We start from the raw sequence: 56399 nt of genomic DNA, 5'->3' as shown, positions 1-56399 counted from the left end.
CGGTATGTCTCGTCGACGATCAGGCGTAGGCCACGTGACTTTGCCAGATCGCGGAAGGCGCGGATCAGCGTGGAGGGGTATTCGACACCGGCGGGATTGTTGGGGCTGACCAGTGCGATGGCGCGGGTGCGGTCGGTGATCAGCGCGGCGGCGGCCTCCGGATCCGGCAGCATGTCGTCGCCGCAGGGCAGGCCGACGCTGTCCACCCCCGCCATGTCGAGCCACATACGATGGTTGAAATAGTAGGGCAGCGGCAGGATCACCGCGTCGCCTTCGGTGCAGATCGCGGCGATGGCGGCAGCGAAGGCCTGATTGCAGCCCGACGTGATCGCCACATGATCGGGCGTGATCGTGCCGTCATAGGCCCGCGACCACTGCGCCGCGATTTCGGCGCGCAGGGCAGGCAGACCGAGGACGGGGCCATAAAGATGGCTCTCTGCGTCATGCTCGATCATCTCCGCCATGGCCTTGCGCAGCGGCGCGGGGGGCGGATCGACCGGGGCGGCTTGGCTCACGTTGATGAGCGGACGGTCGGCGGGGTGCGTGACGCCGTCGAGCCAGCGCCGCGCCTCCATCACGGGCGGAGCGAAGGTGGCGGTGGTGCGGCTTGTCTCGACTGGCATGGCTTGACCTCACGGAGCGGCTGCGCCGCACGACATTTTTTGGTTTGGGGGCGCTGCCCCCGCTGCCTGCGGCAGCCCCCCGAGGTATTTGCAACCCGAAGAAGACAAGGCAGGGTCGCGCGCGTCAATCCTTGCCGCGATAGGGTTCGACGTATTGCAGCGCCATGTCCCAGGGAAAGAAAATCCATGTATCCTGGCTGACCCCGGTGATGAAGGTGTCGACCTGCGGCTCGCCCGCCGGTTTGGCATAGACGGTGGCGAAATGCGCCTGCGGATACATCTCGCGCACCAGTTCCAATGTCTTGCCGCTGTCGACGAGGTCGTCGACGATCAGCACCCCGGTGCCGTCGCCCATCATCTCGGCGTCGGGGGACTTCAGGACTTTGGCGTCGCGCCGTTCGTCCGCCTTGCCGCCGCCGGAGTAGTAGGACATGACCGACACCGTATCGACCGTGCGGATGTCGAGTTCGCGCGCGACGATCATCGCGGGGGCCATGCCACCGCGTGTGATCGCCACCACGGCCTTCCAGCCGCCATCCAGCGGGCCCTTGCCGTCAAGCCGCCAGGCCAGCGCGCGGCTGTCGCGGTGGATCTGGTCCCAGCTGATATGAAACCCTTTTTCATGGGGCAGGCGATCGGTCATGGGCGGCTGTCCTTCGGTGTTTGCGGTGTCTTGGCTGTCGTTGGTCGGGTCATAAAGGCGGGCATCCTAGGGCAAGGCGATCTTGACGCCGAAACCCGCGATCAGGGCCCCGAACGACCGGTCGACCCAGGTCTTGGCCCGCAGATAGGCGGCGCGGGCGCGGGGCAGCGAAAAGACGCGCGCCACGAAGATGTACCAGAGCGTCTCGTTCACGAAAACGGCGGCGATGATCGCGGCCTTCCAGACCAGCGGCGTATCGGCGGGAACCAGTCCCACGAAGACCGCGCCGAAGAAGATCGCGGGTTTGGGGTTCGTGGCGAAGGTCAGGAAACCGAACCGGACCGCGGCCAGCGCCGACCGGGGGCGGGCGTCGCTGTCGGGCTGTTCCAGCGGATCGGCGGCGTGGCGCCACATCATCACCGCGATGAAGATCAGAAAGGCCGCGCCGATGAGTTTCATCGTCGTGAACAGCACCGGTACAAGTTCGAAGAGCAGTGCGATGCCCGCCATCGCCGCCGTGGCCCAGAGCACGGCCCCCAGGCCGAAGCCGAGCGCCAGCGCGCTGGCCACGCCGAACCCTTCCGCCGTCGCAACCCGCAGGGCCACGACGAAGGACGGCCCCGGGCTGATCGCCGCGGCCAGATGGATCGCGACGATGGAGGCGAAGGCGGCCAGTGTCATCCCAGCATCATTCCTTGGTCATGTCGGGCGCATCGACCGCTTTCATGCCGACCACGTGATACCCGCTGTCCACGTGCAGCACCTCTCCGGTGGTGCCGGATCCCAGATCGGACAGTAGATATAGGGCGGATTTGCCCACATCGTCGATGGTGACGGTGCGGCGCAGCGGCGCATTGTTCTCGTTCCATTTCAGGATATAGCGGAAATCGCCGATGCCGGAGGCCGCCAGCGTCTTGATCGGCCCGGCGGAGATCGCGTTCACGCGGATGCCGTCCTTGCCCAGATCCTCGGCCAGGTAGCGGACGGAGGCCTCAAGTGCGGCCTTGCACAGGCCCATGACGTTGTAATGCGGCATCACCCGCTCGGCCCCGTAATAGGTGAGCGTGAGGCAGGACCCGCCCGGCGCCATCATCTTTTCGGCCCTCTGCACCACGGCGGTGAAGGAATAGACCGAAATATCCATCGACATGGCGAAGTTTGCGCGGCTGGTATCGACATAGCGACCGCGCAGCTCGTTTTTGTCAGAAAATCCAATGGCGTGCACGATGAAGTCAATCTCGCCCCACTTGTCGTTCAGCGCGTCGAAAAGCGCGTCGATCGAGGCTTCGTCGCTAACGTCGCAGGGCAGGACGGTGTCCGACCCGACCTGTTCGGCGAGCGGCTGCACGCGCTTGAGCAACTGATCGCCTTGATATGAGAACGCAAGCTCCGCGCCGGCATCGGCGCAGGCCTTTGCGATGCCCCAAGCGATTGACTTGTCGTTGGCAAGGCCCATGATCAGGCCGCGTTTACCCTTCATCAAATCCGACGCCATCGTGAAACTCCTCGGCCATTCTTGCTGATATCATGGGTTTAGGCGATTGGGTGGGGGTGAACAAGAGAGACAAGCGGGCGCAACACAGAGGGCAGACCATGGACCGGACAGGAATTTTTGCAGGTGACGATCCGTTTGCGCTGACACGTGACTGGCTGGCCGAGGCCGAAAAGTCGGAACCCAACGATCCCAACGCCATCGCGCTGGCGACCGCGGATGCGCAGGGGCTGCCCAATGTGCGGATGGTGCTGCTGAAAGAGATCGAGGACGCGGCATTCGTGTTCTATACCAACTACGAAGGGCAGAAGGCGCAGGAGCTGGAAGAGAACGCGCAGGCGGCGTTCGTGATGCACTGGAAGTCACTGGCCCGGCAGGTGCGGGTCCGTGGCCATGTCATCCGCGAGGACGGGCCACAGGCCGACGCCTACTACAAGTCGCGTTCGCTCAAGAGCCGGCTGGGCGCCTGGGCGTCGCGGCAATCGCAACCTTTGCAATCGCGCGCGGCCCTGATGGCGGAGGTCGCCCGTGTGACCGCGCAGCATGGCCCCAATCCCGACCGGCCACCGTTCTGGGGCGGTTACCGGATCACACCTATAGAGATCGAATTCTGGGCCGATGGCGCGTTTCGGTTGCACGACCGCTTCCGCTGGTCGCGGAAAACCGCTGATGACCCGTGGTCAATTACCCGGCTGTGCCCATAATTTCACGCTTCGTGAATGGTAATGTCGTGTGTACTAGGTTAATCTACTGTCCTCTGGCGATCGTCTCAAGGTATCGCTCAGACATCGCATCAATACGCGACAAGACAGGAAAACAATGACAACGCACTCAAATGCCCCCGCCACGCATGTCGCGGGTTCGATCAAATGGTACGACCCGGCGAAGGGCTACGGGTTCATCGTGTCGGACGACGGCGGGCCCGATATCCTGCTGCATGCCAACGTTCTGCGGAACTTTGGCCAGGGTTCCGTCGCGGACGGGTCCGGTATCGAGATCATGGCGCAGAAGACAGAGCGCGGAATGCAGGCGGTCGAGGTGTTGTCGGTGTCGCCGCCGGTGGGCGACGGGCCGGCGCTGCGCGACATGCACGATGTGTCCCCCGATCAGGTGGCATCGACCCCGATCGAGCCTGCGCGCGTCAAATGGTTCGACAAGGCGAAGGGATTCGGATTCGCCAATGTTTTCGGAGACGCGGCCGACGTTTTCGTCCATATAGAAGTTCTGCGGCGCAGTGGCCTGTCCGACCTGCAGCCGGGCGAGGCCGTGGGCCTGCGGATGATGGATGGCGAGCGCGGACGCATGGCGATCGACATCGTGGTATGGGACGCGGCGAACAAATGAGAACGATCCTTGCGTTGGCCACCCTGATCGCGGGCCCGGGTGCGGTGCAAGCGGCATGTTCCGACGGGCGGGTGACCGTGGCTGGCGATTTCGGGCAGGCCCATTTCGCGGTCGAGGTCGCCGACGACCCGCAGGAACGCGCGCAGGGTCTGATGTTCGTGGAGGCGATGCCGATTCTGTCGGGGATGCTGTTCGTCTATGAGCAACCGCAGCGCGCCAGTTTCTGGATGCAGAACACGCTGATCCCGCTCGACATGCTGTTTGCCGGGGCGGACGGGGTCATCACCAAGGTGCACAGCGACGCCATTCCAGGCGACCGCACGTCGATCGACGGCGGCACGGATGTGAAATTCGTGCTGGAGATCAACGGTGGTCTGGCCGACCGGCTGGGCATCGCCGCGGGCGATGCGCTGCAGCACCCCGCCATCGGGCCGGATGCGGCGTTGCCTTGCGAAAATTAATCGCGGTTTGGGTTTAAATGGGGTTTTCAAACCAGGGTGACCGGACTAGATAAAGCCTCGGTCCGGGGCATAGCGCAGTCTGGTAGCGCATCTGTTTTGGGAACAGAGGGTCGGGAGTTCGAATCTCTCTGCCCCGACCATCAGGAAACGGCGCCCTTTTCGGGCGCCTTTCTTTTTTTTCGCACCCGTTTCCATGTCGTCCAACGCTGCTGCGGCTCGCGAATCCCGTGTGGGCGATTCTCCCGGATCGGCACACCAGATGTGGGGTTCGCAGGCGGATCGGCAGGCTAGACCGTGTGCTTTTTGTCGCGTCGGCCAAGGGTGTCACTGATCCGATCCCGTTGCGCGGAATTCAGCCGGGACTGCGGATAAAGTTGAGGCACTGGCTGAGCCTCCGGCGATAAATACCCTGTCGCAAAGCGTTTCTTGGAGACCGCCGCCAAGGACCCTGTCAGGTGGTTTTGTGGAAAACCGGGGGGATGAATCGGGGCCGTGCGCGGGCATCACGATCACCGCATCCGGTCAACAGATTTAATGAAAAATTTTGGTGAATTTTTCGTTGACCCGCGCCGCCCCGATACGTCAGGTTGTGCGGGCTGACGAAGACTGCACTAGATGTAGTGTCGGCGCGGGGACGAAACAAAAGCTGTTCTTAATGAAGCTGGCGGGTCTGCGGGTGGTGTAACCGCGCGGACAGCCGACCGGTCTCCCGTGCCTGATCAGCATCAATACCGGTGCCGCAGATTGGCATCGTTGGTTTCAAAAGGCCGCAACGACGGCACATCAGACGGGGCAGACGGATGAAAATCGAACGCAGTTTCACGACATCAGGACAAGACGCATACGCCGCATTGGCATTCCGGAGCGCGACCTCCGAAATCCGCAATCCGGACGGCAGCGTCGTGTTCAAACTCGATAACTGCGAAATCCCAGAAGGCTGGAGCCAGGTCGCATCCGACGTGATCGCGCAGAAGTATTTCCGCAAGGCAGGCGTGCCATCGGCGACGAAGCCCGTAAAGGAAAAGGGCGTGCCCGAATTCCTGTGGCGTTCGGTGCCCGCCAAGGACGCGACCTTCGGCGGCGAAACCTCGGCCAAGCAGGTGTTCGACCGTTTGGCGGGGGCCTGGGCCTATTGGGGCTGGAAGGGCGGCTATTTCACCACCGAGGAGGACGCACAGGCCTATTTCGACGAAATGCGCTTCATGCTGGCGACACAGCGCGCGGCCCCCAACAGCCCGCAGTGGTTCAACACCGGCCTGCACTGGGCCTACGGTATCGACGGGCCGGCGCAGGGGCACCACTACGTCGACTACAAGACCAAGAAACTGACGGCGTCGACAAGCAGCTACGAGCACCCGCAGCCGCACGCCTGTTTCATCCAGTCCGTGTCCGACGATCTGGTCAACGATGGCGGCATCATGGACCTGTGGGTCCGCGAGGCGCGCCTGTTCAAATACGGCTCCGGCACCGGCACGAACTTCTCGTCGCTGCGCGGCGAGGGCGAGCCGCTGTCTGGCGGAGGTAAGTCGTCGGGCCTCATGGGTTTCCTCAAGATCGGTGACCGTGCTGCCGGTGCGATCAAATCTGGCGGCACCACGCGCCGCGCGGCCAAGATGGTGATCGTGGATGCGGACCACCCCGACATTCAGGATTTCATCAACTGGAAGGTCATCGAAGAGCAGAAAGTGGCGAGCATCGTCGCAGGCTCCAAGATGCACGAGAAATACCTCAACGAGATTTTCGCGGCCATCAAGGCATGGGACGGGGCTGAAGCCGACGCCTACGATCCAAAGGTGAACAACGGCCTGCAAGCCGCTGTGCGTGCTGCAAAAAAGGTGATGATCCCCGAAACATACATCAAGCGCGTGCTGGATTACGCCAAGCAAGGCCACACGAGCATCGAATTCCCGACTTACGATACGGATTGGGATTCAGAAGCGTATTCCAGCGTCTCCGGCCAGAATTCGAACAACTCGATCCGCGTCACGGATGCTTTCCTGAAGGCAGTCGAAAATGACGGCATGTGGGACCTGATCAGCCGTAAGACGGGCGAGGTCACGAAATCCATCCGCGCCCGCGAATTGTGGGAGCAGGTCGGCCACGCGGCATGGGCTTGCGCCGATCCGGGCATCCAGTATCACGACACGGTCAACGCCTGGCACACTTGCCCCGAAGACGGCGCGATCCGTGGGTCGAACCCATGCAGCGAATACATGTTCCTGGACGACACGGCCTGTAATCTCGCGTCGATGAACCTGCTGAACTTCTACAAGGACGGCGAATTCCAGGTCGAAGACTACATGCACGCGACACGCCTGTGGACCGTGACGCTGGAAATCTCGGTCCTGATGGCACAGTTCCCGTCGAAGGAAATCGCGCAGCGATCCTACGATTTCCGCACGCTTGGTCTGGGCTACGCGAACATCGGCGGGCTGCTGATGAACATGGGTTATGGCTATGACAGTGATGAAGGCCGCTCCATGGGGGCCGCGCTGACCGCGATCATGACCGGCGTGTCCTACGCCACCTCCGCCGAAATGGCGGGTGAGCAGGGACCGTTCCCAGGTTATAAGAAAAACGCCGATCACATGCTGCGCGTGATCCGCAACCACCGCAACGCGGCCTATGGCAAGACGGACGGTTACGAAGATCTCGACGTGAAACCCGTCGCTCTGGACCACGCCAACTGCCCCGACCAGCGCCTGACAGCACTTGCGACCGAGGTCTGGGACGAGGCGCTGCGCCTTGGTGAAAAGCACGGCTACCGCAACGCGCAGGTATCCGTGATCGCACCAACCGGCACCATTGGCCTGGTCATGGATTGCGACACGACCGGGATCGAGCCAGACTTTGCGCTGGTGAAATTCAAGAAACTGGCCGGTGGCGGCTACTTCAAGATCATCAACCAGTCGGTGCCCGCAGCCCTTGATACGCTCGGCTATGGCTCGGCCCAGATCGAGGAGATCATCGCCTACGCGGTCGGTCACGGCTCCATGGGGCAGGCGCCTGCGATCAACCATACGTCGTTGATCGGACACGGCTTCGGTCAGGCGGAACTCGACAAGGTCGAGGGCGCGCTGAAATCCGCGTTCGACATCCGCTTCGTCTTCAACCAGTGGACGCTGGGCGAGGAATTCTGCCAGAAATCGCTGGGCATCCCGGCTGAAAAGCTGAACGATCCGACCTTCGATCTGCTGCGCCACCTTGGCTATTCCAAGCAGGACATCGACGCGGCCAACGACCATGTCTGCGGCACCATGACGCTCGAAGGTGCACCACACCTGAAGCAAGAGCACTACAGCGTGTTCGACTGCGCCAACCCCTGCGGCAAGAAGGGCACGCGCTATCTGTCGGTGGACAGCCACATCTATATGATGGCGGCGGCGCAATCGTTCATCTCGGGCGCGATTTCCAAGACGATCAACATGCCCAATGATGCGACCATCGAGGACTGCCAGAAGGCCTATGAGCTGTCGTGGTCGCTGGGGGTGAAGGCCAACGCGCTGTATCGCGACGGCTCCAAACTGTCGCAGCCGCTGGCCGCTGCACTGGTCGAGGATGACGACGACGCGGCCGAAGTTCTGGAAAGCGGCAACGCCCATGAAAAGGCGACCGTGCTGGCCGAAAAGATCGTCGAGAAGATCATCATCAAGGAGGTGCAGAAATCGCACCGCGAAAAGATGCCGGAGCGCCGCAAGGGTTACACCCAGAAGGCCATCGTCGGCGGTCACAAGGTCTATCTGCGTACCGGTGAATACGAAGACGGGAACCTTGGCGAGATCTTCATCGACATGCACAAGGAAGGCGCCGGATTCCGCGCGATGATGAACAACTTCGCCATCGCCGTGTCCGTAGGCCTGCAATACGGCGTGCCACTGGAGGAGTTCGTGGATGCCTTCACCTTCACCAAGTTCGAACCCGCCGGCATGGTGCAGGGCAATGACAGCATCAAGAATGCGACGTCGATCCTCGATTACATCTTCCGCGAACTCGCTGTGTCCTACCTCGACCGGACCGATCTGGCGCACGTAAAGCCGGAAGGCGCATCCTTCGATGATATCGGGCGCGGTGTGGAAGAGGGCGTGTCGAACGTCGCCACTCCGTCCGAGGATGCCGCGACCCGCAGCCTAGAGGTGCTTAAGCAGATTTCCTCGACCGGGTATCTGCGCAAGCGGATGCCGCAGGAACTGGTCGTGCTGCAGGGCGGTGTCGGTGGTGCGGCCTTCGAAGGCGATACCGTGGCGGCACTCCAGACGCTGGTGCCGGATGTCGCGGTGGGCGACGTGGCGACGACCGCGCTGTCCAGCGGCACGATGGCCGTCAGCGGCATTTCGGCCCGCGACAAGGCCAAGATGCAGGGCTACGAGGGCGAGGCCTGCGGCGAATGCGGCAACTACACGCTGGTGCGCAACGGCACCTGCATGAAGTGCAACACCTGCGGCGGGACGAGTGGGTGTAGCTGAGGAGGTGACGATGAGAAAGTCTTACGTTGGCAAGTTCTCGACGACTAGCGGACAAGAGTTCCCTTCGAACCTTGAACTTTCAATTCACCAAAGAGGAAGTGCCTTGTCAGGTGCTGCAAACATGAAGTTGGATAGGAAGATTGCAACAGCGTTAGGCATGAGCGGTAGTTGCTCCTTCACCACAGATGATGGGGAGCGGTTCGAGCTAATTTGTTCGCGAGCCGATCTCGTCACCGGAAATGTGAGTTTGGTAACCAACGGAAGGTTTCCAGTCTAACACCAGAACCCGAGGTGGCCGAGGTCACCTTCGGCGCGGGTCGGGCCGCAGGCAAAAAACACGAGCGGTATATATATCGAGCCCGATCAGCGAAACTCAGGGGTCCCTTCGGGGGCCCCTTTTTTGTTGCGAGTTGATTCGAATCCGTCTCCGGTGCAGCATCATCCCCGTATTTGCGACGTGATTTCAGCAAAGCGATATGTGGAGACATGCCATGAGACTTGTTTGCCGGATTGCTGCCGGTGTCTGCGCGCTGGCGGTGCTGTCCGCCTGCGGCGGCGGATCGACCGGGGGGCATAATGTCGATACCATCGACCTTGACCCGACGTCCTATCTGACAGGGCCGGACGTGTTGACGTTTAACCGTGAGACATCGGAAGTCTCTGTCGGAACGCTCATCGCCTCGCAGGCCGGGGATGATGTGATAGCGCAAGGCAGTGGTGCCCGCCTGCAAGCCGATGAAAACGGGACGTTTCTGACCGCGCGGGCCAACCGTGTGCAGACCTATGCCTTCTATTCCGTCGGAAATAACTTCGGGACGAGCGGTCTCCACGGTGGCATTTACGGGCGCGCGACAGCCTTTGCGCTCGACCCGAATGCGTCTGCGGAATTGACCGGTGGCTATGCGGGGATGATGGTGTCGAACCTCGGTCTTGCGGGGCGACAGAACGTCAGCCGGTCCGTCGTTGGCGACGTCAGTATAACCATTGATCTGGCCGACGATGCGGTGCGCGGGGCGATCATCAACCGTAGGGCGACACTGTTGGACGCCCCCGGTTCCAGCGATGACCTCGGCGCAGTGGCGCTGAACATCGCTGAGCCCGATGCCGACGGTCGGTTTTCGGGGATTGCTGCGGCGGCATCCTCCACGATCAGTAATCAGATTTCGATCTTTCCATCAACCGAAGTCGTGAGTGCCGGAGAATTTGCAGGTGTTATCGGCGGACAGACAGGTGTGGGGCCAGAGGTTGCGGGCCTGCTGGGCCTCGACCATGAGGTTGTCGGCAGCACGCAGATTTTCGCGCGTGAGCGGGGCGTTTTCTACGCCGATTAGCGCCTGTCAGCGCGGAATGTCGAAGCCCGGTTCCGCGAGGTGAAAGCCTGCAAAGTCGAACCCCGGCGACACCGTGCAACTGACCAGCGTCCAGTCACCCGTGGTGCGGGCGGCCTGCCAATGGCCGGTCGGCACGATTCCTTGCGGCGTCTGGCCGGCCATAAGTTCGGGGCCGAGCGTGATGTCGCGGGCAGGGCCCGCCTCTGTTTCAGACACGGACAGCACCAGCGGCGCGCCCGCGTGCCAGAACCAGATTTCAGTGGCGTCTACGGTGTGCCAATGGCTCTTGCCGCCATCGCGGAGCAGAAAATAGATCGCCGTGCCGGTCGGGCGGCCTTCGTTTTCGGCCACCCAGGTCTGGCGATAGAAGCCGCCTTCGGGATGCGGGGCAAGGTTCAGATGGGCGATGATCTCGTCTGCGGTCATAGCCGGGCCTCGTAGAAAACCAGATGGGGCAGGGCATGCGCCGGAATGTCCTGATAGGGACCGCGCTGGACAAAGCCAAGCCGTTCGTAAAGCCGCTGGGCGGCGACCAATCCCCTGGAGGTGTCCAGAACGACGCGGGAAAATCCGTCGGCGCGGGCCTGCGCCATCAGCGCCGTGCACAGGTTGGCGGCAAGGCCCCGCCCACGATGATCGCTTTCCACAAAGACACGCTTGATCTCGGTCGTGGTGGTCGAGAGCCGCTGGCTCATGCCGCAACCGACGATGGTGCCGTCGTGGTCGGCGATCAGGATGATCCCGTCCGGGCGGGCATGACGGTGCGTCAGGTCGTCCATCAGCGCGCGGTAGGATTCTTCGGGGTAGAATGTCACCACCACGGCTCTGTCGGTCGCGCTGTGGTGCAGCAGTTCGTCACGATAGGCCCAACAGAGCCTGCGCACGGCGTTGAGGTCGGCGTCGGTCGCTGCTGGCGGATCAGGGTGTCGGGCATGGCGGGCTGGCCGCGTCCAGGGCGGTCGGACACGGCCCTGTTCGCCATCAGCCCTTGAGGATCGAGCGGCCGGCATAGACGGCGGTGTCGCCCAGCAGTTCCTCGATTCGGATCAGCTGGTTGTATTTCGCCAGCCGGTCGGAGCGCGACAGCGACCCGGTCTTGATCTGGCCGCAGTTGGTGGCGACGGCGAGGTCGGCGATGGTCGCGTCCTCGGTCTCACCGGACCGGTGGCTCATCACGTTGGTGAATTTTGCGCGGTGCGCCATGTCCACGGCCTGCAGCGTTTCGGTCAGCGTGCCGATCTGATTGACCTTCACCAGCATGGCATTGGCGCTGCCCTTTTTGATGCCGTCGGCCAGACGCGCCGGGTTGGTCACGAAGAGATCGTCACCTACCAGTTGCACAGTGTCGCCGATCTTGTCGGTCAGCATCTTCCAGCCGTCCCAGTCATCCTCCGACATGCCGTCCTCGATGCTGATGATCGGGTAGTCGCTGGCCAACTGCGCAAGATAGTCGGCGTTTTCCTCTGAGGTGAGCGATTTGCCTTCGCCCTTCATCTCGTACTTGCCGTTCTTGTAGTATTCTGTGGCGGCGCAATCGAGCGCAAGGTAGATATCCTTGCCTGGTGTATAGCCCGCCTTTTCGATGGATTTCATAATAAAATCAAGCGCGTCTCGGGTGGAGTTCAAGTTAGGGGCAAAGCCGCCCTCGTCGCCGATACCGGTGTTGTGACCGGCTGCGGAAAGTTCCTTTTTCAGCGTGTGGAACACCTCCGCGCCCATGCGGATCGCTTCCTTCACGTTCTCTGCCGCGACGGGCATGATCATGAATTCCTGGATGTCGATCGGGTTGTCGGCGTGTTCACCGCCGTTGATGATGTTCATCATCGGCACGGGCAGCGTGCGCGCGGATGTGCCGCCGATATAGCGGTAGAGCGGCTGTGCTGTGTATTCCGCCGCCGCCTTGGCCACGGCCAGCGACACACCCAGGATCGCGTTGGCCCCCAGACGCGATTTGTTCGGTGTGCCGTCCAGTTCGATCATCGCCATGTCGATGCTGACCTGTTCGGTCGCCTCGTAGCCCACCAGCGCCTCGGCGATTTCGCCGTTCACGGCGTCGACGGCCTGTTGCACGCCCTTGCCCATGTACCGGGCCTTGTTGCCGTCACGCTTTTCCACGGCCTCGTGCGCGCCGGTGGAGGCCCCGGACGGCACGGCGGCGCGGCCCATGGTGCCGTCGTCCAAGATCACGTCGACCTCGACCGTGGGGTTGCCCCGGCTGTCGAGGATTTCACGGGCGTGGATGTCGATGATGGTGCTCATGGGAGAAGGCTCCTGCAATGATGTTAGCGGTATCGGTTCGGTCTATAACGTGGGTTGCGGCACTTGGGAAGCGCGCCGCAGACGCGCCTCGCGCAGTAGCGTGTAGATGCCCGAGGCCACGATGATCGCGGCCCCCAGCAAGGTCAGCGCGTCGGGTCGTTCGCCGAAGGCCAGCACGCCGATGACCAGCGCGAAGACGAGCCGGGTATAGCGGAAGGGCGCAATCATCGACATATCGCCGATCCGCGTGGCACCAACGATGGCATAATAGGCCAGCACGCCGATGACGACCCCGGCGATCAGCCGCAGTGTGTCCAGCCCGGTCGGGATCAGAATTGTATCGCCGGTCACGCCCAGCCACAGCAGCACCACGCCGGTGCCGATGACCGTGACGAAGGCGTAGAACGAAACCTGCGGCGAGGAGATTTCCGGCGGCATCCGGCGCGTCGCCAGATCGCGCACTGCCAGCCCCAGAACGCCGACGACTGCCAGCAGCGATTTCGCGTCGAACCCCGCCATCCCGGGGCGGATGATCAGCAGCACGCCGCATAACCCGACGACGATCGCCAGCCACCGCCGCCAGCCTACGACCTCCTGCAAAAACAGCGCGGCCCCCAGCGTGACGACCAGCGGCGTCGCCTGCAGGATGGCCGAGGCGGTCGAGATCGGGGTAAGGGCGATGGCGCTGACGAACCCCATCGTGCCGATGAATTCGCCGAAGTTGCGCAGCAAGAGCGCGGGGTGGCGGATCACAGGCGACCACAGCACGACGCCTTTCATATTCGCGATCACGCCGAAGATCGCCGCACCGCCGATCCCGAGGCAGATGATGACCTGGCCCAGCGGCATGCCGCCGGCCATCTGCTTGATCAGCATGTCCTCCACGGCAAAGCCGAGCATCGCCAAGACCATCAGAATACTGCCGCGAAGATTGTCCATCGGTGCCCTGCAAACCGTCTCTGGTCCGGCGTTACCCTGTCGGCAGGGGAAAGGAAACCGGCGACGGGCATGAACGGGGCCGCCTGTGCGGCAGGTCAGGAAAACCTGCATAGGCGTCGGTGCATTTTCTGCACAGGGTAGTGTCATTCAATGTCTGCATTCACATCGCAATCCGGGGGATTACCACATGCGTTTTTTCATCATCGTCATCAGCTGGGCCGTCGCCACCGCCGTCGCCGGTCACGTTTCGGCCGCGCCGACACAAGGTGTCATGGCTGCAGAGGTGCTGGTGCCGGTTTGACGGTGCCGTCCTGCATGACGGGTGCGCCTGGTTACTTTGCGTCCGGCGACTTGAGCGGCACGCCGTAAAGCTCCAGCCGGTGCCCGCGCAGACGATACCCCAGTTTCGCGGCGATCTTTTCCTGTAGCGCCTCGATCTCCGGATCGACGAATTCGATCACCTCACCCGAATGCATGTCGATCAGATGGTCGTGATGTTCCCGGTCGGCTGGCTCATATCGTGCGCGCCCGTCGCCGAACTCGTGCTTTTCCAGAATGTCGGTTTCTTCCAGCAGCTTCACGGTGCGATAGACCGTCGCCAGCGAAATGCGCGGATCGGCGGCAGAGGCGCGGTTGTAAAGCTCCTCGACATCCGGGTGATCGTCGGCGGCATCGAGGACGGTCGCGATGGTGCGGCGCTGCTCCGTCATGCGCAGCCCCATGGCTTCGCAGCGTGCAAGGATGGATTTCGGCATGGCGACGGCCCCGCAGTCGTGATTGGGTCCGGGTGTAACGGGCATGGGGCGGCCTTTCCAGCCCGTTTCGCCTTGGAAAGGTCAAGCGAGGGATCGGCTTTCGCATCATTTTGCCAAAAATACTCAGACAGGCGGCGGCGCAGCCGCCGCCCCCCGGCGACCTGCGCAGCAGGGCGCAAAACCTCTGGTCAGAACCATTTGATCAGGCGCAGCACGACATAAAGCAGCACGCCCAGCACCACCATGCCGCCGCAGAGATACCAGAACGCCATGGGATCGGACGTGCCCGGCATGCCTGCGACGTTCACGCCGAACAGCCCGGTCAGGAACCCAAGCGGCAGGAAAATCGCCGCGATTACCGACAGCACGTAGGAATTGCGTCCCAGCCGCGCGTCCTGCTTCAACTCGATATGATCGGCCAGCGCGGTCAGCCGGTCCACGACCTCGTGCACCTCGTCCACCGACCGGTGCGCGCGGTTCGCGGTGTCGCGCAGGCGGTTACGGAATTTATGTTCGATCAGCGGCGTGTCGATCCGCGCCAGATGCGCCAGCGCGTCCGACAACGGCCCGATATGGCGTCGAAGGGTGATCACCGACCGGCGCAGCGGTGCAAGGTCGGGCGGCGGGGGGCCGTTTTCGTCGTAGACCTGATCCTCCATCGCCTCCGCCCGGTCCTCCAGATCGAGGCTCACCGTCTCGATCCGGTCGACCAGCGTTTCGGTGATCCGCGCGATCATCCGCGCGGGCGAGGGCGGGGCATCGCCTGCCGCCATCTGCGCGCGCAGATCGTCGAGCGCGAAAATACGCTGCCGCCGCACGCTGACCACCAGATCCGCCGTGACCCAGAGCCGCAACGATACCATGTCCTCGACCTCGGCCCCTTCGTTCAGGTTCACGCCGCGCAGGGTCAGCACCAGCCCGTCGTCGTGATTGTCGACGCGCGGACGGGTGCGGGCGGCCAGCAGGGTGCGGCAGGCGAGCGGCGGCAGGTGGGCGGTGCACCAGGCTTCCAGCCCCGGGGCGGCCAGATCGGTATGGATCCAGCGGTAGGCGGCCCCGTCGCCCTTGGCGGTATCGGCGACGGTGACCTCTTCGGCGCGGCCGTCCGGGAAGACGTCATAGGCGCAGATCGGCAGCAGTTCAGACGGCAAGGCGACCCTCCATGGTCTTGACGGCGGTGCCGGTGATCGTGACGGCGAGCGGATCGCCCGCGGTTTTTGCAAGGATCAGCGAAGGCCGCCCCATGTCGTGGCCCTGATGGATCGTGAGGTCCTGCGGCGTGTCCAGAACCTCGTGCAGCAGCCCGGCCAGCGCCGCCGCCGCGCTGCCTGTGGCCGGATCCTCGGGGATGCCGCCAAGGGGCGAGAACATGCGCGCATGTATGGTATTGCCTTCGCGGACATAGGCCAGGATCGCGAAACGCCCTGCATCACTGGATTGCGCGGCCCCTTCGCGAACGGCGGCGATATCGGATTGGCAGGTGGACAGCGCGGCGCGGTCGCGGACCTCCACGATATGGAACGGTGTGCCCAGACCGCATTCGACAGGCGGGTGGGTCTGCGTGACGATCTGCGCTGGATCCAGCCCAAGCGCACGGGCAATCAGGGCCAGAGGCGGCGTGCCCAGGCGATCTAGCGGTGCCGCGGTTGTAAACGATGCATTTGCCCCTTCGAATGTGCAGCGGATCGGACCGACCCCGAGTGCCAGAACAAGCGCGCCCCGGTGACCGCGATCGCGCAGTGCGATCGCGGTGCCGATGGTGGGATGGCCTGCAAACTGCAATTCGTTGCGCGGCGTGAAAATGCGCATCCGCGCGTCGCAGTCCGCTCTTTGCGGCGGCAGGACAAACGTCGTTTCGGAAAAGTTGAACTCGGCCGCGATCCACTGGAATTGCGCGGGGTCCATACTGCTGGCGTCCGGAAATACCGCCAGCTGGTTGCCGCCGAAGGGCGTATCGGTGAACACGTCATAGACCAGATAATCCGTCATCGTCTCTCCTGCAGCGCGGGGTCGGGGGTGTTTTCAGCCGACCATGCCCGAACGTCCAAAGAGTCGCTACGAAAGAATCGACCCGTCACGTTATGTCCGGTGCGCCGCATTGTGCGATACGGATCGGAAACGGCGGATCGGCCAATCCGGCTTTGGCAGCGCCAGCCAGGTGCCCCCCAAGGCGCGCAGACCCGCACCGCTGCCCAGTTTGAAAAGCGCCAGACCGGGCGCATTCACCGTATCGACATCGCCAAGGTCCAGACGCGCATAGCCGCACCCGGCATAGCGGATCATGGCATGATGCAGGATCAGGTGATGCGCCGACGCCGCGCGCCCGTCTTCGTCCGACCAGCCGATGTGATAGGTCGCGGCGGGCGGGTGGTTCAGAAACAGCATCGCCGCAACAGGTCTGCCGCGATGCGCGATGCTGAAGACGGTGGCTGCATCGGGCGCGGTCGCCGCATAGGCTTGTGTGAGTGTGTGCGGATACCCGCGAAAACCCTTGCTCCGTTGCTGCGCGGCATCCTGTTGCAAAAGCCAGCCGTGCCGGTCCGGGCAGAATGGTGCGTGTTTCACCTGCATGCCGCTGCCCTGCGCCCGCCGCAGGCGATTGCGCCACTTGGCCTGCATGTGGGCAGCAGAGTCGGGAACTGTCAGGGCGACCTCTGCCACGGAGCGGGCGGTCATGATCTGTCGATATCCGGCGGCATGCAGGGCACAGGCATCCGCTGCGTATTCGGCATTGATCACCTGCACGCCCGCGCGACGGAGCAGATGAAAGCGGTCCGGCGCAGGCAACGCCGGGTCAGAATGAGGACCACGGGAGACGACGCGCAGGGAGCCGAACAAGCCGAATTTCCGGTGCAGGACCGTCACGTCCAGCCCGGCAATGTCGATCCGTGTAGCGTGACCACCCAAGGCAGTCACGGCGCGTGCAAATCGGGGGTGCTGCTGGAGGGGGCAGGGCAATTTCATGGCAGCCGTTAAGGCATTGGAAACCTAAGGTCGGGTAAACACCAACGTATGAAACCAGCCGCCACAGTCCACGGCCGGCACGCAGCCCCCGCACGGTTGACAGGTCTTGGGCTGACGCTGCTGGCGCTTGCCATCAGCCTGCCGGCTGGGGTGTTGATCTATCTGGTCAGTCTTTTGATCTGACAGGCTCAGCCCAGTTGCACCAGCGCGTGCCGCTTCTTGCCCGCCGACAGCTTCACCGGTTGCGCCAGCGCCGCTGCGTCCAGCATCAGCCCGGCATCGGTCAGCGGCGCGTCGTTCATGCGCGCGCCGTTCTCCGCAATCAGACGCTTGGCCTCCTTGCCGCTGCCCGCCAGCCCCGATTTCACCAGCGCCTGCACGATGGACATGCCGTCGCCGAGGTCTGCCGCACTCACCGTCAAGGTCGGCAAGTCGTCGCCGACACCACCCTTTTCGAACACCTCTTTCGCCGTCTTTTCAGCGGCTTCCGCGGCGTCCTTGCCATGCAGCAGCGCCGTCACCTCGTTGGCGAGGATCACCTTTGCTGCGTTTATCTCGGACCCTTCCAGCGCGCCCAGACGATCACATTCTTCCACCGGAAGTTCTGTGAAAATTTTCAGAAACTTGCCCGTGTCCGCATCCGTCGTATTGCGCCAGAACTGCCAGAATTCGTAAGGGCTCAGCATGTCGCCGTTCAGCCAGATCGCACCGCCCTGAGACTTGCCCATCTTGCGACCGTCGCTGGTGGTCAACAGCGGCGTGGTCAGCCCATAGATTTCCTGATCCAGCACCCGGCGCGTCAGGTCGATGCCGTTCACGATATTGCCCCACTGATCGGACCCGCCCATCTGCAGCAGGCAGCCGTAACGCCGGTTCAGTTCCAGAAAATCGTAGGCCTGCAGGATCATGTAGTTGAATTCCAGAAACGACAGCGATTGCTCGCGGTCCAGCCGCGATTTCACGCTTTCGAACGACAGCATCCGGTTGACCGAAAAATGCCGTCCGATGTCGCGCAGGAACGCCAGGTAGTTCAGCCCGTCCAGCCATTCTGCGTTGTTGAGCATCAGCGCGTCGGTGGATGCCTCGCCGTAATCAAGGTATTTCGCAAAAACCTGCTGCATCCCGTCGATATTGGCCTGGATCGCGGCATCGTCGAGCAGTGGCCGTTCGTCCGCGCGGAACGACGGATCGCCCACCTTGGTCGTGCCCCCCCCCATCAGCGTGATCGGCTTGTGGCCGCATTTCTGCAGCCAGCGCAGCACCATGATGTTCATCAGGTGGCCCACGTGCAGCGATTTCGCGGTCGCGTCATAGCCGATATAGGCCGGCACCACGTCGCGCGAAAACGCCTCGTCCAGCCCCTGATAGTCGGTGCAGTCGGCCAGAAAGCCACGCTCCATCATGATGGCGATAAAGTCGGACTTGGGGTGGTAGGTCATGGCTTGTTCCCGGCATGTGGTCAGTGCAGTCTATAGCCATGCAAAAGCACGAAAGAAAGACCATCCCGGACAGCGGTGCGGTGGCCGTCGCGGGGGCGATGTCGGGCACCTCGCTCGATGGTGTGGACGCGGCCCAGATCGTGACGGACGGGCACCGGATTGTCGCGTTCGGTCCGTCGACCTATCGCGCCTATACGGATGCCGAACGTGGCGCTTTGCGCGGCGCTTTGGGCCGCTGGCCCGGTGAGGATCTGGCCGATGTCGCCGAGCTGATCGAGACGGTGCATGCGCAAGTGCTGTCCGGGTTTCCCGACGCGGCACTCATCGGCTTTCACGGGCAGACGCTGGCGCACGATCCCGACGCCGGGCGCACGCATCAATGCGGCGACGGTGCCGTACTCGCGGACGTGCTGGGCAAACCCGTGGTCTGGGATTTACGCACGGCGGATATGCAGATGGGCGGGCAGGGCGCGCCGCTGGCCCCCTTCTATCACTTCGCGCTGGCCAAATGGATGCAGGCCGACGCACCGCTGGCCTTCCTCAATCTGGGCGGCGTCGGCAACCTGACGTGGGTGGACCCCCGCCAACCCGCACCGGAGACCGAAGGCGCATTGCTGGCCTTCGACACAGGCCCCGCAAACGCGCCGATCAACGACCTGATGCAGGCGCGACTGGGTGCCAGACACGACGCGCACGGCGCACTAGCGGCTGCGGGCACGGTGCAGGGCGATATCGTGCAGGACTTCCTGCAACATCGCTATTTCCACCGGATGCCGCCCAAATCGCTGGACCGCGACGCCTTTACCGGTCTGACCGCCGCTGTGCAGGACTTGAGCGATGCCGATGCCGCGGCAACCCTGACAGCTGCCGCTGCACAAAGCGTCGCGCGGGCGATGGAGCACTGCCCCACACCACCCGCGCGCCTGTTGGTCACGGGTGGCGGGCGCAAAAACCCCACGCTGATGGCGATGCTCGCCGCCGCCGTCGATTGCCCGGTGGTTTCGGTTGAGGATGCAGGCCTCGACGGCGACATGCTGGAAGCGCAGGCCTTTGCGTTCCTTGCCGTCCGGGTGGCACGCGGATTGCCGACGTCCTGCCCCGGCACGACCGGCGTGCGGGCGGCGGTGGGCGGGGGCACGATCAGCACACCGCAACAGGGCTGAAATCTCCGCTGCGCGCCCTTCTTCTTTTGGTCGAAAATACCTTGCAGGGGTGCGGGGATGCAAAATCCCCGCTTGGCCCGGCAGGGCCAAATCACGAAAAATGACTTGCGGCGCAGCCGCTCCGCAAGGTCAGGCCCGGTCAGACCGGCAGGTGAATGTTGAACCGTTTGCGCAGGGCGGCGTCGAGCCGGGGGTCGAACCGGGCGGGTGAGGGCTGGGACAATATCTCGTCCTTGCGCCGGGTCACCTCCCGCAGCAGGTCCGGCTTGCCTTTTTCGTCCCATTCCTTGGGCGATGTGCGGTCGGCGACGACGGGATAGACATATTCGGTTTCCATCAGCCCCAGCGTCTGGTCGGAGCCGAGGTAATGCCCCGGCCCTCCCAGACAGACCGCGCGCATCGTCTCCAGCCCCAGCGTTTCATCGTTCACCTCGATCCCGCGCACGCAGCGCATCGCCTGTCCCAGCAGATCGTCGCCGAGGATCAGCGATTCCATGCAGAACCCCAGCAGCGAGGCGTGCATGCCTGCCGCCTCGTACACCATGTTCAGGCCCGACAGCCCGGCCATGACGTTGGAACACATCTGTTCCCATCCCGCCTGCATGTCCGGCAATTTCGCGTCCGCGATCCCCGCCGCGGCCCCGCCGGGGAGGCTATAAAACCGGTGCATCTGCGCACAGCCCGCCGTCAGCAGCGCCTGTTCGCCCGATCCGCCCGACATGGCACCGGTGCGCAGGTCCGAAACGAAAGGCCAGGTGCCGAAGATCGCCGGATGCCCGGGTGCGATGGCGTTGACGTAGACCACACCGGCCAGACATTCGGCCACCGCCTGCACGATGGCACCCGCGATGGGGGCGGGGGCGGTGGCCCCGGCTTGCCCCGCAGACAGCAACAGCACGGGCATTCCGGCGGTGATGCAGGCTTCCATCACCAGACAGCTTTCGGTGGCGAACTTCATCGGCGGGACGACGAAGCAGTTGGAATTGCTCACGAAGGGCCGCGCATGCCAGGCGTCTTCCGATCCCGCGATCATGTGCAGCATCTCCATCGCGTCGCCGACGAAATCGACCTCGGTAAAGGATGTGCCGATATGTTTGTGCGTGCCCGCGACGGTGGCGTAGATCGTGTTGTAGTCCATTTCGCGATTGTCGGGGATGTCGCGGGCCACCATCGGTCGCTGCAGGAAATGCACGTTGTCGAGTTGTTCGACGATCCGGGCCGCATCGTGCAGATCCTGCACCGTGCTTTCGCGGTAGGTGCGCCCGTCGACATCGACCACATGCACCGCCGCACCTGCCGTGCCGAAATGCACCTGTGTGCCGGTCAGGTGTAGATCGTGCTGCGCGGCACGCCCGTGCAGGGTAATGTCGCGGGCCGCCTTGGCCAGCATGTCTTCGACCAGCGCGCGGGGGAACCGCAAACGCCCGTCATCTCCGAGGATGGCCCCGGCGGCCGTCATCACGGCGACGCCCGAGGGCGGCGCGTCGGCCAGCCCGATCTCTTCCAGCGCGGTCAGCGCCGCCTCGTGGATTTGCGCGACCGCCGCGTCGCTCAACGGTTTATACGTGCCGCCGGACATGCCGGGGCGGATCGGGCGTTTGTCCTCGGCGAGCGGTGCCGCCCGCATGGCGTGGCGTGCGGCGCGCCCGCCGGAGCGGGCCGGGCGGGCAACCTTGGGGGTGGCGCGAGTAGTATCAGTCATAGGGATCACCGGAATTGGCAGGGCGCAAGGGACAGGATTCAGCGGGCGACCCCTGCCGGACGTCCGCGCGCAGCACGGCCCCGGCGCGCCCCGATCGTGCGTGCGACGCATATAATGATCGCGTGGTCCATGCACCCTCCCTTGCAGCAGCCCCGCAAGGCCGCGCACACCAATCCTGACAGGTGTCGCTGGGGTGTCTTTCCCGTTTGCGACGGCGTGTCGCATTTGGCACTTGGCGGTGACGGTTCCCCTGCTGAACAGCCGATCCGGCAGAAAGCCGCACATCACGGGCGTGTGTGTTGAACCAAGCGGCCGGGCAAATAGTTAATGGGGCGTCAACATTCATAATGAAACGGAGTTTTCCGATGTCAGCTATGACACATACCCTGCGCGCTCTTGTCATCGCGCTTCCCGCAACCGCCCTTGGTGGCGTCGCTTCTGCAGGCGGACTGGCCGAGCCTGTCGTGCAGCCGGTCATCGCGCCGGTGCCTGCGCCTGTCGTCGCCACCGACCGCGACTGGAGCGGCTTTTACGCGGGTGGTTCGCTCGGCTATGGCCAGCTTGAAGGCACCGGGCTGGGCGACGACTTCAGCGGCACGATCTACAGCGGCCATGCCGGTTACAACTATGACCTGGGGTCCTACGTGATCGGTGCTGAGCTGGAAGGTACCTTCGGCGACATCAGCGACGCGACCTCCGGTCTCGACTTCGAAAACGTGCTGCGCGCCAAGGTCCGTGCGGGTTATGACGCCGGCGCGGTATTGCCCTATGTCACCGGCGGTTACGCACAGGCGACCGTGTCTGCCGGCGGCACGGATATCGACGATGGCGGTTACTTCTACGGTGCCGGTCTGGACTATGCATTCTCTGACAGCATCACCATCGGCGGCGAAGTGCTGCAGCACGAGTTCGAAGACTTCAACGGCGGTGCCGACGTCAGTGCGACGACGGCATCGCTGCGGGTGTCCTATAACTTCTGACGCCCCGCACCGGCCCGTGCGGCGCGCAGGCTACCATTTGCCGGACGCGCCGCCGCCATCCGATTTGCCGCCATCGAAGTCGGGTTTGTCCGATTTCGGTGGCGTTTTCTTTGGGATCGTGAACGCCTCTGCGGTGACGTGCCCGCAGGCACCGCAGGTGGTGCGGACCTCGCCGTCGCCTGTGTGGTCCAGCGTCGCCTCGTTCAGCACGACACGCTCACGGCTCAGTTCCGTCTTGCCGCAGTTCGGGCAGGGGGTGGCGGCGAGCCGGGCCGCCTTCACGCGGCTCCAGCCGATCAGCCCGGCGATCACGGCACCGATGCCGCCCAGCAGATACCACAGCCCGTTGCCACCTTTGGCACCGCCGTCCGTCCCGGTCACGGCGGGGGCGGGGGTGGTTTCATTGCGCACGACGCGGTCGGCGATGGCCGTTGCCCCGGCCTCGATCCCGGCCTCGAAACGTTCTTCCTGAAACTCGGGAATGATCACCTCGGATATCACATCCTGCGCCCGGTTCTGGGCGTCGGCGTCATAGCCTGCACCGGTTTCGATCCGTAACTGCCGGTCGTCGCGGAAGACAAGCAACAGGATGCCATCGCCGTCCTCTGCATCACCCACACCCCATTCGTTGAACAGCGCGGTGGCATATTCCGGCACCGTCATGTCGTTGGCGTAAAAGACGACGGACGACAGCGTCACGATCGTCGCCTCGGCCCCGGTGTCGCGTTCCAGTTCCGACAGGGTTGCGTCGATCCGCGCCTCGGCCTCCTCCGACAGCATGTCGGCGTAGTCGTTCACGGTGGGGCTGACAGGCTCGGGAAAGACCTGTGCAAAGCCCGGGGTGGCGCATCCGATGAAAAGGCAGGCTGCGATAAGCTGGCGCATGGGATTATTCCTTTTGTAATAATCCGTCTACGATATCACCCGAAATCCCTTTGCCAAGTCCGGTAAACGTGCCTTTTTCCAGCATCTCTTCGGTTGCGTCGTGAACTGTCCTGTGCACGGCGCGCGCGAGGGCAGAGCCGAGCGACAGTCGCGCCACGCCCGCCTGTGCATAGTCCTGCACGGTGTAGCCGGTGTATTTTCCGGCGACCAAGGCGTTGACCGGGACCGGAACGGCGGCGCAAAGCCGGGCGAGGTCGTCCATGCTGCGCGGCAGCGGCGCATAGACCGCATCGGCACCGGCCTCGGCAAAGGCGGAGCAGCGGGCGATGGCCTCGTCGATGTCATATTGCCCGATCATGATCCCGTCGGCCCGGGCCGTCAGCACAAAATCGTGCGGCAGCGTGCGGGCGGCGGACGCGGCGGCGCGGATGCGCTCGACGGCGTGCGTGGCGTCATAGGCGGTTTGATCGGGCAGGGCCGTATCCTCGATGCAAATCCCTGCCAAACCGACTTCCGCCGCCAGTCGCACGGTTTCGGCGCAGTCCTGTGGCGCGTCGCCAAAGCCGTTCTCGAAATCGCCCTGCACCGGCAGGCTGGTTGCGGCGACGATTTCCTGCGCATGGGCCAGTGCCTCGTCGCGGGTGATCGTGCCGCCGTCGGGCCGCCCCAGCACATAGGCGTGCGCGGCAGAGGAGGTCGCCAGCGCCTGCGCCCCCATCGCCTGCAGCATGCGCGCGGTGCCCGCGTCCCAGACGTTAGCCATGATGAACGGCTGTCCGGGGACATGCAGTTTGCGGAAGGTTTCGGCGATATGGGTCATGGGATCGGTCCTTTTGCATAGTGTTTTTCGATGGCGATCAGCCGGTCCTTGCGCCACAGACCGCCGCCATAGCCGGTCAGCGCGCCATCGGCCCCCAGCACCCGGTGGCAGGGGATCAGGATCGCGATCTGATTGGCCCCGTTGGCGCGGGCCACGGCGCGCGTGGCGGTGGGGCGGCCGATGTCGCGGGCGATCTGGCCGTAGGTCGTGGTTTGTCCTGCGGGGATGGCCTGCAGATGCTCCCAGACCGACTTGGTGAACGCGCTGCCGGGCGGGGCGAGCGGGACGGTGAAATCTGCGCTTTCGCCCGCAAAGTAGCGCGCAAGTTCCTGTTCGGTCCGTTCCATCGCTGCGGTGCGCCCGATCCCGATCCCCGCCGGATTGGCGATGTGCAACTTGCGCAACGCGGTCGGCAATGCCTTGCGGTCGGCGAATTCCAGAAGATGCAGCGCGTGGGAGTCGGCCACCGCCACCATCGCGCCCAGCGGCGTGTCGATCCAGCCCGCGCGCAGCAGCGCATCGTCGCGGAACGCGTCGGGCGGCACGCCGAGTAATTCGGCAAAGGCGCGGCGAAAGGCGTCGGGGCTGTCAAACTTCGCATCTCGCGCGTTCGGCGCGTCGTAGAGGGCATCGTCAGGGGGCAGATCGAACAACATGAAGCCACCCTAGGCGATTCCCGTCCGCCGCGTCGCCGGTTTTCGGGGAGCGTATGCGCTTTCTCAGGCGGTCAGCGATTGCGCGTAGGCCACGATGCGCCTGATCGCGTCGACATAGGCGTCGTCGGCCACCGTCATCGCAACCCGCACGTGGCCCGCCGCCGCCGTGCCGAAACTCTCCCCCGGCATCACCGCGATCATTTCGGTATCAAGCAGACCTGCCGCGAAATCCTCGCCGCTCAGCCCCGTCGCGCGGATGTCGAGCATTGCATACATCGCCCCGTCCACCGGCACCGCCCGCACCACGTTCTGCCCGGCCAGTGCCTCCAGCGTGAGCGCGCGGCGGCGGGCGAAGGGGGCGGCGATCTCCGCCTCCAGCGCCTCGCCCGCGTCCAGCGCAAAGACCGCCGCGTCCTGAATATACCCCGGCACGCCATAGGTCGTGTGCGTGGCGAGGCCGATCAGAAGGTCGATCATGTGCTCCGGCCCGCAGATCCAACCGACGCGGCTGCCGGTCATGGCGTGGCTCTTCGACATCGACCCCACCACCAGCGTGCGGTCGGCCATGCCGGGCAGGGCGCGGGGCGACAGATGCGCGCCCTGCCAGACCTGCGTGTCGTAAACCTCGTCGGAGATCAGCCAGAGGTCATGCGCGGTGCAGACCTCGGCGATGCCCTCCAGCGTCTGGCGGCTATAGATCACGCCGGTGGGATTGTTTGGTGTGTTGATCAGCAGCGACCGGGCACCGGAGGCCTGCGCCGCGATATCGGACACGACCGGCTGGAATGCGTTTTCGGGCCGCGCGGCAATCGCTATGGGTTCCGCCCCGACACCGCGGATCGTGCCGGGGTAGGTGGCGTAATAGGGGTCGATATAAAGCGCGCGGTCACCGGGATCGCAGGTCGCATGGTGTGCGGCGAAAAGCGCTGACTGCCCGCCGGGGGTGATCACGATGTTGCGCGCCGTCGTGGCCACGCCGGTGCGCGCGGCGATGCGCGCCGCCACCGTTTCGCGCAGCCTGTCCGTCCCCGGCACCGCGGCATAGCCCGTGTGCCCGGCCAGCGCGGCCCGGTGCATGGCCTCCAGGATCGACCGATGGGTGCGGATATCGTGTTCGCCGATCGTCAGTTCGGTGACCGGCTTGCCGGCTTTCACCATCTGGCGCGCGCGGTAGAACAGCCCCCAGCCGTCAGAGCCGCCGCCGGTGATTGTGCTGATGCGATGCGATGCTTTCATGGGGCGCAGCGAAACGGGAAGGCGGTGGCCAAGTCAACCCGAAACGGGCGGCAGGTTGCGCGGACCGGGGCCGTATGCCCCCAGCGTGTCGTCGGGGTTATAGAGGTGGCAGGCCTTCAGGCTGAGGCAGCCGCAGCCGATGCAGCCGTCGAGCTTGTCACGCAACTGTTCCAGCGCGGCGATGCGCGCGTCGATCTTCGCGCGGAACCCGCGCGAAATGCGGGTCCAGTCTGCCTTGGTCGGGGCCTTGTGATCGGGCAGGTGCTTCAGGTGACCCGCCACTTCCGTCAGGGAAAACCCCATGCCGGTCGCGGCCATGGCGAAAGACAGCCGCCGGATGTCATGCCGCCCGTATCGCCGGTGCCCGCCTGCGTTGCGCACGGGGGCGACGATGCCATGGGTTTCGTAAAAGCGGATCGCCGATACGGCCAGCCCAGTGCGTGCGGCTAGATCGCCGATGGTCAGACCCTGTGAGGCGCGTATGGCGGGCATAAAGAAACCTCTTGATCTAAAGTTAACTTGAGGAATGAAAAAGAATTTGCACAGAGAATCAAGAGGAGATTGATCATGTCAAAGCGAGATACCACCCGCTACTGTCTGAGCACACGGCACCTGGCCGCACTGGCCCATGACGGCTTGGGCTGGGGGCACGACCTGGACTGCGGCTGCTTTCACGCCCCCGCCGCACCGCGCAAACCGGGCCTGATCGCCCGCAGCATCCAACGCCTGAAGAAAGGACACTGACCATGGCTTATCTGGAACACGCCAACATCACCGTGAAGGACCCGACCGAAACCGCCGCCCTGTTCCACGACCTGTTCGGCTGGCACACCCGCTGGGAAGGCAAGTCGATGAACGGCAAGGGCTACAGCGTGCATGTGGGTAACGATACCAGCTATGTGGCGCTCTACACCGGGCCGACGGGGACCAATGTGCCGATGCAGGAAGACAGCTATGCCACGCGCGGCGGGCTGAACCACATCGGCGTCGTGGTGGACGATCTGGACGCCACGCTGGCAAAGGTCGAGGGCCGGGGCTACGAGACCCACAGCCATGCGGATTATGAACCGGGCCGCCGGTTTTATTTCTCCGAGGACAACGGCATCGAGATCGAGGTCGTCAGTTATGCCTGACGCTCCGGCAGTGCCGCCTGCGCCTTTTTCGTCAGCGACGCGCGGATGATGTCATAGGATACGCCGATCCGGTGGGCCAGTTCCGCCGGGTCGGCATCCAGCGGCACGGCGACCCAGCTGCGGTGCAGATAGGCGGCCTTGGTCGCGGCCCCTGCGTCGATCAGCATCTGTGCGGTCTCCACGCTGTCGGTCTTGACCGATACGCTGCCACCCATCGCCCCGATGATCGCGAACAGCTTGTCGCCCACCTTCCAGCTGTCGTGGCCTTCGCCCAGCTTGTGGTCGAGCGTCGCGCCGGGCATGTCGGCGCAAATGCGGTTGACTGTCTCGCGGGTCATGCCGCTATGGTGCGGGAAAGCGATCAACGGGGCAAGGCAAATGACGAAATGGGTGGCGCTGCTGCGCGGCGTGAACGTGGGTGGCAAGAACAACGTGCCGATGGAACGGCTGCGTGCTGCTTGCGTCGGCGCCGGGCTGACGGATGTGCAAAGCTATATCCAGTCGGGCAACCTGATCCTGTCCCATGATGGCAGCGCCGATGACGTGGCAGAGGTGCTGCACGGGATCATGACGCGCGAATTCGATGTGGAAGTGCCGATCCTCGTACTTCCCGCCCGCGCGTGGCGGCAAATTCTGGCGAACTGTCCGTTCGCGGAAAGTGCCGGCAACCTTGCGCATGGCTATATCTGTTTCACCCCGCCTGAGATTGAGCGCGCGAAATACGAAGACCTGCGCCTGCCGAGCGAGGAGATACAAGTCACCGACAACGTGCTCTGGCTGCACGCGCCCGATGGCATCGGGCGGTCGAAGCTGGCGGCCAATATCGAAAAGGTCGCCCCCGGCACGATCATGACCGCCCGCAACCTCAACACCATCCGCAAGCTGGCGGAAATGCTGGACGGGTAGGGCGCGGGCTGCTAACAAGCGGGTATGAGAAGCGCCGCAAACATTATTTGTTGCATTATTCCCAGCTGACATCCGTCGCGGGCCGCTTTTTCACGTTTCACAACATGAACGAACACATTAAGCCCGCAGGCGCATTGCCCCCATGCCCGACGCCTTGTGAGGACTTATGACGATCCGACTGCACAACACCAAGACCCGCCGGAAAGAGGATTTCGTGCCTCTCGATCCATCCAACGTGCGGATGTATGTCTGCGGGCCGACGGTGTATGACCGCGCGCATCTGGGCAACGCGCGGCCCGTGGTGGTGTTCGACGTGTTGTACCGTCTGCTGCGGCACACCTATGGCGTGGATCACGTGACCTACGTGCGCAACTTCACGGATGTGGACGACAAGATCAACGCGACAGCACTTGCCCGGAAAGAGGCGGGTGCCGAAGGATCGCTGGAAGAGCTGGTGCGCGAACGCTCGGACGAGACCATCGGCTGGTACCATGCTGATATGGACGCGCTGGGCGCGCTGCGTCCGACGCATGAACCCCGCGCAACGGAATTCGTTGGCCAGATGATCGCGATGACGCAGGCGTTGATCGACAAGGGCCATGCCTATGCCAAGGAGGGCCACGTGCTGTTCCGCGTGCGGTCCTATGCCGACTACGGTGCATTGTCGGGCCGGTCGGTCGACGACATGATCGCGGGCGCGCGGGTAGAGGTGGCACCCTTCAAGGAAGATCCGATGGATTTCGTCCTGTGGAAACCTTCCACCGACGATTTGCCGGGCTGGGACAGCCCATGGGGCCGGGGCCGCCCCGGCTGGCACATCGAATGCTCCGCCATGGCCGCCGAATTGTTGGGCGAGGCGTTCGACATCCACGGTGGCGGCAACGACCTGCAATTTCCCCACCACGAGAACGAGATCGCGCAATCCGCCTGCATGGGCCACGGCTTCGCCAACGTCTGGCTGCACAACGAGATGCTGCAGGTCGAGGGCAAGAAGATGTCCAAGTCTCTGGGCAATTTCTTCACCGTCCGCGATCTGCTGGATCAGGGCGTGCCGGGCGAGGTGATCCGCTTCGTGATGCTGTCCACGCACTACCGCAAGCCGATGGACTGGACAGAGAAGAAGCGCGCGGAGGCGGAAAGGACTTTGCTTAAATGGCGAAGCCTTGCTTTGGGAGAAGGTGATTCTGTGCCCCCGGATGAGGGCGTAGTTGCAGCGCTGAAGGATGACCTGAATACCCACCTTGCACTGACCCGCTTAAACGCGTTGGCGCACAAGCTCGAAAAGACCCAATATCAGGAAGATACTAATCTGTTGGGGCGGTTTGTGTCTTCGGCGAATATGCTTGGATTGCTATTCGATGAATGGCGAGGTGGCTATCCCACGTTAGACAAAGCAGCCGCAGAGTACATCGAAATGAGCGGAGACGATACACTGATAGTTGCGCTGCTAGAAGCCCGATCCTTGGCAAAATCCAACAAGGACTGGGACAAAGCTGACACGATAAGAAATGCGTTGTTGGCTGCCGGCATTGAAACCACCGACACGCAGCTTGGCACGACATGGAAACGCATCGGCACTTACGACCCATCTAAGCTGGAGGGGTTGCTATGATAACTCAGAGCAACACAGGACAGCCCCCGACCGCGGGTGGGGGGGAAGCCCCCGCCCTGGGGGGCGGTCGGGGGCTGTCCGGCGATGCCGGACGAGACTTCGATAGGCAAGGCCCGCCTATCGAGGACAGGTCTGAACCGTCTCGGAAGCTGTCGAGGCTGGTTTCAACAGTCCAGGCGCTGTCCGGCGATGCCGGACGGGACCTGTCGACGGAGGTTAGCCCATGACCCGCGAACGCCTCTACCTCTATGACACCACCCTGCGCGACGGGCAGCAGACGCAGGGCGTCCAGTTCTCGACCTCCGAAAAGCAACGCATCGCGAAGATGCTCGACGACCTTGGCGTCGACTACATCGAGGGTGGCTGGCCCGGTGCGAACCCCACTGACAGCGACTTCTTCGACGCGGCCCCGGACACCCGCGCCACCATGACGGCCTTCGGCATGACCAAACGCGCCGGCCGGTCGGCGGAGAACGATGATGTGCTGGCCGCCGTGGTGAACGCCAATACCTCCGCCGTCTGCCTTGTCGGCAAATCCAGCGCCTTTCACGTGACCGACGCGTTGGGCATCACGCTGGAGGAGAACACCGAGAACCTCTCCGCCAGTTTCGCCTACCTGAAATCCCAGAACCGCGAGCCGCTGTTCGACGCGGAACATTTCTTCGACGGCTACAAGGCCGACCGCGACTACGCGCTGAAAGCCGTTCACGCCGCCCACGATGCAGGTGCGCGCTGGATCGTGCTCTGCGATACCAACGGCGGCACGCTGCCCGACGAGATCGCCCGCATCGTGGGCGAGGTGATCGACAGCGGTATCCCCGGCGACAACCTCGGAATCCACACCCACAACGACACCGAAAACGCCGTCGCCGGATCGCTCGCCGCCGTCATGGCGGGCGCGCGCCAGATCCAGGGCACGCTGAACGGGCTGGGCGAACGTTGCGGCAATGCGAACCTGACGTCGATCATCCCGACGCTGCTGCTGAAGGAACCCTACGCCAGCCGGTTCGAAACCGGGGTGACGATGGAAGCCTTGCAAAACCTGCGCAAAATCAGCCGCACGCTCGACGACATCCTCAATTCCGTGCCGCGCAGGCAGGCGGCCTATGTCGGGTCCAGCGCTTTTGCCCACAAGGCGGGGCTGCACGCCAGCGCGATCCTCAAGGACCCTACGACCTACGAACACGTGGACCCTGCCAACGTTGGCAACACGCGCATCGTGCCGATGTCCAACCAGGCGGGCCAATCCAACCTGCGCAAACGGCTGGCCGACGCGGGGCTTGAGGTGGAAAAGTGCAATCCCGCGCTGCCCCGTATCCTCGACCGGATCAAGGAGCAGGAGGCGCGCGGCTATTCCTACGACACCGCACAGGCCAGTTTCGAATTGTTGGCGCGCGACGAGCTGGGGCTCTTGCCCGAGTTTTTCGAGGTCAAGCGCTACCGTGTCACGGTCGAACGCCGCCGCAACAAGCGCGGAAAGATGGTATCGCTGTCCGAGGCGGTCGTCGTGGTGAAGATCGCGGGCGAAAAGGTGCTGAACGTGTCCGAATCCATCGGCCCGGACGGATCGGACCGCGGCCCTGTCAACGCGCTGAGCCGTGCCTTGGCCAAGGATCTGGGCCCTTACTCCGCGATCATCGAGGATATGAAGCTGGTCGACTTCAAGGTCCGCATCACCGACGGCGGGACCGAGGCCGTGACCCGCGTGATCATCGACAGCGAAGATGGGCAGGGTCGGTCGTGGTCCACCGTGGGCGTGTCGGCCAACATCGTCGATGCGTCCTTCGATGCGCTGCTGGATGCGATCAAATGGAAGCTGGTGCGCGACGGGGCAGAGGCCAGACTTTGAGTATTTATTGCAATCAAGTCGTGAAGAAATTGGTCCAGTGGACCAATTTTAGACGCAGATGATGCGTACATGAGCATCGCTGCCTGCGCCGCACTTGTCCGCACCGGCGATCCTGACCGGTTCGCCGCAACCATGACCGCACCGCCCGACAGGCGCGGGCCGCTCTTCGCGCTTTATGCGCTCAACCTCGAAGTGGCGAAGGCGCCGTGGATCACGCAGGAACCGATGATCGCCGAGATGCGCCTGCAATGGTGGCGCGACGTGGTGGAAGAGATCGCCGCAGGCAAGCCCGCGCGGGCGCATGAGGTGGCGGGACCGTTGGCGGACGTGATGCGTGAGTATGACCTGCCAGCGGAAACGCTCGACCGGATGATCGCCGCGCGGCGCTGGGATATTTACAAGGATGCGTTCGCCGATCAGGCCCACCTCGACGATTATATCGACCGGACGGCGGGCGATCTGATGTGGCTGTCGGCCATGACCTTCGGCGCATCAGACCAGTACGAGGCGGCGGTGCGCGACGTGGCCTATGGCGCGGGCATCGCGGCCTTTTTGCGGGCGGTCCCGGCCTATGTGGAAAGCGGTCGGGTTCCGCTGCTCGACGGGCGCGACCGCGGTGTGCAGATGTTGGCGCAGAGCGCCCGTGACCGGTTGCGCCGCGCGCGCGGCACCGATTTCCGCGTGTCCACGCCCGCGATCCGCACCGCCTGGCAGGCCGACGCGATCCTGACGCAGGCGATCCGCGATCCGGGGCGCGTGGGTGACGGCACACTGGGCCTGTCGGAATTCCGCAAGCGCGGGTCGCTGTTGGTCAAGGCCGTGACCGGCGGCTGGTGATCTATATCGCTGGCGTGGGCCTGCGCATCATCAGCCATGTCAGCGCACCGCCCGCCAGCACCAGGAACGGCACCATGGCGAGGTTGACGGCCGTCCAGCCCTGCACGGCGTCGCCGCCCGAACAGTTCATCAATCCGCCCGATGCCAGCGACGCGATGGTGACGCAACCGAAGACGATCATGTCGTTCATGCCCTGCACCACACCACGCTCCTGCGGACCATGCGCGCCGGCCAGCATCGACGTGGCCCCGATGAAACCGAAGTTCCAGCCAAGCCCAAGCAGGATCAACCCGGCGTAAAAGCTGAGCAACGACGGCGCGGTCTCGTCCGCAAGCTGCACACCCAGCAAGGCCGCGACACCGGCAGCGGCCAGAATCGCAAGGCCCAGGGCGACGATGCGCTCCACGCCGAAGCGCGCGATCAGATGGCCGGTAAAGAACGAGGGCGCGAACATCGCGACCACGTGCGCCGACACGATGTCGTTGGCGTTGTTCTTGGTATAGCCGCAGCCGACGACGGCCAGCGGTGTCGACGTCATCACGAGGTTCATCAGCGCGTAGGACACCATCGCGCAGATGATCGCCACGACGATACGCGGGTCGCGCAGCAGCTCTGCCTTGCTGCGGGTCGCGGCGGCGCTCACGGGGGCAGGCTCGCGCCGTGTGCCCTTGGGCAGTTTCAGGCCGAAGAACAGCAGCATGCCCACAAGGTTCAGCGCGGCCACGGCCAGATAGCTGCCCATGAACGGCACGGCGAATGCATCCTGCACCAGCTTGTTGAGCTGCGGCCCGAAGACCGCAGACAACAGCCCACCCGCCATCACATAGGAGATCGCCTTGGGCCGGAAGGCATCGCTGGCCTGATCGGTGGCGGCAAAGCGGTAGAATCCCTGCGCCGACATATAGATGCCTGTGAGGTAGGATCCCGCCAGCAGGATCGGGAACGACCCGACGGACAGCCCGTAGGCCGCGACCAGCGCACCGACGGCGCCGCCGATCGCCCCGATGAAAAAGCCCAGTTGCCGCCCGTGGCGCTGCATCAGCGGGCTGATCCAGGGGGCCGTGGTCATCGAGCCGAAGACGATGAAGCTGATTGGCAGCGTCGCGAGGCAAGGATTGGACGACAGCATGCTGCCCGCCAGCCCGCCGATCACGAAGATCATCGGCATCTGCGCGCCGAGAATCGCTTGTGCGGCGACGAGAACGGCGACATTGCGCCGGGCGAGGGCATCGTTTGGCTGGGTCATGACAGCATCGCTAGACCTGTTGCGGCGCAGGCGCAATGGCTGGTAGGACGGACCGGTCGCCGGATCAGTGCGGCTTCGTCACTGTGGCTGGTCCGCGCGGTCGATCAAATGGGCAAACGACCCCGACACACGTCCATTCACCAGTCCCATCGAGGCGAGGGTGCGTCCTGTGGCATCCTCGGCCCGAAACAACGGTGTCCCAGCGGCGCGGATGGTCGTGGCGTAGTGAAATTCATGCGCCATCCAGTTCCCCGCCATCGACCCGGTCGCTGCGCTGACACGGCGGTATCCCAGATGAAGGCGGCGCGTCGCGAAGGACGTGTCGAGCGACAGCAGGCCGGCCATTTGATGGGTTCCGCCATCGGCGTCCTGAAGTGTTTCGCCCAGCACCATATAGCCGCCACATTCACCATAAATGTCAGTGGATTGTACGGCATTCCTCAGGCTTTGCATGAAGATGTTGTTGCCCGCGATGCGGCCTGCTTGCAGTTCCGGGTAACCGCCGGGCAGAAACACCAGATCGCAATTCGGCACGGGATCGTCTGCGAGTGGCGAGAAGGTCACGATTTCGCTGCCGCCCATGCGCCAGTCGGCCAGCAGATGCGGATAGGCGAAGGCGAAGGCGTCGTCCTGCGCCACGGCGATCCGGTTGTAGGGCATCGGCATCGCGCGGTGCGTTTCGTCAGGGGCGATGGGCGCTGTAGGCAGGGCGGTGAGGTCCACGTGGTGTGCGACCAGATCGGCGACAGCGTCGAGCCATTCGTCGAGGTCGGATCGCTCGGATGCCTGCACCAGACCAAGATGGCGTGAAGGATGCGCCAGGTCGGCGCGGCGCGGGATCGCACCGATCACGGGCAAATGCGCTGGAAAATGCCGGCGCAGCATCGCGGCGTGACGGTCGTTGGCGACCTTGTTCAGGATCACGCCTGCGACCTGCACATCCGCCCGATGTGCCGCGAAGCCTTCGGCAATTGCAGCGGCGCTCTGCCCCATGCCAGACCCGTCGATGACGAGGACCACCGGCACCCCGAGGATTGCGGCGACATCGGCGGCGGAGCCTTTGCCGTCAGGCGGCGCGCCGTCGAAAAGGCCCATCGCACCCTCGACCACCAGAAGCCCGTCACCCTGCGCCAAAGCGCGGATGCGGGCGGGCGACATGGCCCAGGCGTCGAGATTGAAACAGGCCTGCCCGCAAGCGGCCTCGTGAAAGCGCGGGTCGATGTAGTCGGGGCCGGATTTGGCACCGCGCACCGCCCCGCGCCGCGACAGGGCACGCAGCAGGCCGAGCGTGATCGTGGTTTTGCCGGAGCCGGAAGACGGAGCCGCGATCAGCAGCCCGTGGCCGTCGGTCATGCGCTTTCGGCGGGGCGGCCGCGCCCCAATGGGTCGAGGTCGCGGGGCGACTCACCCGCCGCCATGCCCTGCCAGTCCAGCACCTGCCGCATCAGAACGGACCGCCCGACGCATATGATCGCGGGCGGCTCCAGACCCGCGGTGGTGATGTCGTCCACGATTGTCCCGAGCGTGGTTTCCAGTACAGTTTGGTCCGCTGTCGTGGCCGTCGTGACGACTGCCACCGGTTCCGATGCGGGCCGTCCGGCGGCCAGCAGTTGGTTCGTGATATGGGCGATGTGTTTCATCCCCATGTAGATCACGATCACCTGCGATCCCCTTGAAATCGCCTGCCAATCCAGCGAACCCGTCGCGTTACCGCTCTGGTCGTGGCCGGTCACGAAGGTGACCGATTGGTTCACGTCGCGGTGCGTCACCGGGATGCCGGCATAGGCCAGCCCGCCGATGCCTGCCGAGATACCCGGAATGATGCGGATCGGGACGCCATGCTGCACCAGCGTCTGCGCCTCTTCCCCGCCGCGCCCGAAAACGAACGGGTCGCCGCCTTTCAGGCGCAGCACGCGTTTGCCAGCGCGGGCAAGATCGACCAGCCGCAGCGAAATATCGCGCTGTTTCGCAGATGGTTTGCCGCCGCGCTTGCCCGCGTAGATAGGTTCGGCCTGTGGTGCACAGTCCAGGATCGTCTCCTGCACCAGCGCGTCATAGATCACGACGTCGGCCTGCCGCAGCGCGTTCAGCGCGTGCAGCGTCAGCAGCCCCGGATCGCCGGGACCGGCCCCGCAAAGCCAGACCCATCCGGGTTCGAGCCGGGGCCAGTCGTGCTGCGGGAGGGTAAGCGAAGTCGTCATGCCGTGGTTATGCCGTGAAAGCGCCGCGCCGAAAAGGTGGCAAACGACGCGCGTTTGCGCATTGGCGGCATTGCGGGCCGTGCCTATAGTCCGGCCATGACACGCAAGCCAGCGACCGATCTGCGCCGGGGATGGACCACGGGTGCCTGTGCCACCGCCGCCGTCAAGGCCGCGTTGCAGCGGCTGTGGACCGGTGCCTTTCCCGCCGAGGTGGGGATCGTGCTGCCACGCGGCGAGACGCCGATTTTTCCGCTGGCCCACGCCGATGCCGACGAAAACTGGGCCGAGGTGGGCATCACCAAGGATGCGGGCGACGACCCGGACGTCACCCATGGTGCGCTGATCATCGCGCGGGTGGCGCGGTCGGCGGGCGGTGTGACATTTCACGCGGGCGAGGGCGTCGGCACGGTCACCAAGCCGGGCCTGCCGATCCCGGTGGGCGATCCCGCGATCAACCCGGTGCCGCGCGATATGATGCGCGCGGTTGTGTGGGAGATGGCGGGCCGGTATGGCCAGCAGCCCGACATCGCGATCACGATTTCGGTCCCCGGCGGCGCGGAGATCGCTACGAAAACATGGAACCCGCGGCTGGGGATCAAGGGCGGGCTGTCGATTCTCGGCACCACAGGGGTCGTGCGGCCATTCTCCTGTGCCGCCTGGATCGCGTCGATCCATCGCGGCATCGACGTGGCGCGCGCCGACGGGCTGACCCATGTGGCGGGATGCACGGGTGCCACGTCGGAACGAGTGGTGCAGGAGCTTTATGCGCTGCCGGATCACGCGATGCTGGACATGGGCGATTTTGCGGGCGGGATGCTGAAGTATCTCGGCCGTCACCCGGTGGCGCATGTCACGATCGGCGGCGGTATCGGCAAGCTGACCAAACTGGCACAGGGCGCGGTCGATTTGCATTCCTTGCGATCACAGGTTGATTTTGCGGGTCTCGCGCAGATGATGGGCGACGACAGGCTAGCCGCGGCCAACACGGCGCTGGAGGCCTTTGCGCTGGCGGGGCCGCCGCTGGCGCAGAAGATTGCCGACCGCGCGCTGGCGCGGCTGAACGACGGATACGGGGAACGGATGACATTCGACGTGGTCATGATCGATCGGGCAGGCACCATCCTGGCGAGGGCCGGACAATGACGGTGCTGGTTCTGGCAGGCACGGGCGAGGCGCGCGCGCTGGTCGATCTGCTGGCACAGGACGGTGTCGACGCGATTGCCTCGCTTGCGGGCGACACCCGCACGCCCGAACCGCTGGCACTGCCCACGCGGGTCGGTGGCTTCGGCGGGATCGAGGGATTTCGCGCCTATGTAAAGGGCGCGGGGATCACCGCGGTGCTGGACGCCACACACCCCTATGCCGCCGCGATCACCAAACGCACCGCAGCCATCTGCGCCGAAGACGGTATCCCCTATTGCCAGTTGCTGCGCCCCGGCTGGACCCCGGAGCCGGGCGACGACTGGACCGAGATCGACAGGGAAGAGGACGCCGCACTCTATATCCACAAGTGGCAGACGGTGTTTCTGGGCACCGGTCGCAAGACGCTCTACCGGTTCAAGAACCTCGAAGGTACGCGGGTGATCTGTCGCCTGATCGACCCGCCGACGGAGCCGTTTCCGTTCGAGGGTGGCGAATTTTTGATCGGCCGCCCGCCATTCTCCGTGAAGCGCGAGACGGAGCTGTTTCGTCTGCTCAACGTCGATTGGCTGATCGTGAAGAACGCGGGCGGCGAGGCCAGCCGGACGAAGCTGACGGCGGCGGGCGATCTGGGGATTCCCGTGCTGATGATCAAGCGCCCGCCGATGCCCGATGCGCCACGGGTGCAAACTGTCGAAGACGCCCGCGCCTGGATCGCCGGCTTGTGACAGAGCGTGTCATTCGCGGCGATGCCTGTGTCGCCGAGGGGGCGGCGTGGCTGGCGGCACGCGATCCGGTGCTGGCGCAGGCACTCGCAGATGTCGGGCCGCTTCCGTTGCGGCTGAAACCTGACGGGTTCGCGGCGCTGCTGAACGCCATCGTGGGCCAGCAGGTCAGTGTCGCCTCCGCTCGCGCGATCTGGGGCCGTGTTTTGGAGGCCGGGCTGGACACGCCGGAGCGGGTCGCGCAGGCTAGTGACGACGATCTGAAGTCCGTAGGGTTGAGCCGCCCGAAGATGAAATACGCGCGGGCGTTGGCAGCGGTGGACATCAACTATGACGCCCTGCGCGCAAAACCCTCCGATCACGTGATCGCCACGCTGGTCACCGTGCCGGGAATCGGCACATGGACCGCGGAAATTTACGCGATGTTCTCGCTCGGGCGGGCGGATGTCTTCGCCCACGGCGATCTGGCCCTGCAAGAGGCGACGCGGATGCTCTACGATCTGCCCGCGCGCCCGACCGAACGGCAGATGCGCACCATCGCCGCCGCGTGGTCTCCCTGGCGATCCGTCGCCGCGCGCATCCTCTGGGCGCATTACGCCGCCAGCAAGGGCCGGGCCGGTGTCATCTGACACGCTTGCAGTCGCGCGGCACCCCAGCTAGCTATCTGCGGGCGAGCATCGGCGACCGGGAGAGCGGGACATGACACGTGCACTACAGGCAGGCCGGCGCGACCCGGCGTCCGGCGACATTCGGGCCGCGGTGATATTTCTGCACGGCTATGGCGCGAACGGAGCCGACCTGCTGGGGCTGGCCGATCCGCTGGAAGAACATATGCCGGATACGCTGTTCCTCGCCCCCGACGCGCCGGAGGCCTGCGCCGGTGCACCCATGGGGTATCAGTGGTTTCCGATCCCCTGGATCGACGGATCGTCGGAGGAGGAATCGCGCGCCGGGCTGGAACGCGCCGCCGACGACCTGAACACCTTTCTCGACGGTGTGATGGTGGACGAGGACCTGTTGCCCGAGCAGGTGATGATCGTCGGCTTTTCGCAAGGCACGATGATGGGTCTGCATGTGCTGCCGCGCCGCGAGGACCCGGTGGCCGGGCTGGTGGCCTTCTCCGGGCGACTGCTGGAGCCGGAATTGCTGGCGGACGAGGCGGTCAGCCGCCCGCCGGTCCTGCTGATCCACGGTGATCAGGACGACGTGGTGCCGCCACAATCGCTGCCACAGGCGGCAGAGGCGCTGCAGGGCGCCGGCTGGAAAGAGGTCTATGCCCACGTCATGAAAGGCACCGGTCACGGGATCGCGCCCGACGGGCTGCAGGTGGCGTTGGCCTTCATGCAGGAGCGGCTGGGGATGCGCGCCTGAGCCTGCCTGCACGCGCGACCCGTATCACTTTGCCGAAAATACTCAAAACAGGCGGCGGCGCAGCCGCCACCACCCGGCGACGTGCGCAGCACGGCGCAAAACCTCTTCGCGAAACCGTCATATTACGGCGCTAGCCGTTGTAGGGCGATGCGAGGCTTGCCCTTTGCCACCCGCTATATATAGTTTTTCGCAAGCGGTCCGGGCGGGGTTCCCGCTCTGGGCCGACAGGCGACAGAGCAGGGATGATTTTGGCTGATGGACGGTGACTTTCGAACCAATTTCGTGCGCGAATCCGGGGCGCTGAAACAGTTTCCGGCGCTGGTGCTGAACGCGGATTATCGCCCGCTGTCCTACTACCCGCTGTCGCTCTGGCCCTGGCAGGACGCGGTGAAGGCGGCCTGGCTTGACCGGGTCGATATCATCGCCGAATACGACGAGGTGGTGCACAGCCCATCGACCGAAATCCGCATCCCGTCGGTCGTGGTTCTGCGCGACTATGTGAAGCCGCAGAAACGCGTGGCCTTCACCCGGTTCAACCTGTTCCTGCGTGATGAATTTCGCTGCCAGTATTGCGGGGCCAAGGGCGATCTGACGTTCGACCACGTCGTGCCGCGCGCGAGTGGTGGTCGGACCAGTTGGGAAAACGTCGTCGCCGCCTGCAGCCCCTGCAACCTGCGCAAAGGGTCGAAGGCGCTGCGCCATTCCGGGCTGACCCTGCGCCGCCCGCCGCGTCAGCCCGCGGCAGAGGCGCTGCGCAACACCGGCCGCAAATTCCCGCCCAACCACCTGCACAAAAGCTGGATCGACTTCCTGTATTGGGACGCCGAACTGGAAGCGTAAGGGATCAGTTGTCGCCCAGCGGGTTCTGCGCCGCTATCCGCACGAGGTCGTAGCTGCGACCACCGGTGGACAGTTCCATCGCGTCGCCGGTCAGGATGATGGTCAGATCGAAGCTGTTGGCTCCGCTTTTGAAGGTGCCGGTCAATCCGTCGCCTGCGCGGCGCAACTGGGTCGGAAATGTCTGGTCGCCGAACACGATCTCGCCCTCGTATGCGCCGTTCCCGCCGAACAGCGTCAGCGTCAGTTCCGGCCCGGCGAAGCTCCCCAGATAGGGATCGGCGGGTGGCAGGCCCAGCGGGTTGACGGCATCGGGCTGCGGTTCGGGGGCGGCTTCGGCCTGCATACCGGTCTCGACGGGCGTGTCGGTTTCGACGGCCGCCGCCGTGTCGCCCAGACTTGGCAGGGCCGGGCCTTCGCTTACGCCGAGGCGGGCGTAGTCGGCGGCCACTTCGGGGAATTCCGCCTCCCACGTGGTCGACCCGTCCGCGATACCCGCTTCCGCCGCGATGAGGCGGGGTGACTTCTCCAGCCCGTCGTCGCCCAGAAAGAAGAACGCCGGGTGCAGACCGAAGCCGGTCAACACGTCGCGGCTGCCCGATTGCAGCACGGCGATGGTGCGGGTGTCGCCGCTTTCCTTCGCCGTCTCGTATTGCAGCGCCGTCACGACCGTGGACAGCATCAGCATTTCGCCCATCGCCTGTTTTTCCGTCGCCGATTGCGTCGCCAGTTGCGACCCGTCGAAGGCCACGCGGATCAGGTCGCGCACGGCGGTGTCCTGTGCGGGTGTCGTCTCCTCGATGCCCTGGATGATCTGGAATGCGACCAGCACGGTGGCGGCGACGATGTCGGCCACGTTGTCGGCGCGCCAGCCGGTGCTGTCGAACCCCTGATCCATGATCTGCTGCTGAAACTCCGGCGTCATCTGCGACAGAAATTCATCGGCTGCGGCAAGGCTGGCCGCATCGCCGCCGGGGGCGAATATGGTGCGGAATTCGTCATGCACCTGCGCGGTCACGTCGGCATCGAAGGTAAAGTCATATTGCGCGGAATCGACCGCCGCCGCATCCGCCGCCGACACGTCGGTCGTGCCGCCTTCACCGAAAAAGGAATCGAAGGCCCCGTTGATCTGGGCGGTGGACCGGTCGGGCGTCGTCTGCGCCGTGGCCTGTGCGGCCAGCAGGCAGGCGAGGGCGGCGACGAGGCTGCGAAGGGGGTGCATGGCCATGATCTTACTCTTCCTTTGGTGTGTAGCGCTGATCGCTGATGATGAAGGAACCGAGTTCATCCTGCATGAAGAAAAGCTGTTCGGAAACACCGTTGTCATAGGTGAAGGTGATGACATTGCCGGTGATGTCATAGGTGCCCTGATCGCTGTCGGAACTTTCGCTGCCCACGCTGGTGCTGGCGATGGCCGTGCTCATCGCGCTCATGAACTGGCTGTCGGTGGAAAAGACGAAGCGGTTGCGGGGCAGAAAGATGTAGTTCCATTCGATATAGGTGTGCGAACAGGATGAATACGGCCCGCAGATGCCGCCGCCGCTGAAATGGTTGGACCAGTAATGCCCCTCCAGCACCGTGCCGGTGGCGGGGGCGACCGGCAGCATCGGTTCGCCGTCGAGGACCGGCGTGCCGCCCTGCAGGGCGAAGGCATAGCTTTCCGGCTCGCCCTCGTATGTGATCACAATCTGGTTGCGCAGCACCTGATAGGTGTCGCAGGCGGGCAGGCTGTTCAGGCGGGTCCGGGTGCAGTCGTCCGCGACACCGGGATCGGGCGCGCCGACATAGACGTAGCCGTCGGGGTGGAAGGTATAGACCACCGGCTCGAATGCGGTGAAGGTACCATTGAACGTGGTTTCGTAGCGAAAGAACCGCCCGCTCAGCGCCTGTGTGCCTGTGGGGCCGGGCGGCGCAGGATCGGGGCCGTATTTCGGCAGGCTGACCGGCGTGCCGCGCCCCTCGCAAACAAGCGCCAGCGCGCTGCTGGAGGATACGAAAGCGCCAAGCGCCCGCCCGTCGCTGACGCTGACCGAAAATTCTCTCAGGCCGGTGCCTTCCTGCTCGGAATAATACGAGGATTCGCCTGCCAGCGGCCCGGTCAGCCAATCGACGGTGCTGCTGGTGGAGTCCATGACCTCCGACAGCGCGTAAAGCCCGGTTTCGTCACCCAGCCGGTAGCCGTATCCGGGCAGAAAGGCGAAGGGCGTCGCGTTCTGCGTCGCGACATCGGTGCAGGTATAGTTGCCCACCTGCGGCGTGATCAGGCGCGCACGGGCGGCCAGCGCCTGATCGGTGGCCCCGGCCTGCGGGCAGTCGTAGCTGGTATAGGTGCCGCCCCGCGCGACATCGGAAATCGACAGGGCCGCGCCGTCCTCGTTGAAGCTGGCGTAGCCGTAGGCGTCGCCGAACGGCCCGCCGAGCCAGGTGAAATCGCCGTCCGCGTCCAGCCCCCAGCGCCCGTCGCCGAACGACGACCGGTAGGTCCCCGGCCCGGTGATCTGCACGATCAGGCTGGCGTGATCGACCGATCCTGTATCCTCGTCATAGCAGCGGTATTCGCCGGGCAGCGGCACCGCGTCAGGGTCGTATCCCGCCACCAGCGCCTCTTGCAGCGGCGTCGCGACGACTGGGGCCAGGGCGATGCCGGGCTGGAGCGGCTGCGGCGTATCCCCATCGTCGATGTAGGCCTGAAAGGTGCGCACCAGCTGCACATCGGCGGCATATTGCGTCAACAGGTTCCATTCGGGTGCGTCCAGCAGCACGGGCAGGTTGCGGCACCAATCGGCCTCCCGCCCCTGCGCCCGGGTGCCGAGGACGGTGACGATTTCGGCGCTGCGTTCCGCCAGCACGGCCCGGAACCCGGCGTCCATGTCCGCCGCCTCATCGGGCCATTGCCACAGGAACTGCGTCGCGTTGACCGCGTGCCAGTTATCGGCGGCGCGTTTGACAAGTGGCGCTGTCTCCGGCGCGGCGTCCCGGCAAAAGGCCAGATTGCCGTCGACGAAGGCCTGAATGTCCAGCAGGGTCAGCGCGGCCGTGGTGACGGCGGCGACATCGACGTCATCGCCGCTCTGCCCCGCCGCAGGGGTCGCCAGCGCAAGAAGCATCGCGCCCGTCGTCAATGTCTTGTGTCTGGACTGCATGACCTCACCCCGCATGTCCATCTTGTGCGTGGGCCGTGCGCTGTCAAAGGCAAAATTCACCGCCCGCCTGCAAACGCCGCGCATCGGCGGAAAGGCGGCTATTTTTGTGCTGCTTCGGCGCTGTCGTGGGCCGCGCCCGCTGCCCGTGCTAGACATGGGCGCGACACGCCGCTAGACGGAACCTGTTTGCGCTAACAGAAGGGGCCGCATCATGGTTTCACGCGTCATTCCGGTCGACGACTTCGACCTTGTGATCTTTGGCGGCACGGGCGATCTGGCCCGGCGCAAGATTCTGCCCGGGCTGTTCCGCCGCTTTCTGGCCGGGCAAATGCCCGAAACCTCGCGTGTCATCGGTGCCGCGCGCTCCGACCTCGACAGCGACGGCTACCGCGACATGGTGCGCGCGGCGATCGCGGAATTCGGCGGCGACGAAAAGGACGATGCCGACGGTCTCGACCGGTTTCTGGCGCAGCTGCACTACGTCGCGGTCGACGCCAAGGGCGAAGGCGGCTGGAAAGAACTGGCCGGGCTGATCCGCGACGGCGTGATCCGTGCGTTTTATTTCTCTGTCGCGCCGTCGCTCTTCGGCGATCTGGCCGAACGGTTGCACCGCCACAAGATCGCCGACCGCAAGAGCAGGATCGTCGTCGAAAAACCCTTTGGCCGTGATCTGGAAAGTGCCGAGGCGCTGAACGAAACGCTGGCCGAACACTTCAAGGAAGCGCAGATCTATCGGATCGACCACTATCTGGGCAAGGAGACGGTTCAGAACCTGATGGCGCTGCGCTTTGGTAACGTGCTGTTCGAACCGCTGTGGAACAATCACTACGTCGATCATATCCAGATCACCGTGGCCGAGACCGTGGGCGTCGGCGGGCGCGGGGCCTACTACGACCGGTCGGGTGCGATGCGGGACATGGTGCAGAACCACCTGATGCAACTCTTGTGCCTGATCGCGATGGAGCCGCCCAGCCAGTTCGGCGCGGACGAGGTGCGCGACGAAAAGCTGAAGGTGATCCGCGCCCTGCAGGACGTGGAACCGCACCATATCGTGCGCGGACAGTATGACGCGGGGCCGGACGGCCCCAGCTACCGCGAAGATGCGGAGAATCCCAAGAGTTTCACCGAGAGCTTCATCGCGATGAAGTGCCATATCAACAACTGGCGGTGGGCCGGCGTGCCGTTCTACATGCGCACCGGCAAGCGGATGAAGGCGCGGGTGTCGGAAATCACCGTGGTGTTCAAGGATCTGGGTCATTCGATCTTCGAGGGCGACACCGCGCGCCACCGCAACATCCTGTCGATCCGCCTACAACCCAACGAGGGGATGGATTTGCAGGTCACGATCAAGGAACCCGGACCGGGCGGTATGCGTCTGATCGACGTCCCGCTCGACATGACGTTCGCGGATGCGCTGGGTGACAGTGCGGCAGAGGTGTCGGACGCCTACGAACGGCTGATCATGGACGTGATCCGGGGCAACCAGACGCTGTTCATGCGTGGTGACGAGGTCGAGGCCGCCTGGGCCTGGACCGACCCGCTGATCGAAGGCTGGGAGGCGCGCAACGACGTGCCGAAAACATATGACGCTGGCTCTGCCGGGCCGGAGGATGCGATGATGCTGATGCACCGCGACGGGCGGCGCTGGCGCGATATCAAAGGATGATGTGATGGACCTCAAGACCTATCCGGACAGCGACATGATGATGATCGAACTGGCCCAGCAATTGGCCGGGCAGATCGAAAACGCGCTTTTCAGCCACGACACCGTGACCCTTGCCGTGCCCGGCGGGACGACGCCCGGGCCCGCGTTCGACGCGCTTTGCGCCGCCGATCTGGACTGGTCTCGCGTCAACGTGATTCTGACCGATGAACGCCGCGTGCCTGTCACGTCCGAGCGGTCGAACGAACGGCTGGTGCGCGAGCGTCTGCTGACCAGTCGCGCGGCGGCGGCGAACTTCATTCGCTATCTGCCCGATGACGACGGGCCGCTGGATGCGATGAACGAAAAGATCGCGGCGCTCTTGCCGCTCAACGTCGTGCTGTTGGGCATGGGCACCGACATGCACACCGCCAGCATCTTTCCCGGCGCGCCGGAACTGGACGAGGCATTGACGACCGATGCACCACTGGTCGCCGTCACGCCCAACGATGGGCTGGAACCGCGCGTGACCCTGTCGATGTCGGCCCTGCGCGGCGCGATGTCGTGCCATGTGCTGATCGTGGGCAATGACAAGAAGGCTGCACTTGAACAAGCGGACGGGCAGGACCCGAAGGTGGCCCCGATTGCGGGCGTCCTGCCCGAAGCGGTCGTGCACTGGGCGGAGAACTAGGCCATGTGGGACAAGCTGAGGGCGCATCACGCCGAAGTCGCCGATCGCCGGTTCGAGACGCTGATCGACGGCGCGCGGGCCGCAGGGTTCGCGGCGCAGGCGGGCGACATGCGGCTGGATTACGCCAAAACCAATATCGACGCCGAGGGGCGCGACCTGCTCTTTGCCCTGCTCGACGACGCGGGTGTGGCGGAAAAGCGTGCGGCGATGTTCGGCGGCGAGACCATCAATGAAACCGAAGGCCGCGCCGTGCTGCATACCGCGTTGCGCAACCTCGACGGCGGGCCGGTGACGGTCGACGGGCAGGACGTGATGCCGGAGGTGCTGGCGACGCTCGACCGGATGGCGGCATTTGCCGATGCCGTGCGGAGCGGCAGCTTTACCGGGCAGAGAGGTGCAATCACCGACGTGGTCAACATCGGCATCGGCGGGTCCGACCTTGGCCCGGCGATGGCGGTGAATGCGCTGGCCCCCTATCACGACGGGCCGCGCTGCCATTTTGTGTCCAACGTGGACCCGGCCGATATCGCGCAGGTGCTGCGGTCCTGCGATCCGGCGACGACACTGGTGATCGTCGCCTCCAAGACCTTCACCACCACCGAGACCATGACCAACGCCCGCACCGCGAAGGCGTGGATGGGCGAAGCCGTCGACGATCCGGCGGCGCAGTTCTGCGCGCTGTCCACATCGGACGAACGCACCGCCGATTTCGGCATTCCCGGCGACCGCGTCTTCGGGTTCGAGGACTGGGTCGGCGGGCGCTATTCCATGTGGGGGCCGATCGGGCTGTCGCTGATGATTGCCATCGGGCCGGACGCCTTCCGCGCCTTCCTGCGCGGCGGGCAGGCGATGGATACGCATTTTCAGGCCGCTGACTGGCACGAAAACCTGCCCGCGATTTTGGCGGTCACGGGTATCTGGCACAACCAGATTTGTGATTACGCCACCCGCGCGGTTCTGCCTTACGACAACAATCTCAACCGCTTGCCGGCCTATCTTCAACAGCTTGAGATGGAAAGCAACGGCAAGGGCGTGTCGATGAACGGCGAAAACCTCGCTGTCCATTCCGGCCCCGTCGTCTGGGGCGAGCCAGGCACGAACGGGCAGCACGCGTTCTACCAGCTGATCCATCAGGGCACCCGTGTGGTGCCGTGTGAATTCCTCGTCGCCGCGCGCGGCCATGACGACGATCTGCACCACCAGCATCAGTTACTCGTCGCCAACTGCCTCGCACAGTCAGAGGCGCTGATGAAGGGCCGTGATCTGGATGAGGCGCGCAGCAAGGTCGCTGATAAATTCGACGGCGACGAACTGGAGCGACAGGCGAAACATCGCGTTTTTCCCGGCAATCGCCCCTCCGTCACCATCAGTTATCCGCAACTGACGCCTTTCGTGCTGGGCCAGATCATCGCGCTTTACGAACATCGCGTGTTTGTCGAGGGCGTCGTGCTGGGCATCAATTCCTACGACCAATGGGGCGTGGAACTGGGCAAGGAACTCGCGACAGCCCTGCAACCGGTAGTCGAAGGCAAGGTATCAGCGGCGGACAAGGACGGATCAACGGCGGCGCAGGTGGATTTTCTGCAGCGCCACGGGTTGTAGCGTTACACCTGCACCGCCCCGTCGCGGTTGATGAACCGCTGGCGCAGATCGTCTGGCAGGGCGCGCTTGGTGTTGTCGGGGTTCAGCATCACGATCACCGCATGGCCGGTCGTCGTCAGCTTGCCGCCCACGAATACGCCGTAGTGCATGGTGAAACTCGAATTGCGCACCTCGACCGTGCGACCGGTCAAAACGTATTCATCGTTCAGTTTTACTTCAGCTTTGAAGTCCAACCCGATGGTGCGTAACACTATTTTCGGCGGCTCGCTGTCGTAGTCGTGCACGCCGTAGTCACGGAAATAATGAATGCGCAGATTTTCGAACCAGCGCAGATAGGCCGCGTTGTTCACATGCGCCAGCACGTCGATTTCGCCGAACCGCACGCGGTCGGCCATGCCGAAGGTCCATGGTTCGGGCACGCCCGCATCGCGCAGGGCTGTAGCGTCGAGCGGGGCGAGAAACTGCATCAGACAGCGGCGGTGACGATGATCTCGACCTTGTAGCCAAGGGTGGCCAGTTTCGCCTCGCCGGTCCAGCGGGCGGGTGCGTGGCCCTCGGCGACCCAGGCATCCCAGACGGCATTCATCTCGGCGAAATCGGCGGCCATGTCAGCGACCCAGATCTGCGTGGTCAGCAGGCGGGTCTTGTCGGTGCCTGCGGCCTCCAGCAGGCGGTCGATCTTTTCAAGGCAGGCCTGCGTCTGTTCGGTGACCGATGCGCCTTCGGCCCCGACTTGCCCCGCCAGATAGACGACGCCGTTATGCACGACGGCCTGGCTCATCCGGGGGCCGGGTGTGATGCGTTTAATCTCTGACATTGGGGGACCTTTCTGCAGGGGAGCGATGGAGCGGGTAACGGGAATCGAACCCGTAACTGAAGCTTGGGAAGCTTTCGTGATACCTTTTCACCATACCCGCATCACACGGTTTGGGATACGCCCGTGCGCGCGAGGCGTCAATCGGGAAACCGTCGTATCAGCCGCGGTCGCGCCGTCGCCTGCGCCCGCCGCCTTCGCCACCGCCGCCCGCATTATGGTTCACGTCGGGCAGTGCTACGATGGAGCGCAGGATCGGGAACGGTTCCACCGCGTTCGGGATGTTGGAAGCGTTGACGAAATGCTCCTGAAACCGGGGTTCGATCGCGGTTTCGATCTTGTGGATATTGCGCACGGTCTGTTCGATCTCGGCGCGGGCGGCAGTGTTGAGCAGGGCGATCCGCGCGCCGGTGCCCGCCGCGTTGCCAGCGGAGGTCACCTTGTCGAGCGGGGCATCGGGGATCATGCCCAGCACCATTGCGTGTTTCGGGCTGATATGGGCGCCGAAGGCACCAGCGAGCACGACGCGGTCCACCTTGTCGACGCCGAATTTGTCCATCAGCAGGCGCGCACCTGAATAAAGCGCCGCCTTTGCCATCTGGATTTCGCGGATATCGCGGTTGGTCACGGTGATGCGCGGCCCGCCCTGAGCAGTGCCGTCATAGACCAGATAGGAATTGGTGCGTCCGTCGGCAAAACAGTTGGGCGATCCGGTCTGTTCGGCGGACCCGATCAGCCCCGGCCCGTCGACGATGCCATGGATGCGCATTTCGGCCACCATCTCGATGATACCGGAGCCGCAGATGCCGGTAACGCCGGAGCGACCGAGGCTGTCGAGAAAGCCGTCCTCGTCCGACCAGACGTCGGAGCCGATGACACGGAAGCGGGGTGTCTTGGTCACGGGATCGATTTCCACCCGTTCGATAGCGCCGGGGGCGGCGCGCTGGCCGGAACTGATCTGCGCGCCTTCAAAGGCGGGGCCGGTGGGGGAAGAGCAGGCCAGCACCTTTTCGGTATTGCCCAGCAGGATTTCCGCGTTGGTGCCGACATCGACGACCAGCACGAGGTCTTCCGAGGTGTCGGGATGTTCCGATAGGGCGACGGCAGCGGCGTCCGCGCCCACATGGCCCGCGATGCAGGGCAGGATGTAGATGCGCGCGGCGGGGTGGATGTTCAGGTCAAGTTCCATCGCGCGCAGCGACAGCGCGTCGGACGTGGCCAGCGCAAAGGGCGCCTGGCCCAGCTCGAACGGGTCGATGCCCAGGAACAGGTGGTGCATGACCGGGTTGCAGACGAAGACGGCATCCATGATCTGCCTGCGGTCGATCCCGGCCTCTGATGCGATATTGACGAAAAGCGCGTTCATCCCCTCACGCACGGCGGCCGTCATTTCCGCAGCCCCGTTCGGGTTCATCATACCGTAGGACACCCGGCTCATCAGGTCTTCGCCAAAGCGGATCTGCGGGTTCATGATACCGGAAGATGCCACGACCGCGCCGGTGTGCAGATCACACAGATGGGCGGCAATGGTTGTAGAACCCAGATCGACGGCGAGGCCATAGATGGAATCTTCGTAATATCCGGGCCAGATGCGCATGATACGCGGGGCGAAAGTGGTATCGCCGTGATGCACGGCGCAGGTCACCTTCCACGCGCCCTTGCGCAGGGCGGGCTGCAGTTTCTGCAACACCCCCAGATCGGCTTCGAGCTGCGGCAACCCCCATTCGGCGCGGAGCGCATCGACGAGGCGCTGCAGATCGCCTGACGGGTCGTGCATGTCGGGCTCCTTCACCTCGACATAGTAAAGTCGGGTGGAGGGGTGCAGCGTGATGTCGCGCACCTCTGCCCGTTTGCGGACCACCTGTTTGTGCACCTGGCTTTCGGGCGGCACGTCGATCACGATGTCGCCCTGCACCTGCGCCTGACAGCCCAGCCTGCGGCCCTTGGGCAGGCCGCGGATGGTATTGTAACGCTCCTCGACCGCGTTCCAGCCGCTGAGCGCGTCGCTTTGCACTGTGACGCCGTGTTTGGAAAATTCACCGTAGGACGGGGTGATCTGACATTTGGAGCAAATCCCGCGTCCGCCGCAGACGCTGTCCAGATCGACGCCAAGCTGGCGCGCGGCGGTCAGAATCGGTGTGCCCACGGCAAAGCGGCCACGCTTGCCGGATGGCGTGAAGATGACGAGGGGGTCCTGGGTCATGGTCTTGTGCCTGTCTCTCTGCGGTGCGGGCCGCAATTTGGGTCACATTACCGGCGGGATGCGCGAAGGAAAGGTCCATTCCCGTCATAATGATGCCGCGTGCGCCATTCAAAGCGTGAGTATATCCACCGACCGCGCGCCCCAGATGTAGACCGCCAGCGGTATCGGCAGAACGGCGATCGCGACCGTCAGCAGGATCGCGGGCCAGCGGAACAGCCGCACGATCCCTGCCAGCATCAGGATGCCGCCGCCGCCGCCGATGGCGAAGGTGCCGGGGATGTTGATCAGCACCGCCAGCATGACATAGCGATAGCGCACGGTCAGGGCGGCCAGCGGGCGCGGCAACCGGGCCTCTAGCCGGGCCAGCCGGTCCTGCGGCGGTGTGGTTTCGATATCGGCGACCAGCAGGCAGGCCCGTTTCATATGCAAGTCGCGGAAAGTGTTGTGAAGGACACGCAATGGCACAAGGCGACCCACCAGAAAGGCAAGCGCAAGCCCCGCGACCGTCGCCAGATAAACGAAGGGGGCGACGGACGCCCCTTGCATCAGCAGCAGCGCCACGCCGACTTCTATGCCCGGCATGAAGGGAATGGCGATCAGCAGCGCGTATCCCACCAGAACCAGAACGAGCAGCGACAGCATCACCGGTTGATCCGCAATCGCGTTCATCGCCCCGACCCGTGACAATAGCCACCCCATCGCGGCATGAAAGACCAGTGCCACGGTGATCAGGATGCAAAGCCGAAGGATCGTGCGCGGCAGCGCGCGCCGCAGCGGCGGCGCGTCGGCGACGGTGGCGGGGTCGACAGGGCGCTCTGCAGTCACCGGCGTTGCGACGTCGGACCGGGGGTGCTGCTGGCGGGAGGTGTCTTTCATCGCCGAACGATGCTGCGGAAATTGCCGCGTCACAAGCGATATCACGACAGTTTGTTCTTTTGGTGCCCGGCGTTTCATGGGATAGGCACGTGCCAAACGCTGCCCTTATCCCGGAGACTTGGAAGAATGGAAATTCGCGAGGCCCTGACATTCGACGACGTGTTGCTGGTGCCGGGCGCATCAAGCGTGTTGCCCTCCACCGCCGACACCGCGACGCAGGTCACGCGGACCATCGCGATGAACATCCCGTTGCTGTCCTCGGCCATGGACACGGTCACCGAAAGCCGTATGGCGATCACGATGGCGCAGGCGGGCGGCATGGGTGTCGTGCACAAGAACCTTGGCGTGGACGAACAGGCCAAGGAAATCCGCCGCGTCAAGCGGTTCGTCTCCGGCACCGTCTATAACCCGATCACGCTCACGCCCGATCAGACCCTGGCGGACGCCAAGGTGCTGATGGACCGCTACCGCGTCACCGGCTTTCCGGTGGTGGGCGAGGGCGGGCGCGTGCTGGGGATCGTGACCAACCGCGACATGCGGTTCGCGCAGGACGATAGCACGCCTGTCAGCGTCATGATGACGTCGGACAATCTGGCGATGCTGCAGGAACCTGCGGACCTCGACGAGGCCCGCTCGCTCATGCAGGCGCGGCGGATCGAAAAGCTGCTGATCACCGATGCCAAGGGCAAGCTGACCGGTCTTCTCACGCTCAAGGACAGCGAACAGGCGGTGCTGAATCCCATCGCCTGCAAAGACAAGCTTGGCCGCCTGCGGGTGGCGGCAGCGACCGGCGTGGGCGACGCGGGGTTCGAGCGGGCGCAGGCGCTGGTGGACGCCGGTGTCGACATGATCGTCATCGACACCGCACACGGGCATTCCGAAGGAGTGGCGCAGGCGGTCGACCGCGTGAAACGCCTGTCCAACGACGTGCAGATCGTCGCGGGCAACATCGCGACGGGCGAGGCCGCGAAGGCACTCATCGGCGCGGGCGCGGATGCGGTCAAGGTCGGCATCGGTCCCGGATCCATCTGCACGACGCGGATGGTCGCGGGCGTGGGCGTGCCGCAGCTCACGGCGATCATGGATTGCGCGGCGGCGGCGGGCGATGTGCCGGTGATCGCCGACGGCGGGATCAAGTTTTCCGGTGATTTCGCCAAAGCCATCGCAGCGGGCGCGTCCTGTGCGATGGTCGGCTCCATGATCGCGGGCACCGATGAAAGCCCGGGCGAGGTGATCTTGTATCAGGGCCGGTCGTTCAAATCCTATCGCGGGATGGGCAGTCTTGGCGCAATGGCACGCGGCTCTGCCGACCGGTATTTCCAGAAGGACGCGGCCAGCGACAAGCTGGTGCCCGAAGGGATCGAAGGGCAGGTGCCCTACAAGGGGTCCGCCAGTGCCGTGGTGCACCAGCTGGTCGGAGGTCTGCGCGCGGCGATGGGCTATACCGGCAACGCCACTGTGCCGGAGATGCGCCGCAACTGCACCTTCGTGAAGATCACCGGCGCGGGGCTGAAGGAAAGCCATGTGCACGACGTGCAGATCACCCGCGAGTCGCCCAATTACCGGATCGGTTAGGTGTTGGGGACGCTGACAGGCCGCCCAAGATGACACCCGCTGCGCGGGTGGCCGCTGCGATTGAGATCATCGACGCCATTCAGGTGGGAACGCCCGCTGAACAGACGCTGACCGGGTGGGCGCGCGGCAGCCGCTTTGCCGGATCGAAGGACCGGGCCGCCGTGCGCGATCATGTCTTCGACGTGCTGCGCCGCAAGGCGTCTCTGTCGGGCGGTGACCCGGCAGCCACCGGTCGCGCGCTGATGATCGCCGAACTGCGGCGTCAGAATGTCCCGCTTGAGACGGTCTTTACCGGTGAAGGCTACGCCCCGGCGGTGCCGACCCCGGCGGAAATTACGGCACATCCAGTGCCGCAGGACCCGTGGGACATCCATGACGTGCCGCAATGGCTCTGGCCTGAATGGGTCAAGAGTCTCGGGCCCGATGCGACGGCGGCAGCCGCCGCTGCGCAGGATCGCGCGCCGCTGTTCCTGCGTGTGAACGCGCGGAAAGGAACGCGCGATACGGCAATCACCACATTGGCCGATGACGGGATCGTGGCGACGCCTCATGACAATGTGTCCACCGCCTTGCGCGTGACCGGAAACCCGCGTCGGGTCAAAACGTCCGCTGCCTATCGCGACGGGCTGGTCGAGGTGCAGGACGCCGCCTCTCAGGCAGCGGTGCTGCGGTTGCAGCCCTATGTCGGCCGTCGTACCCTTGATTTCTGCGCTGGCGGCGGCGGCAAGGCCCTCGCACTGGCCGCCCGGCACGATGCCGCGATCACGGCGCATGACATTTCGGTCGCGCGTATGCAGGACATTGCACCGCGTGCGGACCGCGCCGGGGCTGCGATCACGGTTGCCACCGGCGACAGGCTCAGGGCCGCCGCGCCGTTCGATCTCGTGGTCTGCGACGCGCCCTGTAGCGGCAGCGGCACGTGGCGGCGCAATCCCGATGCCAAATGGCGCCTGACCCGTGACGATCTGACGGAATTTCAAACGACCCAGCTTGCCGTTCTGCAATCGGCGGCGGGGCATGTCGCGCCGGGCGGCGCACTGGCCTACATGACCTGCTCGGTGCTGGAGGCGGAGAACAGCGACACTGTCGCGGCGTTCCAGGCGGTGGCACCGGAGTGGGACTCGCGCGAAACGCTGTCATTGTTGCCGTGCAACAGTTGGGACGGATTCTATCTGAACGTTTTACAGCGACGCATCTAGCAACCTATGATTGTTTCTGGCGCTGTCCGCCGGTCGTTAAGTCATCGTTAACGTCTGTCGGGGTAGTGCTGGGACACATCGGTTACGGGAAATTGGGGTGGCGTCACAGAACGAATCTTCCTCGGTCGCAAACGACGCGCCCGCGCAGCGTCGTCAGCATCTTATGTTGCTGGCACCTGTGCCGTTGCTGGCGGCGGGTGCCGTCTGGGCACCAGGGATCACCGTGCAGCTGGCGCTGCTGGTCTGTGCCGCGATGCTGCTGCTGGCAGGCGTTTTCATCTTTGCGGTGCGGCGGCAGAACGCGACACGCCAGCGCCAACTCGAGGTCGCAGCGGCCCATCTGATCCGCAACGACCTGACCCCCGCTTTCATCGCCGACGCATCCGGCACCGTCGCGGATTGCAATACCGCTGCGCGAAAACGGTTCCCCTGTGATCGCCGGGAAGAGGCGACGGTGGCAGGCCATTTGTCAGCCGTCATCGCGAACCCCGATCCGGTTCTCTATCGACTGCAGAAAAAGGCGCAGGAAAGCCACGCCGCGTCAGAGGATATCGTGACGCGGAGCGGGCAATACCGCCTGTCCGTCACACAGATCGGTGACGGCGGCTTTCTGTGGCGTTTCGACGATCTGACGACGGCGAGCGGGGATGATCGCGTGGCGGGCTCAGCCCTGCCGATGCTGACCGTCGGGTCCAGCGGCGCAGTCCTTTACATAAACGATGCGTTCCGGACGCTGCTGGGCCAACGTCCCAAAACCCTCGCGGACGTCTTTGGCACGGCCAATGTCAAGAATGGCCACAGCTACAGGATCAAGGCCGGGGACAACACGCAAAGCGTTATGGTGGCAGAGGTGCCAGGTCCCGCGGGACGGCGCGAAATCTATGCGTTGCGTGGCGCGGCTGGGCAGGATCAGCCGCGCGAAATTGCCGACGATTGGGACACGATCGAGGACCTGCCCGTGCCTTTGCTGCAGATCGGTGCCGACGGGGTCATACGGGCCGCCAACCGCGAAACCCGTGCGCTGCTGGGGCTGGAAAAACCGGTCGGTCGCCAGATCGGCGACGTGCTCGACGGTCTCGGCCGCCCAATCCGGGACTGGCTGCAGGAGGCGCTGGACGGGCGCGGCGCGCAGGCTTCGGAATTCCTGCGCGGACGGGGTGATTTTCAGGATACCTATGTGCAGGTCTCGCTCAATATCGCGGGCAGCGGTGATGACCGTCACATCGTGGCGGTGCTCAACGACGTGACCGAACTCAAAACTCTCGAAGCGCAATTCGTACAAAGCCAGAAGATGCAGGCCATCGGGCAGCTGGCCGGTGGGGTCGCCCATGACTTCAACAATCTTTTGACCGCGATTTCAGGGCATTGCGATCTGTTGTTACTACGCCACGACCAAGGCGATCAGGACTATGGCGACCTGATCCAGATTCATCAGAACGCCAATCGCGCGGCGAGCCTAGTGGGGCAGTTGCTGGCGTTTTCACGCAAGCAGAACCTGCAGCCCGAAGTGGTCGATCTGCGCGACGCGCTGTCGGATCTGGCGCATCTGCTGAACCGGCTTGTCGGCGAAAAGGTCAAGCTGACGGTGCGCCACGACCCCGACCTTGCCCCGATCAAGGCGGACAAGCGACAGCTGGAGCAGGTGATGATGAACCTGGTCGTCAATGCCCGCGACGCCATGCAGGACGAGGGGGGCGAGATCCGCGTCGCGACGGCGAACCGGACGCTCCTCAAACCGCTGGAACGTGACCGCGCGTTCGTACCGCCCGGCGATTATGTCGAGGTGCAGGTCATCGACCGCGGGCAGGGGATCGCGGCGGAAAAGCTGCCGAAGATATTCGAGCCGTTCTTCACGACCAAACGTCCGGGCGAAGGCACCGGGCTTGGCCTGTCGACGGCTTACGGGATCGTGAAGCAGACCGGTGGCTATATCTTCGCCGACAGCACGCCGGGCGAAGGGACGACCTTTCAACTCCTGTTCCCACGATACTTTCTGCCGGAAACCATCGCGCCGGAGGTAAAGCCCCAGAAGGCGGCACCGCTGACCGGGGCATCCGACGGGGTCGTCCTGTTGGTCGAGGATGAGGCCCCGGTGCGCGCGTTCGCGTCGCGTGCGCTGCGTCTGCGCGGCTACACGGTGCTGGAGGCCGACTGCGCCGAGGCGGCGCTCACGATGCTGTCCGACCCTGATCTGAAGGTGGATATCTTCGTCACGGATGTGATCATGCCCGGCATGGACGGCCCGACCTGGGTGACGGAGGCGCTTGCGCACCGGCCCGACACCAAGGTGATCTTTGTGTCGGGCTATGCCGAAGACGCGTTCCAGAACGGCAAGCCGCAAATCCCGAACTCTATTTTCCTGCCCAAGCCGTTTTCGCTGAGCGATCTCACCCAGACCGTTCAATCGCAACTTCAGTAGTGCACCGCCCGAGTGTGCGAGCGGTTAGCTCCGCTTTCGCATTCGAAATTTAATGGATAGCATATTCTAAACAATAAGATAGGGTGCGAAGTCCATGTGGTTTCCACGGTTCCAGCGTTGGCCGCATATGGGGATGATTGTCCGCAGTCGCATTTAAGTGTCCACATCCTGCGGCGTGTGCGTCGGTGTTCGCGTTTCCGTCACGCGATGCAGCTTCTGGTGG

Annotated in this window: 54 protein-coding genes and 2 tRNA genes (1 of these 56 only partly in view); 26 read left to right on the top strand and 30 right to left on the bottom strand. The window is 64.3% G+C overall.

Translation table 11 applies throughout. The annotated features are described in order from the left end of the window. The 4 genes from AC04PH_RS10315 to fabI form a co-directional block, all read right to left on the bottom strand. On the bottom strand, positions 1-623 hold the 5' portion of the coding sequence (locus AC04PH_RS10315) for an aminotransferase (protein ID WP_483065656.1). Its footprint begins 559 nt before the window's first position; 623 of the gene's 1182 nt are visible here — the first part of the coding sequence; the start codon lies at positions 621-623; the stop codon falls past the left edge of the window. A gap of 124 nt (positions 624-747) precedes the next feature. Then, on the bottom strand, positions 748-1266 hold the full coding sequence (gene gpt, locus AC04PH_RS10310; protein WP_483065655.1) for a xanthine phosphoribosyltransferase: 519 nt from the start codon (positions 1264-1266) through the stop codon (positions 748-750). 66 nt (positions 1267-1332) lie between these two features. Beyond that, on the bottom strand, positions 1333-1947 hold the full coding sequence (locus AC04PH_RS10305; RefSeq protein ID WP_483065654.1) for a LysE family translocator: 615 nt from the start codon (positions 1945-1947) through the stop codon (positions 1333-1335). 7 nt (positions 1948-1954) lie between these two features. Further along, complete coding sequence (gene fabI, locus AC04PH_RS10300) at positions 1955-2761, bottom strand: enoyl-ACP reductase FabI (RefSeq protein ID WP_483065653.1); 807 nt, start codon at positions 2759-2761, stop codon at positions 1955-1957. 98 nt (positions 2762-2859) lie between these two features. Here fabI and pdxH point away from each other — a divergent pair, with 98 nt between their 5' ends. The 6 genes from pdxH to AC04PH_RS10270 all read left to right on the top strand — a co-directional run bounded on the left by pdxH (position 2860) and on the right by AC04PH_RS10270 (position 10357). After that, positions 2860-3462 carry a pyridoxamine 5'-phosphate oxidase gene (gene pdxH, locus AC04PH_RS10295; protein WP_483065652.1) on the top strand — a complete coding sequence of 201 codons (603 nt, stop codon included), beginning with the start codon at positions 2860-2862 and terminating at the stop codon, positions 3460-3462. A 115-nt stretch (positions 3463-3577) separates the two neighbouring features. After that, positions 3578-4102, top strand: coding sequence for a cold-shock protein (locus tag AC04PH_RS10290; protein ID WP_483065651.1), 525 nt, complete (start codon positions 3578-3580; stop codon positions 4100-4102). Next, a complete protein-coding gene (locus tag AC04PH_RS10285) occupies positions 4099-4563 on the top strand; it encodes a DUF192 domain-containing protein (protein ID WP_483065650.1) in 465 nt (154 codons plus the stop codon). The genes AC04PH_RS10290 and AC04PH_RS10285 overlap by 4 nt, the downstream gene beginning before the upstream one ends. A 63-nt stretch (positions 4564-4626) precedes the next feature. Next, positions 4627-4703 (top strand) — tRNA-Pro (locus AC04PH_RS10280). Positions 4704-5363: 660 nt separating this feature from the next. Next, positions 5364-9026 (top strand): vitamin B12-dependent ribonucleotide reductase, encoded by a 3663-nt coding sequence (locus tag AC04PH_RS10275; protein ID WP_483065649.1) that lies wholly within the window; start codon positions 5364-5366, stop codon positions 9024-9026. A 491-nt stretch (positions 9027-9517) separates the two neighbouring features. Next, positions 9518-10357: a hypothetical protein gene (locus AC04PH_RS10270; RefSeq protein WP_483065648.1), complete on the top strand. Its 840-nt coding sequence runs from the start codon at positions 9518-9520 to the stop codon at positions 10355-10357. A 6-nt stretch (positions 10358-10363) separates the two neighbouring features. Here the strand turns inward: AC04PH_RS10270 and AC04PH_RS10265 are convergent, their stop codons facing one another. The 8 genes from AC04PH_RS10265 to AC04PH_RS10230 all read right to left on the bottom strand — a co-directional run bounded on the left by AC04PH_RS10265 (position 10364) and on the right by AC04PH_RS10230 (position 17217). Further along, positions 10364-10783, bottom strand: a complete 420-nt coding sequence (locus AC04PH_RS10265; protein ID WP_483065647.1) for a cupin domain-containing protein — start codon at positions 10781-10783, stop codon at positions 10364-10366. Then, positions 10780-11241 carry a GNAT family N-acetyltransferase gene (locus AC04PH_RS10260; RefSeq protein ID WP_483065646.1) on the bottom strand — a complete coding sequence of 154 codons (462 nt, stop codon included), beginning with the start codon at positions 11239-11241 and terminating at the stop codon, positions 10780-10782. Before AC04PH_RS10260 ends, AC04PH_RS10265 begins: the two co-directional genes overlap by 4 nt. 97 nt (positions 11242-11338) lie before the next feature. After that, positions 11339-12616, bottom strand: a complete 1278-nt coding sequence (eno, locus tag AC04PH_RS10255; RefSeq protein WP_483065645.1) for a phosphopyruvate hydratase — start codon at positions 12614-12616, stop codon at positions 11339-11341. A 42-nt stretch (positions 12617-12658) separates the two neighbouring features. After that, the gene (locus AC04PH_RS10250; protein ID WP_483065644.1) at positions 12659-13555 is read right to left on the bottom strand and encodes a DMT family transporter; all 897 of its coding nucleotides are present in this window, start codon (positions 13553-13555) and stop codon (positions 12659-12661) included. Positions 13556-13887: 332 nt separating this feature from the next. Further along, on the bottom strand, positions 13888-14310 hold the full coding sequence (locus AC04PH_RS10245; protein WP_483066182.1) for a Fur family transcriptional regulator: 423 nt from the start codon (positions 14308-14310) through the stop codon (positions 13888-13890). Positions 14311-14498: 188 nt separating this feature from the next. After that, complete coding sequence (locus tag AC04PH_RS10240; protein ID WP_483065643.1) at positions 14499-15461, bottom strand: zinc transporter ZntB; 963 nt, start codon at positions 15459-15461, stop codon at positions 14499-14501. Then, a complete protein-coding gene (locus AC04PH_RS10235; protein WP_483065642.1) occupies positions 15451-16299 on the bottom strand; it encodes a PhzF family phenazine biosynthesis protein in 849 nt (282 codons plus the stop codon). Before AC04PH_RS10235 ends, AC04PH_RS10240 begins: the two co-directional genes overlap by 11 nt. Before the next feature lie 90 nt (positions 16300-16389). Beyond that, positions 16390-17217 carry a GNAT family N-acetyltransferase gene (locus AC04PH_RS10230; RefSeq protein ID WP_483065641.1) on the bottom strand — a complete coding sequence of 276 codons (828 nt, stop codon included), beginning with the start codon at positions 17215-17217 and terminating at the stop codon, positions 16390-16392. A 105-nt stretch (positions 17218-17322) separates the two neighbouring features. On the opposite strand from AC04PH_RS10230, the gene AC04PH_RS10225 reads away from it, so the two are divergent. Further along, positions 17323-17457: a hypothetical protein gene (locus tag AC04PH_RS10225; protein WP_483065640.1), complete on the top strand. Its 135-nt coding sequence runs from the start codon at positions 17323-17325 to the stop codon at positions 17455-17457. Positions 17458-17462: 5 nt separating this feature from the next. On the opposite strand, the gene tyrS is transcribed toward AC04PH_RS10225, so the two are convergent. Further along, positions 17463-18713: a tyrosine--tRNA ligase gene (gene tyrS, locus AC04PH_RS10220; protein WP_483065639.1), complete on the bottom strand. Its 1251-nt coding sequence runs from the start codon at positions 18711-18713 to the stop codon at positions 17463-17465. A 38-nt stretch (positions 18714-18751) separates the two neighbouring features. Here tyrS and AC04PH_RS10215 point away from each other — a divergent pair, with 38 nt between their 5' ends. Continuing rightward, positions 18752-19876, top strand: coding sequence for an anhydro-N-acetylmuramic acid kinase (locus tag AC04PH_RS10215; protein WP_483065638.1), 1125 nt, complete (start codon positions 18752-18754; stop codon positions 19874-19876). 139 nt (positions 19877-20015) lie between these two features. On the opposite strand, the gene AC04PH_RS10210 is transcribed toward AC04PH_RS10215, so the two are convergent. After that, positions 20016-21578 (bottom strand): trimethylamine methyltransferase family protein, encoded by a 1563-nt coding sequence (locus tag AC04PH_RS10210; protein WP_483065637.1) that lies wholly within the window; start codon positions 21576-21578, stop codon positions 20016-20018. Positions 21579-21943: 365 nt separating this feature from the next. Between AC04PH_RS10210 and AC04PH_RS10205 the strand changes: the two genes are divergently transcribed. Then, positions 21944-22558 (top strand): outer membrane protein, encoded by a 615-nt coding sequence (locus tag AC04PH_RS10205; protein WP_483065636.1) that lies wholly within the window; start codon positions 21944-21946, stop codon positions 22556-22558. 30 nt (positions 22559-22588) lie between these two features. Here AC04PH_RS10205 and AC04PH_RS10200 read toward each other — a convergent pair whose 3' ends face one another. The 5 genes from AC04PH_RS10200 to soxR all read right to left on the bottom strand — a co-directional run bounded on the left by AC04PH_RS10200 (position 22589) and on the right by soxR (position 26647). After that, positions 22589-23443: a TPM domain-containing protein gene (locus AC04PH_RS10200; RefSeq protein WP_483065635.1), complete on the bottom strand. Its 855-nt coding sequence runs from the start codon at positions 23441-23443 to the stop codon at positions 22589-22591. Between the two features lie 4 nt (positions 23444-23447). Beyond that, on the bottom strand, positions 23448-24263 hold the full coding sequence (locus AC04PH_RS10195) for an isocitrate lyase/PEP mutase family protein (protein WP_483065634.1): 816 nt from the start codon (positions 24261-24263) through the stop codon (positions 23448-23450). Continuing rightward, on the bottom strand, positions 24260-24919 hold the full coding sequence (locus AC04PH_RS10190; protein ID WP_483065633.1) for a methylated-DNA--[protein]-cysteine S-methyltransferase: 660 nt from the start codon (positions 24917-24919) through the stop codon (positions 24260-24262). The genes AC04PH_RS10195 and AC04PH_RS10190 overlap by 4 nt, the downstream gene beginning before the upstream one ends. Positions 24920-24982: 63 nt before the next feature. After that, positions 24983-26155, bottom strand: a complete 1173-nt coding sequence (locus AC04PH_RS10185) for a pyridoxal phosphate-dependent aminotransferase (protein ID WP_483065632.1) — start codon at positions 26153-26155, stop codon at positions 24983-24985. 33 nt (positions 26156-26188) lie between these two features. Then, positions 26189-26647 (bottom strand): redox-sensitive transcriptional activator SoxR, encoded by a 459-nt coding sequence (soxR, locus tag AC04PH_RS10180; RefSeq protein WP_483065631.1) that lies wholly within the window; start codon positions 26645-26647, stop codon positions 26189-26191. 75 nt (positions 26648-26722) lie between these two features. Here soxR and AC04PH_RS10175 point away from each other — a divergent pair, with 75 nt between their 5' ends. Together AC04PH_RS10175 and AC04PH_RS10170 are read left to right on the top strand one after the other, a co-directional pair. Then, positions 26723-26899 carry a hypothetical protein gene (locus AC04PH_RS10175; RefSeq protein ID WP_483065630.1) on the top strand — a complete coding sequence of 59 codons (177 nt, stop codon included), beginning with the start codon at positions 26723-26725 and terminating at the stop codon, positions 26897-26899. Positions 26900-26901: 2 nt separating this feature from the next. Then, a complete protein-coding gene (locus tag AC04PH_RS10170; protein WP_483065629.1) occupies positions 26902-27288 on the top strand; it encodes a VOC family protein in 387 nt (128 codons plus the stop codon). On the opposite strand, the gene AC04PH_RS10165 is transcribed toward AC04PH_RS10170, so the two are convergent. After that, positions 27279-27626 carry an MmcQ/YjbR family DNA-binding protein gene (locus tag AC04PH_RS10165; protein ID WP_483065628.1) on the bottom strand — a complete coding sequence of 116 codons (348 nt, stop codon included), beginning with the start codon at positions 27624-27626 and terminating at the stop codon, positions 27279-27281. The two genes, AC04PH_RS10170 and AC04PH_RS10165, sit on opposite strands and share 10 nt — an antisense overlap. Before the next feature lie 40 nt (positions 27627-27666). Here AC04PH_RS10165 and AC04PH_RS10160 point away from each other — a divergent pair, with 40 nt between their 5' ends. The 4 genes from AC04PH_RS10160 (at position 27667) to AC04PH_RS10145 (ending at position 32492) form a co-directional block, all read left to right on the top strand. After that, positions 27667-28194 (top strand): DUF1697 domain-containing protein, encoded by a 528-nt coding sequence (locus tag AC04PH_RS10160; protein ID WP_483065627.1) that lies wholly within the window; start codon positions 27667-27669, stop codon positions 28192-28194. 166 nt (positions 28195-28360) lie between these two features. Further along, positions 28361-29806: a cysteine--tRNA ligase gene (gene cysS / locus AC04PH_RS10155; RefSeq protein WP_483065626.1), complete on the top strand. Its 1446-nt coding sequence runs from the start codon at positions 28361-28363 to the stop codon at positions 29804-29806. Positions 29807-30029: 223 nt separating this feature from the next. Then, positions 30030-31655: a citramalate synthase gene (cimA, locus tag AC04PH_RS10150; protein WP_483065625.1), complete on the top strand. Its 1626-nt coding sequence runs from the start codon at positions 30030-30032 to the stop codon at positions 31653-31655. Positions 31656-31724: 69 nt separating this feature from the next. Beyond that, complete coding sequence (locus AC04PH_RS10145; RefSeq protein ID WP_483065624.1) at positions 31725-32492, top strand: phytoene/squalene synthase family protein; 768 nt, start codon at positions 31725-31727, stop codon at positions 32490-32492. Between the two features lies 1 nt (position 32493). On the opposite strand, the gene AC04PH_RS10140 is transcribed toward AC04PH_RS10145, so the two are convergent. The 3 genes from AC04PH_RS10140 to cobA form a co-directional block, all read right to left on the bottom strand. After that, entirely contained in the window at positions 32494-33738 is a 1245-nt protein-coding gene (locus AC04PH_RS10140) for an MFS transporter (protein WP_483065623.1), read from the bottom strand. A gap of 78 nt (positions 33739-33816) precedes the next feature. Continuing rightward, positions 33817-35091, bottom strand: coding sequence for a cobyrinic acid a,c-diamide synthase CobB (locus AC04PH_RS10135; RefSeq protein WP_483065622.1), 1275 nt, complete (start codon positions 35089-35091; stop codon positions 33817-33819). Further along, positions 35088-35939: a uroporphyrinogen-III C-methyltransferase gene (cobA, locus tag AC04PH_RS10130; protein WP_483065621.1), complete on the bottom strand. Its 852-nt coding sequence runs from the start codon at positions 35937-35939 to the stop codon at positions 35088-35090. Before cobA ends, AC04PH_RS10135 begins: the two co-directional genes overlap by 4 nt. Positions 35940-36035: 96 nt before the next feature. Between cobA and AC04PH_RS10125 the strand changes: the two genes are divergently transcribed. The 5 genes from AC04PH_RS10125 to AC04PH_RS10105 all read left to right on the top strand — a co-directional run bounded on the left by AC04PH_RS10125 (position 36036) and on the right by AC04PH_RS10105 (position 40015). Further along, positions 36036-37082 carry a cobalt-precorrin-5B (C(1))-methyltransferase gene (locus AC04PH_RS10125; RefSeq protein WP_483065620.1) on the top strand — a complete coding sequence of 349 codons (1047 nt, stop codon included), beginning with the start codon at positions 36036-36038 and terminating at the stop codon, positions 37080-37082. Beyond that, the gene (locus AC04PH_RS10120; protein ID WP_483065619.1) at positions 37079-37807 is read left to right on the top strand and encodes a cobalt-precorrin-6A reductase; all 729 of its coding nucleotides are present in this window, start codon (positions 37079-37081) and stop codon (positions 37805-37807) included. The genes AC04PH_RS10125 and AC04PH_RS10120 overlap by 4 nt, the downstream gene beginning before the upstream one ends. Then, the gene (locus AC04PH_RS10115) at positions 37804-38433 is read left to right on the top strand and encodes a DNA-3-methyladenine glycosylase family protein (RefSeq protein WP_483065618.1); all 630 of its coding nucleotides are present in this window, start codon (positions 37804-37806) and stop codon (positions 38431-38433) included. The genes AC04PH_RS10120 and AC04PH_RS10115 overlap by 4 nt, the downstream gene beginning before the upstream one ends. Before the next feature lie 70 nt (positions 38434-38503). Then, positions 38504-39175 carry an alpha/beta hydrolase gene (locus AC04PH_RS10110; RefSeq protein ID WP_483065617.1) on the top strand — a complete coding sequence of 224 codons (672 nt, stop codon included), beginning with the start codon at positions 38504-38506 and terminating at the stop codon, positions 39173-39175. A 255-nt stretch (positions 39176-39430) separates the two neighbouring features. After that, the gene (locus AC04PH_RS10105) at positions 39431-40015 is read left to right on the top strand and encodes an HNH endonuclease (RefSeq protein ID WP_483065616.1); all 585 of its coding nucleotides are present in this window, start codon (positions 39431-39433) and stop codon (positions 40013-40015) included. A 4-nt stretch (positions 40016-40019) separates the two neighbouring features. Here AC04PH_RS10105 and AC04PH_RS10100 read toward each other — a convergent pair whose 3' ends face one another. Beyond that, positions 40020-41240, bottom strand: a complete 1221-nt coding sequence (locus AC04PH_RS10100) for a DUF6683 family protein (protein WP_483065615.1) — start codon at positions 41238-41240, stop codon at positions 40020-40022. Between the two features lie 4 nt (positions 41241-41244). Continuing rightward, positions 41245-43155, bottom strand: a complete 1911-nt coding sequence (locus tag AC04PH_RS10095) for a hypothetical protein (protein WP_483065614.1) — start codon at positions 43153-43155, stop codon at positions 41245-41247. 211 nt (positions 43156-43366) lie between these two features. Here AC04PH_RS10095 and zwf point away from each other — a divergent pair, with 211 nt between their 5' ends. The 3 genes from zwf to pgi are packed head-to-tail and all read left to right on the top strand — an operon-like array spanning position 43367 to position 47090. After that, positions 43367-44821 (top strand): glucose-6-phosphate dehydrogenase, encoded by a 1455-nt coding sequence (zwf, locus tag AC04PH_RS10090; protein WP_483065613.1) that lies wholly within the window; start codon positions 43367-43369, stop codon positions 44819-44821. 4 nt (positions 44822-44825) lie between these two features. Further along, positions 44826-45488 carry a 6-phosphogluconolactonase gene (gene pgl, locus AC04PH_RS10085; RefSeq protein ID WP_483065612.1) on the top strand — a complete coding sequence of 221 codons (663 nt, stop codon included), beginning with the start codon at positions 44826-44828 and terminating at the stop codon, positions 45486-45488. Between the two features lie 3 nt (positions 45489-45491). Further along, positions 45492-47090 (top strand): glucose-6-phosphate isomerase, encoded by a 1599-nt coding sequence (gene pgi, locus AC04PH_RS10080; RefSeq protein WP_483065611.1) that lies wholly within the window; start codon positions 45492-45494, stop codon positions 47088-47090. Between the two features lie 2 nt (positions 47091-47092). Here the strand turns inward: pgi and AC04PH_RS10075 are convergent, their stop codons facing one another. The 5 genes from AC04PH_RS10075 to AC04PH_RS10055 all read right to left on the bottom strand — a co-directional run bounded on the left by AC04PH_RS10075 (position 47093) and on the right by AC04PH_RS10055 (position 50983). Further along, entirely contained in the window at positions 47093-47557 is a 465-nt protein-coding gene (locus AC04PH_RS10075) for an acyl-CoA thioesterase (protein WP_483065610.1), read from the bottom strand. Beyond that, positions 47557-47907 (bottom strand): RidA family protein, encoded by a 351-nt coding sequence (locus tag AC04PH_RS10070; RefSeq protein WP_483065609.1) that lies wholly within the window; start codon positions 47905-47907, stop codon positions 47557-47559. Before AC04PH_RS10070 ends, AC04PH_RS10075 begins: the two co-directional genes overlap by 1 nt. Positions 47908-47933: 26 nt before the next feature. Next, positions 47934-48007 (bottom strand) — tRNA-Gly (locus AC04PH_RS10065). 57 nt (positions 48008-48064) lie between these two features. Further along, positions 48065-50107 carry an ASKHA domain-containing protein gene (locus AC04PH_RS10060; RefSeq protein ID WP_483065608.1) on the bottom strand — a complete coding sequence of 681 codons (2043 nt, stop codon included), beginning with the start codon at positions 50105-50107 and terminating at the stop codon, positions 48065-48067. Between the two features lie 108 nt (positions 50108-50215). Further along, positions 50216-50983: a hypothetical protein gene (locus AC04PH_RS10055; RefSeq protein ID WP_483065607.1), complete on the bottom strand. Its 768-nt coding sequence runs from the start codon at positions 50981-50983 to the stop codon at positions 50216-50218. Between the two features lie 126 nt (positions 50984-51109). Here AC04PH_RS10055 and guaB point away from each other — a divergent pair, with 126 nt between their 5' ends. The 3 genes from guaB (at position 51110) to AC04PH_RS10040 (ending at position 56176) form a co-directional block, all read left to right on the top strand. Then, the gene (gene guaB / locus AC04PH_RS10050) at positions 51110-52558 is read left to right on the top strand and encodes an IMP dehydrogenase (protein WP_483065606.1); all 1449 of its coding nucleotides are present in this window, start codon (positions 51110-51112) and stop codon (positions 52556-52558) included. Between the two features lie 29 nt (positions 52559-52587). Further along, the gene (locus AC04PH_RS10045) at positions 52588-53757 is read left to right on the top strand and encodes an RsmB/NOP family class I SAM-dependent RNA methyltransferase (protein ID WP_483065605.1); all 1170 of its coding nucleotides are present in this window, start codon (positions 52588-52590) and stop codon (positions 53755-53757) included. A 163-nt stretch (positions 53758-53920) separates the two neighbouring features. After that, positions 53921-56176 (top strand): ATP-binding response regulator, encoded by a 2256-nt coding sequence (locus tag AC04PH_RS10040; protein ID WP_483066181.1) that lies wholly within the window; start codon positions 53921-53923, stop codon positions 56174-56176. Positions 56177-56399 lie beyond the last annotated feature (223 nt).

The sequence above is a fragment of the Yoonia sp. KMU-150 genome (assembly GCF_056858355.1).
Note: the sequence above shows the minus strand (reverse complement) of the source record. Positions and strands in the feature narration are given on the sequence as shown.

Excerpts from the sequence above, each read along its gene's own strand:
- AC04PH_RS10160 (WP_483065627.1), top strand. The coding sequence starts at position 27,667 with ATGACGAAATGGGTGGCGCTGCTGCGCGGCGTGAACGTGGGTGGCAAG.
- AC04PH_RS10185 (WP_483065632.1), bottom strand. The coding sequence starts at position 26,155 with ATGAAAGCATCGCATCGCATCAGCACAATCACCGGCGGCGGCTCTGAC.
- fabI (WP_483065653.1), bottom strand. The coding sequence starts at position 2,761 with ATGGCGTCGGATTTGATGAAGGGTAAACGCGGCCTGATCATGGGCCTT.
- AC04PH_RS10110 (WP_483065617.1), top strand. The coding sequence starts at position 38,504 with ATGACACGTGCACTACAGGCAGGCCGGCGCGACCCGGCGTCCGGCGAC.
- AC04PH_RS10165 (WP_483065628.1), bottom strand. The coding sequence starts at position 27,626 with ATGACCCGCGAGACAGTCAACCGCATTTGCGCCGACATGCCCGGCGCG.
- AC04PH_RS10290 (WP_483065651.1), top strand. The coding sequence starts at position 3,578 with ATGACAACGCACTCAAATGCCCCCGCCACGCATGTCGCGGGTTCGATC.
- AC04PH_RS10075 (WP_483065610.1), bottom strand. The coding sequence starts at position 47,557 with ATGCAGTTTCTCGCCCCGCTCGACGCTACAGCCCTGCGCGATGCGGGC.
- pdxH (WP_483065652.1), top strand. The coding sequence starts at position 2,860 with ATGGACCGGACAGGAATTTTTGCAGGTGACGATCCGTTTGCGCTGACA.
- AC04PH_RS10305 (WP_483065654.1), bottom strand. The coding sequence starts at position 1,947 with ATGACACTGGCCGCCTTCGCCTCCATCGTCGCGATCCATCTGGCCGCG.
- AC04PH_RS10105 (WP_483065616.1), top strand. The coding sequence starts at position 39,431 with ATGGACGGTGACTTTCGAACCAATTTCGTGCGCGAATCCGGGGCGCTG.
- AC04PH_RS10140 (WP_483065623.1), bottom strand. The coding sequence starts at position 33,738 with ATGACCCAGCCAAACGATGCCCTCGCCCGGCGCAATGTCGCCGTTCTC.
- cysS (WP_483065626.1), top strand. The coding sequence starts at position 28,361 with ATGACGATCCGACTGCACAACACCAAGACCCGCCGGAAAGAGGATTTC.
- AC04PH_RS10200 (WP_483065635.1), bottom strand. The coding sequence starts at position 23,443 with ATGCGCCAGCTTATCGCAGCCTGCCTTTTCATCGGATGCGCCACCCCG.
- AC04PH_RS10125 (WP_483065620.1), top strand. The coding sequence starts at position 36,036 with ATGACACGCAAGCCAGCGACCGATCTGCGCCGGGGATGGACCACGGGT.
- AC04PH_RS10285 (WP_483065650.1), top strand. The coding sequence starts at position 4,099 with ATGAGAACGATCCTTGCGTTGGCCACCCTGATCGCGGGCCCGGGTGCG.
- AC04PH_RS10060 (WP_483065608.1), bottom strand. The coding sequence starts at position 50,107 with ATGACCCAGGACCCCCTCGTCATCTTCACGCCATCCGGCAAGCGTGGC.
- AC04PH_RS10270 (WP_483065648.1), top strand. The coding sequence starts at position 9,518 with ATGAGACTTGTTTGCCGGATTGCTGCCGGTGTCTGCGCGCTGGCGGTG.
- AC04PH_RS10045 (WP_483065605.1), top strand. The coding sequence starts at position 52,588 with ATGACACCCGCTGCGCGGGTGGCCGCTGCGATTGAGATCATCGACGCC.
- soxR (WP_483065631.1), bottom strand. The coding sequence starts at position 26,647 with ATGCCCGCCATACGCGCCTCACAGGGTCTGACCATCGGCGATCTAGCC.
- AC04PH_RS10040 (WP_483066181.1), top strand. The coding sequence starts at position 53,921 with ATGTTGCTGGCACCTGTGCCGTTGCTGGCGGCGGGTGCCGTCTGGGCA.
- AC04PH_RS10215 (WP_483065638.1), top strand. The coding sequence starts at position 18,752 with ATGCAAAAGCACGAAAGAAAGACCATCCCGGACAGCGGTGCGGTGGCC.
- eno (WP_483065645.1), bottom strand. The coding sequence starts at position 12,616 with ATGAGCACCATCATCGACATCCACGCCCGTGAAATCCTCGACAGCCGG.
- AC04PH_RS10100 (WP_483065615.1), bottom strand. The coding sequence starts at position 41,240 with ATGGCCATGCACCCCCTTCGCAGCCTCGTCGCCGCCCTCGCCTGCCTG.
- AC04PH_RS10135 (WP_483065622.1), bottom strand. The coding sequence starts at position 35,091 with ATGACCGACGGCCACGGGCTGCTGATCGCGGCTCCGTCTTCCGGCTCC.
- AC04PH_RS10275 (WP_483065649.1), top strand. The coding sequence starts at position 5,364 with ATGAAAATCGAACGCAGTTTCACGACATCAGGACAAGACGCATACGCC.
- AC04PH_RS10210 (WP_483065637.1), bottom strand. The coding sequence starts at position 21,578 with ATGACTGATACTACTCGCGCCACCCCCAAGGTTGCCCGCCCGGCCCGC.
- AC04PH_RS10250 (WP_483065644.1), bottom strand. The coding sequence starts at position 13,555 with ATGGACAATCTTCGCGGCAGTATTCTGATGGTCTTGGCGATGCTCGGC.
- AC04PH_RS10205 (WP_483065636.1), top strand. The coding sequence starts at position 21,944 with ATGTCAGCTATGACACATACCCTGCGCGCTCTTGTCATCGCGCTTCCC.
- AC04PH_RS10145 (WP_483065624.1), top strand. The coding sequence starts at position 31,725 with ATGAGCATCGCTGCCTGCGCCGCACTTGTCCGCACCGGCGATCCTGAC.
- pgi (WP_483065611.1), top strand. The coding sequence starts at position 45,492 with ATGTGGGACAAGCTGAGGGCGCATCACGCCGAAGTCGCCGATCGCCGG.
- AC04PH_RS10120 (WP_483065619.1), top strand. The coding sequence starts at position 37,079 with ATGACGGTGCTGGTTCTGGCAGGCACGGGCGAGGCGCGCGCGCTGGTC.
- AC04PH_RS10190 (WP_483065633.1), bottom strand. The coding sequence starts at position 24,919 with ATGTTGTTCGATCTGCCCCCTGACGATGCCCTCTACGACGCGCCGAAC.
- pgl (WP_483065612.1), top strand. The coding sequence starts at position 44,826 with ATGGACCTCAAGACCTATCCGGACAGCGACATGATGATGATCGAACTG.
- AC04PH_RS10235 (WP_483065642.1), bottom strand. The coding sequence starts at position 16,299 with ATGACGGATTATCTGGTCTATGACGTGTTCACCGATACGCCCTTCGGC.
- AC04PH_RS10095 (WP_483065614.1), bottom strand. The coding sequence starts at position 43,155 with ATGCAGTCCAGACACAAGACATTGACGACGGGCGCGATGCTTCTTGCG.
- AC04PH_RS10070 (WP_483065609.1), bottom strand. The coding sequence starts at position 47,907 with ATGTCAGAGATTAAACGCATCACACCCGGCCCCCGGATGAGCCAGGCC.
- AC04PH_RS10225 (WP_483065640.1), top strand. The coding sequence starts at position 17,323 with ATGAAACCAGCCGCCACAGTCCACGGCCGGCACGCAGCCCCCGCACGG.
- AC04PH_RS10195 (WP_483065634.1), bottom strand. The coding sequence starts at position 24,263 with ATGACCCATATCGCCGAAACCTTCCGCAAACTGCATGTCCCCGGACAG.
- AC04PH_RS10245 (WP_483066182.1), bottom strand. The coding sequence starts at position 14,310 with ATGCCGAAATCCATCCTTGCACGCTGCGAAGCCATGGGGCTGCGCATG.
- gpt (WP_483065655.1), bottom strand. The coding sequence starts at position 1,266 with ATGACCGATCGCCTGCCCCATGAAAAAGGGTTTCATATCAGCTGGGAC.
- AC04PH_RS10265 (WP_483065647.1), bottom strand. The coding sequence starts at position 10,783 with ATGACCGCAGACGAGATCATCGCCCATCTGAACCTTGCCCCGCATCCC.
- zwf (WP_483065613.1), top strand. The coding sequence starts at position 43,367 with ATGGTTTCACGCGTCATTCCGGTCGACGACTTCGACCTTGTGATCTTT.
- guaB (WP_483065606.1), top strand. The coding sequence starts at position 51,110 with ATGGAAATTCGCGAGGCCCTGACATTCGACGACGTGTTGCTGGTGCCG.
- cobA (WP_483065621.1), bottom strand. The coding sequence starts at position 35,939 with ATGACGACTTCGCTTACCCTCCCGCAGCACGACTGGCCCCGGCTCGAA.
- AC04PH_RS10175 (WP_483065630.1), top strand. The coding sequence starts at position 26,723 with ATGTCAAAGCGAGATACCACCCGCTACTGTCTGAGCACACGGCACCTG.
- AC04PH_RS10170 (WP_483065629.1), top strand. The coding sequence starts at position 26,902 with ATGGCTTATCTGGAACACGCCAACATCACCGTGAAGGACCCGACCGAA.
- tyrS (WP_483065639.1), bottom strand. The coding sequence starts at position 18,713 with ATGACCTACCACCCCAAGTCCGACTTTATCGCCATCATGATGGAGCGT.
- AC04PH_RS10055 (WP_483065607.1), bottom strand. The coding sequence starts at position 50,983 with ATGAAAGACACCTCCCGCCAGCAGCACCCCCGGTCCGACGTCGCAACG.
- cimA (WP_483065625.1), top strand. The coding sequence starts at position 30,030 with ATGACCCGCGAACGCCTCTACCTCTATGACACCACCCTGCGCGACGGG.